Origin of the sequence: Ensifer sp. SL37 (genome assembly GCF_026672675.1) — a bacterium.
Classification (GTDB): Bacteria; Pseudomonadota; Alphaproteobacteria; order Rhizobiales; family Rhizobiaceae; genus Ensifer; species Ensifer adhaerens.
The window spans coordinates 229,690-287,360 of the sequence record NZ_JAPPRN010000002.1; the positions used below are offsets into that span (position 1 = coordinate 229,690).

The 57,671-nt window shown below is 59.7% G+C and carries 38 protein-coding genes and 24 pseudogenes (1 of these 62 running past the window's edge); 26 read left to right on the top strand and 36 right to left on the bottom strand.

The window, feature by feature from the left end; all coding sequences use genetic code 11:
• A protein-coding gene (locus OVA00_RS39990; RefSeq protein ID WP_442780474.1) for a DUF4158 domain-containing protein crosses the window boundary here: on the bottom strand, positions 1 to 147 show its 5' portion. Its footprint begins 762 nt before the window's first position; only the first 147 of its 909 coding nucleotides appear in the window; it begins with the start codon at positions 145 to 147; its stop codon lies beyond the left edge, outside the window.
• Positions 148 to 203: 56 nt separating this feature from the next.
• Between OVA00_RS39990 and OVA00_RS08925 the strand changes: the two genes are divergently transcribed.
• A complete protein-coding gene (locus OVA00_RS08925) occupies positions 204 to 755 on the top strand; it encodes a recombinase family protein (protein WP_268088641.1) in 552 nt (183 codons plus the stop codon).
• Positions 756 to 794: 39 nt separating this feature from the next.
• Positions 795 to 1,406, top strand: a pseudogene (locus OVA00_RS08930) (tyrosine-type recombinase/integrase); the annotation flags it as partial.
• Positions 1,407 to 2,097: 691 nt separating this feature from the next.
• Here the strand turns inward: OVA00_RS08930 and OVA00_RS08935 are convergent.
• The 5 genes and pseudogenes from OVA00_RS08935 to OVA00_RS08955 all read right to left on the bottom strand — a co-directional run.
• The gene (locus OVA00_RS08935) at positions 2,098 to 2,229 is read right to left on the bottom strand and encodes a hypothetical protein (RefSeq protein WP_268088642.1); all 132 of its coding nucleotides are present in this window, start codon (positions 2,227 to 2,229) and stop codon (positions 2,098 to 2,100) included.
• A 451-nt stretch (positions 2,230 to 2,680) separates the two neighbouring features.
• Positions 2,681 to 3,328, bottom strand: a pseudogene (locus tag OVA00_RS08940) (IS256 family transposase); the annotation flags it as partial.
• Between the two features lie 338 nt (positions 3,329 to 3,666).
• Positions 3,667 to 4,854, bottom strand: coding sequence for an IS91 family transposase (locus OVA00_RS08945; protein ID WP_268088643.1), 1,188 nt, complete (start codon positions 4,852 to 4,854; stop codon positions 3,667 to 3,669).
• Positions 4,855 to 4,858: 4 nt separating this feature from the next.
• Complete coding sequence (locus OVA00_RS08950) at positions 4,859 to 5,680, bottom strand: tyrosine-type recombinase/integrase (protein WP_326494125.1); 822 nt, start codon at positions 5,678 to 5,680, stop codon at positions 4,859 to 4,861.
• Between the two features lie 22 nt (positions 5,681 to 5,702).
• Positions 5,703 to 6,178: pseudogene (locus tag OVA00_RS08955) on the bottom strand (transposase); the annotation flags it as partial.
• Here OVA00_RS08955 and OVA00_RS08960 point away from each other — a divergent pair.
• The 3 genes and pseudogenes from OVA00_RS08960 to OVA00_RS08970 all read left to right on the top strand — a co-directional run.
• Positions 6,177 to 7,095: pseudogene (locus tag OVA00_RS08960) on the top strand (IS3 family transposase); the annotation flags it as partial. The pseudogenes OVA00_RS08955 and OVA00_RS08960 overlap by 2 nt on opposite strands.
• Before the next feature lie 105 nt (positions 7,096 to 7,200).
• Positions 7,201 to 7,437 carry a transposase gene (locus OVA00_RS08965; RefSeq protein WP_268088645.1) on the top strand — a complete coding sequence of 79 codons (237 nt, stop codon included), beginning with the start codon at positions 7,201 to 7,203 and terminating at the stop codon, positions 7,435 to 7,437.
• A gap of 21 nt (positions 7,438 to 7,458) precedes the next feature.
• Positions 7,459 to 8,490 (top strand): annotated as a pseudogene (locus OVA00_RS08970) (IS3 family transposase); the annotation flags it as partial.
• A gap of 11 nt (positions 8,491 to 8,501) precedes the next feature.
• Here OVA00_RS08970 and OVA00_RS08975 read toward each other — a convergent pair.
• A protein-coding gene (locus OVA00_RS08975; RefSeq protein ID WP_112977085.1) for an IS3 family transposase occupies positions 8,502 to 9,691 on the bottom strand; the annotation gives its coding sequence in 2 pieces (ribosomal slippage) (positions 8,502 to 9,442 and positions 9,442 to 9,691; 1,191 coding nt in all).
• 66 nt (positions 9,692 to 9,757) lie between these two features.
• Between OVA00_RS08975 and OVA00_RS08980 the strand changes: the two are divergent.
• A pseudogene (locus OVA00_RS08980) lies at positions 9,758 to 9,862 on the top strand (IS3 family transposase); the annotation flags it as partial.
• Between the two features lie 154 nt (positions 9,863 to 10,016).
• On the opposite strand, the pseudogene OVA00_RS08985 reads toward OVA00_RS08980, so the two are convergent.
• Positions 10,017 to 10,301, bottom strand: a pseudogene (locus OVA00_RS08985) (transposase domain-containing protein); the annotation flags it as partial.
• 47 nt (positions 10,302 to 10,348) lie between these two features.
• On the opposite strand from OVA00_RS08985, the pseudogene OVA00_RS08990 reads away from it, so the two are divergent.
• From OVA00_RS08990 to OVA00_RS09005, 4 genes and pseudogenes are all read left to right on the top strand, one after another.
• A pseudogene (locus OVA00_RS08990) lies at positions 10,349 to 11,553 on the top strand (IS256 family transposase).
• 884 nt (positions 11,554 to 12,437) lie between these two features.
• Complete coding sequence (istA, locus tag OVA00_RS08995) at positions 12,438 to 13,937, top strand: IS21 family transposase (RefSeq protein WP_268088646.1); 1,500 nt, start codon at positions 12,438 to 12,440, stop codon at positions 13,935 to 13,937.
• The gene (gene istB, locus OVA00_RS09000; RefSeq protein ID WP_268088647.1) at positions 13,930 to 14,703 is read left to right on the top strand and encodes an IS21-like element helper ATPase IstB; all 774 of its coding nucleotides are present in this window, start codon (positions 13,930 to 13,932) and stop codon (positions 14,701 to 14,703) included. The genes istA (OVA00_RS08995) and istB (OVA00_RS09000) overlap by 8 nt, the downstream gene beginning before the upstream one ends.
• A complete protein-coding gene (locus OVA00_RS09005) occupies positions 14,700 to 14,828 on the top strand; it encodes a hypothetical protein (protein WP_268088648.1) in 129 nt (42 codons plus the stop codon). The genes istB (OVA00_RS09000) and OVA00_RS09005 overlap by 4 nt, the downstream gene beginning before the upstream one ends.
• Before the next feature lie 130 nt (positions 14,829 to 14,958).
• On the opposite strand, the pseudogene OVA00_RS09010 reads toward OVA00_RS09005, so the two are convergent.
• The 7 genes and pseudogenes from OVA00_RS09010 to repC all read right to left on the bottom strand — a co-directional run bounded on the left by OVA00_RS09010 (position 14,959) and on the right by repC (position 21,513).
• A pseudogene (locus OVA00_RS09010) lies at positions 14,959 to 16,196 on the bottom strand (IS256 family transposase).
• A 53-nt stretch (positions 16,197 to 16,249) separates the two neighbouring features.
• A pseudogene (locus OVA00_RS09015) lies at positions 16,250 to 16,726 on the bottom strand (helix-turn-helix domain-containing protein); the annotation flags it as partial.
• A 585-nt stretch (positions 16,727 to 17,311) separates the two neighbouring features.
• Positions 17,312 to 17,518: pseudogene (locus tag OVA00_RS09020) on the bottom strand (transposase); the annotation flags it as partial.
• 76 nt (positions 17,519 to 17,594) lie between these two features.
• Complete coding sequence (istB, locus tag OVA00_RS09025; protein ID WP_268088649.1) at positions 17,595 to 18,389, bottom strand: IS21-like element helper ATPase IstB; 795 nt, start codon at positions 18,387 to 18,389, stop codon at positions 17,595 to 17,597.
• Positions 18,379 to 19,911 (bottom strand): IS21 family transposase, encoded by a 1,533-nt coding sequence (gene istA, locus OVA00_RS09030; protein ID WP_268088650.1) that lies wholly within the window; start codon positions 19,909 to 19,911, stop codon positions 18,379 to 18,381. The genes istB (OVA00_RS09025) and istA (OVA00_RS09030) overlap by 11 nt, the downstream gene beginning before the upstream one ends.
• Positions 19,912 to 20,144: 233 nt before the next feature.
• On the bottom strand, positions 20,145 to 20,330 hold the full coding sequence (locus tag OVA00_RS09035) for a hypothetical protein (protein ID WP_268088651.1): 186 nt from the start codon (positions 20,328 to 20,330) through the stop codon (positions 20,145 to 20,147).
• Between the two features lie 715 nt (positions 20,331 to 21,045).
• Complete coding sequence (repC, locus tag OVA00_RS09040; RefSeq protein ID WP_268088652.1) at positions 21,046 to 21,513, bottom strand: replication initiation protein RepC; 468 nt, start codon at positions 21,511 to 21,513, stop codon at positions 21,046 to 21,048.
• 550 nt (positions 21,514 to 22,063) lie between these two features.
• Here repC and istA (OVA00_RS09045) point away from each other — a divergent pair.
• The 3 genes and pseudogenes from istA (OVA00_RS09045) to OVA00_RS39995 all read left to right on the top strand — a co-directional run.
• Entirely contained in the window at positions 22,064 to 23,587 is a 1,524-nt protein-coding gene (istA, locus tag OVA00_RS09045; RefSeq protein WP_442780475.1) for an IS21 family transposase, read from the top strand.
• Positions 23,584 to 24,396 (top strand): IS21-like element helper ATPase IstB, encoded by an 813-nt coding sequence (istB, locus tag OVA00_RS09050; protein WP_268088654.1) that lies wholly within the window; start codon positions 23,584 to 23,586, stop codon positions 24,394 to 24,396. Before istA (OVA00_RS09045) ends, istB (OVA00_RS09050) begins: the two co-directional genes overlap by 4 nt.
• Positions 24,397 to 24,596: 200 nt before the next feature.
• A pseudogene (locus tag OVA00_RS39995) lies at positions 24,597 to 24,777 on the top strand (integrase); the annotation flags it as partial.
• 232 nt (positions 24,778 to 25,009) lie between these two features.
• Here the strand turns inward: OVA00_RS39995 and OVA00_RS09055 are convergent.
• Positions 25,010 to 25,141 carry a hypothetical protein gene (locus OVA00_RS09055; protein WP_268088655.1) on the bottom strand — a complete coding sequence of 44 codons (132 nt, stop codon included), beginning with the start codon at positions 25,139 to 25,141 and terminating at the stop codon, positions 25,010 to 25,012.
• Positions 25,142 to 26,479: 1,338 nt separating this feature from the next.
• Here OVA00_RS09055 and OVA00_RS09060 point away from each other — a divergent pair.
• Positions 26,480 to 26,970: pseudogene (locus OVA00_RS09060) on the top strand (NAD(P)-dependent oxidoreductase); the annotation flags it as partial.
• Here the strand turns inward: OVA00_RS09060 and OVA00_RS09065 are convergent.
• From OVA00_RS09065 to OVA00_RS09075, 3 pseudogenes are all read right to left on the bottom strand, one after another.
• A pseudogene (locus OVA00_RS09065) lies at positions 26,938 to 28,027 on the bottom strand (integrase). The pseudogenes OVA00_RS09060 and OVA00_RS09065 overlap by 33 nt on opposite strands.
• A 103-nt stretch (positions 28,028 to 28,130) precedes the next feature.
• A pseudogene (locus tag OVA00_RS09070) lies at positions 28,131 to 28,345 on the bottom strand (FitA-like ribbon-helix-helix domain-containing protein).
• Positions 28,346 to 28,894: 549 nt separating this feature from the next.
• Positions 28,895 to 29,194 (bottom strand): annotated as a pseudogene (locus OVA00_RS09075) (recombinase family protein); the annotation flags it as partial.
• An 838-nt stretch (positions 29,195 to 30,032) separates the two neighbouring features.
• Between OVA00_RS09075 and istA (OVA00_RS09080) the strand changes: the two are divergent.
• The 3 genes from istA (OVA00_RS09080) to OVA00_RS09090 are packed head-to-tail and all read left to right on the top strand — an operon-like array spanning position 30,033 to position 32,462.
• Positions 30,033 to 31,535 carry an IS21 family transposase gene (gene istA / locus OVA00_RS09080; protein WP_268088656.1) on the top strand — a complete coding sequence of 501 codons (1,503 nt, stop codon included), beginning with the start codon at positions 30,033 to 30,035 and terminating at the stop codon, positions 31,533 to 31,535.
• Entirely contained in the window at positions 31,522 to 32,280 is a 759-nt protein-coding gene (gene istB, locus OVA00_RS09085; RefSeq protein ID WP_268088657.1) for an IS21-like element helper ATPase IstB, read from the top strand. Before istA (OVA00_RS09080) ends, istB (OVA00_RS09085) begins: the two co-directional genes overlap by 14 nt.
• Complete coding sequence (locus tag OVA00_RS09090) at positions 32,277 to 32,462, top strand: hypothetical protein (protein ID WP_268088658.1); 186 nt, start codon at positions 32,277 to 32,279, stop codon at positions 32,460 to 32,462. The genes istB (OVA00_RS09085) and OVA00_RS09090 overlap by 4 nt, the downstream gene beginning before the upstream one ends.
• A gap of 328 nt (positions 32,463 to 32,790) precedes the next feature.
• Here OVA00_RS09090 and OVA00_RS40000 read toward each other — a convergent pair whose 3' ends face one another.
• The 5 genes and pseudogenes from OVA00_RS40000 to OVA00_RS09115 all read right to left on the bottom strand — a co-directional run.
• Positions 32,791 to 33,075, bottom strand: coding sequence for a DUF4172 domain-containing protein (locus OVA00_RS40000; protein WP_442780476.1), 285 nt, complete (start codon positions 33,073 to 33,075; stop codon positions 32,791 to 32,793).
• Positions 33,076 to 33,157: 82 nt separating this feature from the next.
• Entirely contained in the window at positions 33,158 to 34,318 is a 1,161-nt protein-coding gene (locus OVA00_RS09100) for a site-specific integrase (protein WP_268088659.1), read from the bottom strand.
• Positions 34,308 to 34,727: a type II toxin-antitoxin system VapC family toxin gene (locus OVA00_RS09105; protein WP_268088660.1), complete on the bottom strand. Its 420-nt coding sequence runs from the start codon at positions 34,725 to 34,727 to the stop codon at positions 34,308 to 34,310. Before OVA00_RS09105 ends, OVA00_RS09100 begins: the two co-directional genes overlap by 11 nt.
• On the bottom strand, positions 34,724 to 34,966 hold the full coding sequence (locus OVA00_RS09110) for a type II toxin-antitoxin system Phd/YefM family antitoxin (RefSeq protein ID WP_268088868.1): 243 nt from the start codon (positions 34,964 to 34,966) through the stop codon (positions 34,724 to 34,726). Before OVA00_RS09110 ends, OVA00_RS09105 begins: the two co-directional genes overlap by 4 nt.
• 473 nt (positions 34,967 to 35,439) lie before the next feature.
• Positions 35,440 to 36,550 (bottom strand): annotated as a pseudogene (locus OVA00_RS09115) (IS66 family transposase); the annotation flags it as partial.
• Positions 36,551 to 36,649: 99 nt separating this feature from the next.
• On the opposite strand from OVA00_RS09115, the gene OVA00_RS09120 reads away from it, so the two are divergent.
• Positions 36,650 to 37,921, top strand: a complete 1,272-nt coding sequence (locus OVA00_RS09120; protein ID WP_268088860.1) for an IS256 family transposase — start codon at positions 36,650 to 36,652, stop codon at positions 37,919 to 37,921.
• Between the two features lie 26 nt (positions 37,922 to 37,947).
• Here the strand turns inward: OVA00_RS09120 and OVA00_RS09125 are convergent.
• The 5 genes and pseudogenes from OVA00_RS09125 to OVA00_RS09145 all read right to left on the bottom strand — a co-directional run.
• Positions 37,948 to 38,517, bottom strand: a pseudogene (locus tag OVA00_RS09125) (IS66 family transposase); the annotation flags it as partial.
• A gap of 497 nt (positions 38,518 to 39,014) precedes the next feature.
• A complete protein-coding gene (locus OVA00_RS09130) occupies positions 39,015 to 39,143 on the bottom strand; it encodes a hypothetical protein (protein WP_268088648.1) in 129 nt (42 codons plus the stop codon).
• On the bottom strand, positions 39,140 to 39,745 hold the full coding sequence (locus OVA00_RS09135) for an ATP-binding protein (RefSeq protein WP_326494129.1): 606 nt from the start codon (positions 39,743 to 39,745) through the stop codon (positions 39,140 to 39,142). Before OVA00_RS09135 ends, OVA00_RS09130 begins: the two co-directional genes overlap by 4 nt.
• On the bottom strand, positions 39,742 to 40,179 hold the full coding sequence (locus OVA00_RS09140) for a type II toxin-antitoxin system VapC family toxin (protein WP_268088663.1): 438 nt from the start codon (positions 40,177 to 40,179) through the stop codon (positions 39,742 to 39,744). Before OVA00_RS09140 ends, OVA00_RS09135 begins: the two co-directional genes overlap by 4 nt.
• Entirely contained in the window at positions 40,179 to 40,424 is a 246-nt protein-coding gene (locus OVA00_RS09145) for a type II toxin-antitoxin system VapB family antitoxin (protein WP_268088664.1), read from the bottom strand. The genes OVA00_RS09140 and OVA00_RS09145 overlap by 1 nt, the downstream gene beginning before the upstream one ends.
• A gap of 206 nt (positions 40,425 to 40,630) precedes the next feature.
• On the opposite strand from OVA00_RS09145, the pseudogene OVA00_RS09150 reads away from it, so the two are divergent.
• Positions 40,631 to 40,858, top strand: a pseudogene (locus OVA00_RS09150) (IS110 family transposase); the annotation flags it as partial.
• A 22-nt stretch (positions 40,859 to 40,880) separates the two neighbouring features.
• Here OVA00_RS09150 and OVA00_RS09155 read toward each other — a convergent pair.
• Positions 40,881 to 41,789: pseudogene (locus OVA00_RS09155) on the bottom strand (DUF4158 domain-containing protein); the annotation flags it as partial.
• Positions 41,790 to 41,878: 89 nt separating this feature from the next.
• On the opposite strand from OVA00_RS09155, the gene OVA00_RS09160 reads away from it, so the two are divergent.
• Positions 41,879 to 43,017, top strand: a protein-coding gene (locus tag OVA00_RS09160) for an IS3 family transposase (protein ID WP_192445889.1) whose coding sequence is annotated in 2 segments (ribosomal slippage) — positions 41,879 to 42,137 and positions 42,137 to 43,017 — 1,140 coding nt in all. Because the reading frame shifts where the segments join, the coding sequence is not laid out codon by codon here.
• 73 nt (positions 43,018 to 43,090) lie between these two features.
• A complete protein-coding gene (locus OVA00_RS09165; protein WP_268088665.1) occupies positions 43,091 to 47,197 on the top strand; it encodes a hypothetical protein in 4,107 nt (1,368 codons plus the stop codon).
• On the opposite strand, the pseudogene OVA00_RS09170 reads toward OVA00_RS09165, so the two are convergent.
• A pseudogene (locus OVA00_RS09170) lies at positions 47,197 to 47,377 on the bottom strand (transposase); the annotation flags it as partial. The gene OVA00_RS09165 and the pseudogene OVA00_RS09170 overlap by 1 nt on opposite strands.
• 366 nt (positions 47,378 to 47,743) lie before the next feature.
• Positions 47,744 to 48,247 (bottom strand): annotated as a pseudogene (locus tag OVA00_RS09175) (transposase); the annotation flags it as partial.
• 345 nt (positions 48,248 to 48,592) lie between these two features.
• Here OVA00_RS09175 and OVA00_RS09180 point away from each other — a divergent pair.
• The 5 genes and pseudogenes from OVA00_RS09180 (at position 48,593) to OVA00_RS09200 (ending at position 54,121) form a co-directional block, all read left to right on the top strand.
• Complete coding sequence (locus OVA00_RS09180; protein WP_268088617.1) at positions 48,593 to 49,795, top strand: IS256 family transposase; 1,203 nt, start codon at positions 48,593 to 48,595, stop codon at positions 49,793 to 49,795.
• Between the two features lie 590 nt (positions 49,796 to 50,385).
• A complete protein-coding gene (gene istA / locus OVA00_RS09185; protein WP_268088656.1) occupies positions 50,386 to 51,888 on the top strand; it encodes an IS21 family transposase in 1,503 nt (500 codons plus the stop codon).
• Positions 51,875 to 52,633 (top strand): IS21-like element helper ATPase IstB, encoded by a 759-nt coding sequence (gene istB / locus OVA00_RS09190; protein ID WP_268088657.1) that lies wholly within the window; start codon positions 51,875 to 51,877, stop codon positions 52,631 to 52,633. Before istA (OVA00_RS09185) ends, istB (OVA00_RS09190) begins: the two co-directional genes overlap by 14 nt.
• Positions 52,630 to 52,815 (top strand): hypothetical protein, encoded by a 186-nt coding sequence (locus OVA00_RS09195; protein WP_268088658.1) that lies wholly within the window; start codon positions 52,630 to 52,632, stop codon positions 52,813 to 52,815. The genes istB (OVA00_RS09190) and OVA00_RS09195 overlap by 4 nt, the downstream gene beginning before the upstream one ends.
• Positions 52,816 to 53,067: 252 nt before the next feature.
• Positions 53,068 to 54,121: pseudogene (locus OVA00_RS09200) on the top strand (IS5 family transposase).
• A 30-nt stretch (positions 54,122 to 54,151) separates the two neighbouring features.
• Here the strand turns inward: OVA00_RS09200 and OVA00_RS09205 are convergent.
• The 4 genes and pseudogenes from OVA00_RS09205 to tnpA all read right to left on the bottom strand — a co-directional run bounded on the left by OVA00_RS09205 (position 54,152) and on the right by tnpA (position 57,454).
• Positions 54,152 to 55,423 carry an IS256 family transposase gene (locus OVA00_RS09205; protein ID WP_268088851.1) on the bottom strand — a complete coding sequence of 424 codons (1,272 nt, stop codon included), beginning with the start codon at positions 55,421 to 55,423 and terminating at the stop codon, positions 54,152 to 54,154.
• Positions 55,424 to 55,519: 96 nt separating this feature from the next.
• Positions 55,520 to 56,629: pseudogene (gene tnpC / locus OVA00_RS09210) on the bottom strand (IS66 family transposase); the annotation flags it as partial.
• A 41-nt stretch (positions 56,630 to 56,670) separates the two neighbouring features.
• A complete protein-coding gene (tnpB, locus tag OVA00_RS09215; protein ID WP_268088666.1) occupies positions 56,671 to 57,024 on the bottom strand; it encodes an IS66 family insertion sequence element accessory protein TnpB in 354 nt (117 codons plus the stop codon).
• The gene (gene tnpA, locus OVA00_RS09220) at positions 57,008 to 57,454 is read right to left on the bottom strand and encodes an IS66-like element accessory protein TnpA (RefSeq protein ID WP_268088667.1); all 447 of its coding nucleotides are present in this window, start codon (positions 57,452 to 57,454) and stop codon (positions 57,008 to 57,010) included. Before tnpA ends, tnpB begins: the two co-directional genes overlap by 17 nt.
• Positions 57,455 to 57,671 lie beyond the last annotated feature (217 nt).

The following is a 57,671-nucleotide window of genomic DNA, read 5'->3' on the forward strand; positions in this document are numbered from 1 at the left end:
GAAGTACCGGGCGAGTTGATCGGCCGACGGTTCGCCGTCGAAGCGGGCAAAACTCTGGCGCTGAATGTCCGTGAGGTGGCGGGTAGGCATATCGTGCGAAGGGGGTGGGCGACCCCGGAAAGCAAGGCGAATTACTTCGCAAATCATATGCGCGAAATCGGATCTTTTTGCAGTAGATTTCGCACAGATGCCGAGGTCGCAGCATGAAGCTCGGCTATGCGCGCGTTTCTACCGATGACCAGAGCCTGGAGGTTCAGCAGGACAGACTTGCCGCTGTCGGCTGTGAACGGGTGTTTGAAGAGAAAATCTCCGGCGCCGTTCGCGGCCGCCCCGCACTCGAAAAGGTCATCGAGCACCTGCGCAAAGACGACGTTCTGGTCGTCACCCGCCTCGATCGGCTCGCCCGCTCAACCATCGAGCTCCTGCGTATCGCCGAGCGCATCATCGAAAAAGAAGCTGGATTACAATCGCTTGACGAGCCGTGGGCCGACACCACATCCCCATCTGGGGTGATGATCATGACAGTCTTCGCTGGAATTGCGCAATTCGAACGCTCCCTCATCCTGAGCCGGACCGACGAAGGCAGAAAGGCTGCCATGAAACGTGGCGTGGCTTTCGGTCGCCCGAAGAAAATGCGCCCGGATCAGGCAGAGCTGGCGCGGCAGCTGGTCAGCGAGGGCAAATCAGTCAGCGCCGTCGCCAGGACCTTCAATGTCCATCCGGCGACCATCTATCGCTGCATCGAGCCAAAATGATCCTTACGACACTTTCCTGTTCCTCTCAGCCGCACGACCCAAGACCTCATCGCCATGCTCGAGCCCCTGGAACGCGGCACGCTACGGGGCCTGCGCGACCGGGCAATCCTGCTCATTGGCTTTGCCGGCGGTCTGCGCCGCTCCGAAATCACCGGTCTCGATCTCGGACGCGATCAGACCGAGGACGGGCGCGGGTGGATCGAGATCCTCGACAAGGGGCTGTTGTTGACATTGCGTGGCAAGACCGGCTGGCTCGAGGTCGAGATCGGCCGCGGCTCCGGCGACACCACCTGCCCGCTCGTCGCCGTCGAGACCTGGATCCGGTTCGCCAAACTCGCCAAGGGGCCTCTCTTCCGCCGCGTCACCGGACGCGGCAAAGACCTTGGCCCCGACCGCCTCAATGACAAGGCCGTCGCTCGCCTCGTCAAGTCCGCAGCCCTTGCCGCCGGTCTGCATGGCGACCTTGGTGAGGACGAGCGTGCGGCCAAATTCTCCGGTCATTCGCTGCGCGCCGGCCTGGCCTCCTCGGCTGAGGTCGATGAGCGTCATGTGCAAAAGCAGCTCGGCCATGTGAGTGCCGAAATGACCCGCAAGTACCAGCGTCGGCGCGACCGTTTCCGGGTCAATCTGACCAAGGCATCCGGGCTGTGAAGGGGCCCTCCCCCGGTACCGCGCTGAAACCGTAAGGTAAAAATCGAGGGGCGAAATTTCAGCTTAGCGCTGCAAGTGAAATCGTTAAGTAAAAGCCACATCCGGGCGCTGGCTTGCGCCGCCCCAAACAGGCCGAAGGATCCGTGGGTTGGGCAAACAGCGAGGGACCGATGGACCAGGTTTGCGACTTTGCGCCAAGGCTCAAGCAAACCCTTCGGCGCTGACGCATAGCGCGGGTTGCCTTCGCCTACTGCGTTCGCCCTTGCGGGCTCACGGTGGCGCTGCGGCTCGAAAACCTTGATCAGGTGATTTGGGGTTAAGGGCGCTTTCAGCGGACCAAAACGATTACATGCCTTCTTCGCTTATTAGCTGAATTTCATGACCCAAGGGGCCAGCCGCTCCTACTCTTCAGGGTGGTCAGGGGTCATTCCGGTCGTTCCAACTATACCCCCAGCCCAGGAACCACCCGAATGACCCCGCATCAACGTTCTGTTGCGCTGATGAAGCGATATTACGGCTCCCGCCCAGGACGTCCGGCTAAAGCGCGCGAACTGGGGAAGTTTCAAACGGCACTGATGAGGCGTATTTGCTCCGGTACTGCCAGGTGCTCTCAAAAAATCTTGCTGATTGGTCTTGCGCGGCAGTTCCCCTCACCCACCAGAGGGGAACTGCCGCGCAATCGACGGCTAAATTATTCCGGAGAGATGAGGCATACCTCGGCGACGCCATCGCCAATGCATATTTCTACATCAGCCAGGACAACGTCGGTTGCGGCAACCGAAAGAGCGCAGGTGGCCGCAGCCATCAGGAAAAACTTCTTCATGGTACATTTCCTATTCTAGGATGATCACAGGGATCGCTGTGCGGTCGACGAGCCATCGGCAGTACGCCTCCACTCGGCTTCCACCGCATCGATTTTAGGTTGGCGCGCGCGGCAGATTGATCGAATTTGATCAATTCAGGGAAAATCGCCGATCAGACATCGGACAACCATCACCGATGGTAGCCCAGGCGCACCTGGACAACACGATCCCTCATCAGCAATTCGCCTGTGACCTGAACTGTTGGCAGCAACGCCGCACCCGGCTTTTTTCACGGGCACCCGCGGCCAGAGGCCATCCGGGTGGCGCCGACTGAACAGGAACAAACCGGATAGTCCCGCCGGACGCGACCCGACGCCTTATTTAGCCATTAGGCGAATTCCGCGACACCATGTTTGCGGATAGCGTCCGTCAAGTTGGTGTAATTTCGGGTGTGGGAGCGGGCCGTCATGATCAGGCGGCTCTGGGTGTAATTTGGAGGGTCATTTCCTCCTCGATTGTTGGTGGGTTTAGCTCGGCCATTGCCTCGACCTGCATGTAGCGGCTGAGGAGCTGCCATTCGTCGTTTGCTTCGAGGAGGACCGCGCCGATGAGGCGAACGATGCTGTCCTCGTTGGGGAAGATGCCGACGGCATCGGCGCGGCGCTTCACTTCCTTGTTCAGACGTTCGAGCGGATTCGTGCTATGGAGCTTGGTGCGATGCTGCGCCGGGAAAGCGATGTAGGCGAGCACGTCAGCCTCCGCATCGTCCATGAAGGTTCCGAGCTTCGGCCATCGGACACGGAGCTGGTCGGCGACATGCCGCCAGGATTGCATGGCACTCTCATGATCGGGCTGGATGAAGGATTGCCGGATCGCGGCGGCGACCATGGTGTGCTGGCCCTTGGGCACATAGGCGAGCGAATTGCGCATGGTTTTGACGCGGCACCTTTGCCAGGTCGCGCTGAGGATGCGGGTGATGGCAGCCTTCAGCCCCTCATGAGCATCGGAGATGAAGAGCTTGACACCGGTGAGGCCCCGGCGCACCAGATCGCGCAGGAAAGAGGTCCAGAACGGCTCGGCATCGGAAGGGCCGATATGCAGGCCGACGATGCGGAATCTGGAGGGTTATGTGAGGTCGCATCCGTCGTCGCGGCGAGCTCGAGCGACCTCACATAAGCCGGATTGAAGTAAGGCGCGGGTTGTTTGGCGCCGTTATGGGAATAGTAAAGCACGCCGCTTGATGACGATAGCGGATTCGTCGTGGACGGCAATCGCACCGCCGATTTTTGTGGTGATCTGGCGACCTTCGCGAGCAGCTTGCCGGACGATAGGAAGCGATTTTTGCGCTCTCAATGCACACTGTCGGTCTTTCGGTGTGGCCAGGGCCACGCGGTATCGCGCGCCGGCGCGGCGCTTGGTTTTGTGGGCATATGGGAGGGGGTGCGGATTGTCGGAGTTCATGATGTATCGCACCAGAAAGATGATGGCCGGGGCGGCGAAACAGGCGCAACAGTGATTCCTGTCCTACGCATGGGACGCCGGCAGTCAGGGCATTCGTGGGATTGCCCGGGCTGTGATTTGCCTGCCTGCGACCGCTCCCCTGCTGATGATGGTTGATCGAGGATCTGCCTGCAGAGGCCGATACGATCCCGTCGGTGGCTATTGGCGAGAAAGCCGAAGTGGCGCATGCGGTGGAAGCCGTCCGGGAGCACGTGTAGAAGAAAACGCCGGATGAACTCGTGCGGGTCAAGGCGCATGATCTTCTCGCGGTCGCGACCCTTGCCACGGTAATCCTTCCATCGGAAGGCAACGTGGTCATCATCGACCTCGACGATGCGGCTGTTGGCGATGGCAACACGATGGGTGTAGCGGCCGAGATAGGCGAGCACCTGGTCGGGGCCGCCGAACGGTGGCTTCGAATAGACGACCCATTCGACGCGGCGCGCACGCGCGAGATGGCGGGTGAACGCCTCGTCATCGTTGAGATGGCTGAGTTCGTTGGAGAAGCGGAGTTCACCGTGAGCGAAGTCTCTAGCAAGGGCCGTCAGAAAGAGCCGCCGAAACAGCCGCGACAGTACGCGCACGGGCAGAAAGAAGCCCGGCCGGCATGCCACCCACCTAGCTCTGTCGGGCGAGAGACCGCCGCCGGGCACGACGCAATGAACATGGGGATGATGGGTCATGGCCTGGCCCCAGGTGTGAAGCACGGCGACGATGCCGATCTCGGCGCCCAGCCGCTTGGGATCGGCGGCAACGGTCTGCAGCGTCTGGGCCACGATGCGCATCAGCAATGCATAGACGACCGCCTTGTTGTGGAAAGCGATCTCGGCGATGCCCGGTGGTAGCGTGAAGACCACATGAAAGTACGGGACCGGCAACAGATCGGCGACGCGTGCAGCGACCCACTCCTTGCGGGCCGCGCCTTCGCACTTCGGGCAATGGCGATTGCGGCAGGAATTATAGGAGATGCGGGTCCTGCCGCAATCGTCGCAGGCATCGACGTGACCGCCGAGCCTCGGCGTCCGCCAGGCTTCGATCGCGCCCATGACGCGTCGTTTGCCGCGGCCAAGATGACCGGCGTTCTCACGTCTGTAGGAGCTCCCATGTCGCCGAAAGATGTCGGCGACTTCGAAGGTGGGACGCAACCGATCACGATTCCGGCGGTGTCACCTCCAGTCGTAACCGATCGAGCGGACTGGCCGTCGACCGGATCGTGTCGGTAGAGACCTGCGTATAGCGCGCTGTCGTGGAGAGGTGGGCGTGACCGAGCAGGACCTGGATGATGCGGATATCGGTCCCGTTCTCGAGCAGGTGAGTGGCAAAGGAATGCCGCAACGTATGGACGGTGACGTGCTTGGAAAGACCCGCCGCCGCAACCGCCGAACGGCAGGCGGAATGCAGCACCGACGGCGCGATCGGCTTGTCTGGATCGCGCCCAGGAAACACAATGTCCTTGGGCCGCGCCAACCGCCAATAGCTGCGCAGGATCCCGAGCAGTTCCGGCGACAGCATGACGTAGCGGGCTTTGCCGCCTTTGCCACGCGTGATGTGGATCACCATCCTTGAGCTGTCGATATCGTTGGCGCGAAGACCACAGACCTCCGAAACCCTCAGGCCGGCGGCATAAGCCGTTGTCAGAGCCACCCGCGCCTTCAAGCTGGAGACGGCTTGCAGAAAGTCGACCACCTCGTCGCTCGAAAGAACAACCGGCAACTGGCGTGGCTCGCGCGCATACGGAATATGCTCCGGGATCGTATTCTGGCCGAGCGTCACGCCATAGAGGAACCGGAGGGCGCAGACGATCTGGTTCAATCCGGACCAGGAGATGCCCGTCGACACAAGGTGAACCTGGAAGGCGTGGACCTCGTCCAGGCCGAGCCGAGCCGGTGATCGGCCGAAATGGCGGCTAAACTTTGCGACTGCATAAAGATAGGATTGCTGCGTGGCCGGAGAAAGATTGCGGACCGTCATGTCCTCGATCATCCGGCGACGCAGCCGCCACAGAGACGATGCGCCCGCCCTCGCGCACCTTCAGAAAGGTGGCATCCAGCCAGAGGTATGGCCAGTCGCCGGAAAGAGGGCGTTTGAGGAAGGCGTTCACCTGCTCGTCGATGTCCTTGCACAGCTTGGAAACGGAGGATTTGGAAATCCCCGTCATGCCCATGGCCTGCACCAGCTCGTCGACCTGCGGGTCGACACCCCGTTGATCCACGCCTCCTGGATGACTGCGACGAGTGCCTTCTCCACCATCTTTCTCGGCTCCAGGAAACCTGGGAAGTAGGCTCCCTGCCGCATCTTCGGTATCTTCAGGTTCAGTGTGCCGAGCCGCGTGTCGAGGGAACGGTCGCGGTAGCCGTTGCGCCACGTCTGACGGCCGTCGCCACGTTCATAGCGGCGGTAATCCCCCCGCCGAATAACGGACTTCAAAAGTAGAATTTTCTCGGGCTTTATGATCGAGGAGATTTTGATGAAGACGAGCAGATTCAGCGAACCGCAAATCCTTGCAATCCTGCGCCAGGCGGAGGGCGGCGTTGCCGTTCCTGATCTATGCCGGGAGCACGGGATGAGCACGGCGTCGTTTTACAAATGGCGAGCCAAATACGGCGGCATGGACGCGTCGATGATCAGCCAGATGAAGGCTCTTGAAGACGAGAACCGTCGGCTGAAGAAGATGTATGCGGAGATGAGCATGCAGGCGGAACTGCTCAAAGAGGCTCTTGGAAAAAAGTGAAGCGGCCATCTCAACGCCGGGAGCCTTTCGGCAAATGCGAGCATTTGCCTGCCAAGGGATGGCCGGGAAAGCGGTGGCGTTGCACGGGGTGAGCATTGCACTCGCCTGCCGCACCTTTGGTGTCAGCGAGACCTGCTATCGTTACAGCGCCAAGCTGAACGACGAGAACGAGCAGATCGCCGATCTCCTGATCGGGTTGACGCGGGCGAAGAAGAGCTGGGGCTTCGGCCTTTGCTTTCTCTACCTGCGTAATGTCCGGGGGCATCGCTGGAACCATAAGCGGGTATACCGCATCTATCGCGAGCTGGAACTGAACCTCAAGATCAAGCCACGCAAGCGGTTGAAGCGCGAGAAGCCGGATGCTCTGGCCGTACCGGAGAAACCGAACCTGGTCTGGTCTATGGACTTCATGGCGGATCGTCTTGAGGATGGCAGGCAATTCCGCCTGTTGAACGTTCTGGACGACTTCAACCGCGAGGGGCTGGGCATCGAGGTGGATTTCTCGCTACCTGCCGAGCGTGTCATCCGCAGCCTGAACCAGATCATCGAATGGCGCGGCAAGCCGATGGCAATACGGGTCGACAACGGGCCTGAATACGTCAGCGGCAAGATGATGGAATGGGCGGAGAAACAGGGCATCGCCTTGAGCCACATCGTAAGACCGTATGTCCTTCTTCGGGAGTGAGGTGGCTCGCCCTAAGCTGTTCTTCCGAGGGTTGCTCGGGCAGGCCGGGCCGATCCTCAAACAGGAGGACGAGCCATGTCTGATTATAGAGAAGCTTTTGTCGGAATCGATGTTGCGCAGCGACACGATGTGACACGACAGCAGATTTACACCTGGCGCAGTGAGCTGAAGAAGAAGGGCCAGTTGTCGCCGTCTGCGAATGCGGTGTTTGTTCCCGTGGACATGAATGCCCTGCAGACCGAGCGCGGTGGAGGCCGTCAGGGACCATCTGGGATGAATAGCACCGAGATTTGTAGACGCCTTCTTTCCTAATTTTGAGGCAAGAAGAGCATCATGAGCAAATCGAATTTCAGCGAAGAGTTTAAGCGTGACGCGGTGCGCCAGATCACGGAGCGAGGCTATCCGGTTGCCGAGGTTTCGCAGCGTCTCGGCGTCAGCCAGCATTCGCTCTACGAATGGAAGAAGAAGTTTGCTGCGTCGAACGCCAAGGGCAACGACGAGACCGAGGAGATCAGGCGGCTAAAGAAGGAACTGGCTCGCGTTAGCGAGGAGCGAGATATCCTAAAAAAAAAGTACCGCGTATTTCGCCAGGGATGCAAAGTGAAGTACGCGTTCATTGCTCTGCATCGCTTGCAGTTTTCGGTGCGGACGATGTGCCGCCTTCTGCGGGTTCATCCCAGTGGATTTTACACCTGGCTGAAGAACCCGCTGAGCAGGCGAGCCAACGAGGACAAACGACAGACCGATCTGCTCCTGAAGGCATGGGAAGAGAGCGGGAAGGTCTACGGTTATCGCAAGCTGCACGACGACCTTCTCGATCAGGGCGAGATATGCTGCCCGAACCGGGTTGCGCGTCTGACCCGTCTCGCCGGGATCAAGGCGCAGATTGGCTACAAACGCCGTCCCGGCATCTATGGCGGCAGGCCTGCCGTCGCTATCGACAACACGCTCGACCGGCAGTTTGACGTAGCGGCTCCGGACAAGGCCTGGGTCACGGACATCACCTATATCCGGACCTGCGAAGGTTTTGCTTATTTGGCCGTCGTCATCGACCTCTATTCCCGCCGGGTCATCGGCTGGGCGATGCAGAGCCGCCAAACCACGGACGTCGTATTGCAGGCTCTGCTCATGGCGGTGTGGCGACGCAAACCGAAGGACAAAGTGCTGATCCACTCCGATCAGGGCTCGCAATTCACCAGCATGGACTGGGCCTCGTTCCTCAGGCACCACAATCTGGTTCACTCGATGAGCCGACGCGGCAACTGCCATGACAATGCGGTGGCCGAGAGCTTCTTCAATCTTCTGAAGCGAGAGAGGATACGTCGCAGGGTCTACCGTTCACGCGATGAAGCTCGCCATGACCTTGCCCCCAAGTTTTATCCAGTTTTGAGTTTGCTCCAGCGGTTTTGGGTTGCTGTATTGGGGGCGGTAGCGGCGGGTTGCGGTGCGGAGCCATTCCGGCTGCGCAGCACCGCATCACGTCGCGGGTTGATTGTCTGAGCGAACTCGGCAGGTGTCATCCAGCCGAGTCCAGAGTGTGGTCGATGATCGTTGTAATCGCTGCGCCAGTTTGAAAGCGCCGATCGAGCATGGGCCAGTGACGAGAAGAGCGTCTCATTCAAGAGCTCGTCGCGCAGCCGCCCATTGAAGCTTTCGATGAAGGCGTTCTGGATCGGCTTGCCCGGCGCGATGTAGTGCCAATCCGCCTTGCTCCGATCCGTCCATTGCAGGATCGCGTTACTGGTGAACTCACTGCCATTGTCGCTGACGATCATCTTCGGCTTGCCTCGTCCCTCGATGATCCGATCCAGCTCACGGGCGACCCGCAGGCCGGAGAGCGACGTGTCGGCGACGAGAGCCAGGCATTCCCTGGTGCAATCGTCGACGACCGTCAGAATCCGGAACCTGCGGCCATCGGTGAGTTGATCCGACACGAAGTCCAGTGACCAGCGATCATTGGCGGCAAGCGGGATCAGCATCGGTGCTCGTGTGCCTATCGCTCGTTTCCGACCGCCGCGCTTGCGCACCGTCAGCTTCTCTTCCCGATAGAGCCGGAAGAGCCGCTTGTGGTTCACAAGGTGACCCTCACGCCTGAGCAGCACATGAAGGCGTCGATATCCAAAGCGGCGGCGTTCATGCGCCAGCGCCTTCATCCGCTCGCGAAGGTCATGGTCATCGCTGCGCCTGGTTTCGTAACGGATCATCATCCGGCAAAAGCCGATGGCTTTACACGCCCGCCGTTCGCTCATCTGGTGGTGATCCATCAGATGAGCGACAGCTTTCCGCCTTGCTGCGGGCGTCACCACTTCTTTCCCAAAAGGTCTTTCAAGGCCGCATTGTCGAGCATCGCATCTGCCAGGAGCCGTTTCAGCTTCGTGTTCTCGTCTTCCAGCGTCTTCAGCCGCTTGGCTTCGGATACGTCCATGCCGCCGAATTTGGCCTTCCATTTATAGATGCTGGCATCGCTGACGCCGTGCTTGCGGCAAAGCTCCGAGACGGGCGTGCCAGCCTCGTGCTCCTTCAAAATGACGATGATCTGTTCGTCTGTGAAACGGTTGCGCTTCATTCCCTGGTCCTCTCAATGGGCCAGAGCTTACTTCAAAATGGATTATTTCAACGGGGCAAGGTCAGCCAGGACGTGTTCGACTACATCGAAATGTTCTACAACCCGAAACGCAAACACGTCAGGAACGGGATGCTGTCACCCGTCGAGTTCGAGAAGCAGCAGAAAATCTAACCCGAGGGTGTCTACGAAACTCGGGGCTATTCAGGATGATCGAGTTGAGATTGACCGTATGCGCCGTCTACGCCCCATTGATTTTTCAGTTTCAGCTATTTGGTAGTGCTGCCTGATGGCCGGATGTGAGCTCACCGGATAGTATCTGACGAGCTCATTGTGAGGCGTTGATGCGGGCGGCATAGGCCCATGGCATCAGGGCATCGATGTCTTTGGCGAGGTGGCCGTTTGCGAGGCGGGTGAAGAGGTCGCACAGATAGGCGTAGGGCTCAACGCCGTTCATTTTACACGTGCCGATCAGGCTGGCAAACCGGGCCCAGTTGCGGCCCCCTTCATCGTGCCCCGCAAAGAGGGCATTGCGGCGGTTCATGGCCGGTCGGCGGATCGCGTTTTCCACGAGGTTGGAGTCGATATCGACGTGGCCGTCGGGGAGTGTCAGGAATTCTGTGCGGTGGGCCATGATGATGAAAAGGAGCGAATCATCACATGGCTATCGAAAAAGAACTTCTGGACCAACTTCTTGCTGGTCGTGATCCATCCGATGTTTTCGGCAAGGACGGCTTGCTGGATGACCTGAAGAAGGCACTGTCGGAGCGTATTCTCAACGCCGAGCTTGATGAACATCTCGCCGTCGATCGCAGCGAAGGACCGTCGGGCAATCGGCGGAATGGATCTTCGAAAAAGACGGTGCTGACCGGTACCTCGAAGATGACGTTGACCATCCCGCGCGACCGGGCCGGTACGTTCGACCCGCAGCTGATCGCCAAATATCAGCGCCGCTTTCCCGATTTCGATGATAAGATCATTTCCATGTACGCGCGCGGCATGACGGTGCGGGAAATCCAGGGCCACCTCGAAGAAATCTACGGTATCGACGTGTCGCCGGACCTGATCTCGGCGGTGACCGACCAGGTTCTGGAGGCCGTTGGCGAGTGGCAAAACCGCCCGCTCGAGCTGTGCTATCCCCTCGTGTTCTTCGATGCCATCCGGGTCAAGATCCGGGACGAAGGCTTCGTTCGCAACAAGGCCGTTTATGTCGCGCTCGCAGTTCTGGCGGACGGCACAAAGGAAATCCTCGGGCTCTGGATCGAGCAGACCGAAGGGGCAAAGTTCTGGTTGCGCGTGATGAATGAGCTGAAAAGCCGTGGCTGCCAGGACATCCTGATCGCCGTGGTCGATGGCCTGAAGGGCTTTCCCGAAGCCATTACGGTACCGTCTTCCCTCAGACGATCGTCCAGACCTGCATCGTCCACCTGATCCGGCATTCTCTGGAGTTCGTGTCCTACAAGGATCGCAAACCCGTCGTACCGGCGTTGAGAGCCATCTATCGTGCTCGAGATGCCGAGGCTGGAATGAAGGCGCTGGAGGCTTTCGAGGAAGGGTATTGGGGCCAGAAATACCCTGCCATCTCTCAAAGCTGGCGGCGCAATTGGGAACACGTTGTTCCCTTCTTCGCCTTCCCAGAGGGCGTCCGCCGCATCATCTACACGACGAACGCCATCGAGGCGTTGAACTCGAAACTTCGTCGGGCAGTGCGCTCGCGCGGCCATTTCCCGGGTGACGAAGCCGCGATGAAGCTGTTATATCTGGTCCTCAACAATGCGGCCGAGCAGTGGAAGCGCGCGCCGAGGGAGTGGATCGAGGCAAAGACACAGTTCGCCGTCATCTTCGGCGAGCGGTTCTTCAACTGATGAAACCGGCCCACCGCACAGAATTCCTGACACTCCCCACCAGCCACGACTTCATGTCGATGGCGGTTAAGACGCGCGGATAGATGGCGCCGAGAGGGAATTGATGCGGAATTCGGCTCGGCGTGGTGCTGAATGACGCTGATGATCTGATTTGGTTGGGGATGAGAGCGCGGGATGCGTCGACAGGAGCCCGCAGGGCGACTGAGGCGCATCCCGCGCTGCGTCCGCGCATGCTACATGTGCGGAGCGCCGCAAACAGACATCGACCCACTACCACGTAACTCGATGTCCTATCCCAACGGCCCGTGTGCGGGGACTTGCAGGTCCCCGGGCACGACTGCCGACTGGTTCACGGTGTGCGCCAGCATAATGGCATTGGCGCATTCCGTCGAGCTTTTCCCCGCAATCCCGACGGCGTTCCGAGAGGTTCGCCGTCGCAATGCAAACCGGTCGTTTCTTTCTCTGCGCACGTTGCCGCTCACAGGTCTTGCTTTGCCGGCATTGCGATCGGGGTCAGCGCTTCTGCGGTTCTGAATGCGTCCATGAAGCCCGCCGTGACAGTCTGCGTGCGGCGGGGCGGCGCTACCAGAACAGCCGCCGGGGCCGCTTTGCCCACGCCGACCGCTCCCGCCGATATCGCCAGCGCTGCAAAAACAACGTGACGCATCAGTCTCCACCTTGTCTGCCGGATGGTTCACGACTGACCGTGCCCCTGATCGAGGGCACCGTCGCACTGGACGACGTCAGCGCTGAAGCGGTGCCATCGATCCCTCCGGCGCCGTGCTGCCGGCGCTGCAGGTGTCGGCTGCCGCCGTTCTTGCGCGGCGGCTTCGTGCGCCGCCGAGGGGGCTATGTCCGTCAACACGATTATGGAGACCCAACCGATGACCATATCCGCCGAGAAGGAAGCGATGATCCTGCGCCTGTACCACGTTGAGAGGTGGCGCTGTGGAACGATCGCAACGCAATTGCATTGCCACCATACGACGGTCTTCCGGGTTCTGAAGGAAGCCGGTCTGCCCCGCCACAGGCCGGTGATACGTCCCGCCGAGATCGACCAATATCTGCCGTTCATCCAGCGGACGCTTGCGACATATCCAGACCTGACCGCCAGTCGCCTGTACGGGATGGTGCAGGAGCGCGGCTACAAGGGCTCGCCCTCCCACTTCCGGCATATGATCGCGCTCCACCGTCCGCGCAAGGCGGCGGAAGCGTTCCTGCGTCTGCGCACCCTGCCGGGCGAGCAAGGCCAGGTCGACTGGGCGCATTTTGGTCACATCGAAATCGGCAAGGCTCGCCGCCCGCTGATGGCCTTCGTTATGGTGCTGTCCTACTCGCGCGACCTCTATCTGCGCTTCTTTCTTGATGCCCGCATGGAAAACTTCCTGCGCGGCCACGCCGGTGCGTTCAGCGCCTGGAATGGTTTGCCCAGGGTGCTGCTCTACGACAACCTTAAGAGCGCTGTGCTTGAGCGTCAGGGCGATGCCATCCGCTTCCATCCGACACTTCTGGCCTTCGCGGGCCATTATCGCTTCGAGCCCCGTCCCGTCGCCGTGGCGCGGGGCAACGAAAAGGGCCGCGTCGAGCGCGCCATTCGCCACATCCGGGAGGCCTTCTTCATCGCTCGCAAGTTCAAGGACCTCGACGATCTGAATGCCCAGGCCGAACAATGGTGCCGCAACCAGGCCGCCGACCGGCCATGCCCCGAGGATCGGGCGATGACGGTTCGTCAGGTGTTTGCACAGGAGCAGCCCATGCTTCTGCCATTGCCCACCAACCCGTACCCGATCGAGGAGCAGATCGCCGCGAAGGTCGCAAAGACACCCTATGTCCGCTTCGACCTGAACGATTACTCGGTTCCCCATACGCATGTCCGGCGCACGCTCACCGTGCGCGCCGATCTCGCCCAGGTCAGGATATTCGATGCCGCCACGATGATCGCCAGCCACCGCCGCAGCTACGACCGGGGCCAGCAGATCGAAGACCCCCGGCACCTCAAGGCGCTCGTTGCCGTCAAGCGCCAAGCGCGCCAGCATCGCGGCCTCAACAGTCTGACGCACGCCGTGCCGGCCTGCCAGGAACTGATGATCCGGGCCGCCGAGCGCGGCGCCAATATCGGCGCGATCACCAATGCCATGCTCAAACTGCTCGACCTCTACGGCGCCGCCGAACTCCAGGCCGCCGTCGAAGATGCCTTGCAGGCCGGAGCCTCTCATTCGAGATCGGTTCGTGCCGTGCTCGAACGCCGCCGGATCGCGCGTGGCGCTCCACCGCCGGTCGAAACAAGGCTGCCAGAGCATGTCCGCAAAAAGGATACGGTCGTACAGCCCCACAAGCTCGACCGTTACGATCAACTCACATCCGCAGGCAACGACGATGAATAATCCCGGCATCCTGTTCAACCGCGCCAGGGCGCTGCGCCTCAATGGCCTGATCGCCCACTGGGACGAAATCGCCGACGCGCCGTGGCTGGCCGCCGTGCTTCAATGGGAGGAAGAAGAGCGCTCCGACCGCTCATTGCGGCGACGCATGCGCGCCGCCAGGCTTGGCCACTTCAGGCAACTGGCCGATTACGACTGGAAATGGCCGCGTCGTATCGATCGCACCGCCATCGAGGAGCTGATGACGCTGTCCTTCGTGAAGGAGGCCGCCAACATCGTCTTTATCGGCCCTAACGGCGTCGGCAAATCCACGCTCGCTCTTAACGTCGCCTACCAGGCGCTGGTCGCCGGACATTCGGTCCTCTTGCGCACCGCCAGCGAAATGCTCGGAGAACTCGCCGCCATCGACAGCGATTCCATGCTGCGCCGAAAGCTGCAGTACTATGCGGCGCCCGATGTCCTGGTCATCGACGAGGTCGGATATCTCTCCTATTCCAACCGTCATGCCGATCTGCTGTTCGATCTCATCAGCCGCCGATACGAGAAACGCTCGACCATCGTCACCACCAATAAGCCCTTCGCGCAATGGTCGGAGGTCTTTCCGAATGCCGCCTGCGTCGTCAGTCTGGTCGATCGCCTTTTGCACCATTGCGAGGTCATCGCCATCGACGGCGATTCTTACCGCTTCAAGGAAGCCACTGAACGCTCGAAGGCGCAGCGTCAACAACGCACCAGCCACGCCGCCGACGAAAAGGAGCCCACAGCATGACCAGAAATCCTCATCAGCCGTCCGGTCTCGGGCGGGGGATCCAGTTCATCGTCGATGCCGAATGGACACCCGAGCAGGCAGGCGCCGTCTTCGAACTCCTCGACGATCTGCGAGACTGCATCTGAAGCCGTTACGCTCCCCACATCCAGGAGTTTGTCCGCCACCAACACGCCCCTGACGATCAGCCCCCTTCCAAACCAGAACGGTAAAAGCGGCCACGCTCGTTACTCCAGCGTCACGATCCCATTCAACCCGTCAAAACGAAAAGCGGCCTCTAAGGCCGCTTTCCCATTCCCCAATCCTCGGCGCCATTTTTGCGCGCTTTCTCACAGCCGTTAACATCCACTCCCTCGGCGCGCGCTTCCACTGCTCGGCCGCATTGTTGAGGACCAGATATAACAGCTTCATCGCGGCTTCGTCACCCGGGAAATGGCCGCGCGAGCGCACTGCCCGACGAAGTTTCGAGTTCAACGCCTCGATGGCGTTCGTCGTGTAGATGATGCGGCGGACGCCCTCTGGGAAGGCGAAGAAGGGAACAACGTGTTCCCAATTGCGCCGCCAGCTTTGAGAGATGGCAGGGTATTTCTGGCCCCAATACCCTTCCTCGAAAGCCTCCAGCGCCTTCATTCCAGCCTCGGCATCTCGAGCACGATAGATGGCTCTCAACGCCGGTACGACGGGTTTGCGATCCTTGTAGGACACGAACTCCAGAGAATGCCGGATCAGGTGGACGATGCAGGTCTGGACGATCGTCTGAGGGAAGACGGTACCGTAATGGCTTCGGGAAAGCCCTTCAGGCCATCGACCACGGCGATCAGGATGTCCTGGCAGCCACGGCTTTTCAGCTCATTCATCACGCGCAACCAGAACTTTGCCCCTTCGGTCTGCTCGATCCAGAGCCCGAGGATTTCCTTTGTGCCGTCCGCCAGAACTGCGAGCGCGACATAAACGGCCTTGTTGCGAACGAAGCCTTCGTCCCGGATCTTGACCCGGATGGCATCGAAGAACACGAGGGGATAGCACAGCTCGAGCGGGCGGTTTTGCCACTCGCCAACGGCCTCCAGAACCTGGTCGGTCACCGCCGAGATCAGGTCCGGCGACACGTCGATACCGTAGATTTCTTCGAGGTGGCCCTGGATTTCCCGCACCGTCATGCCGCGCGCGTACATGGAAATGATCTTATCATCGAAATCGGGAAAGCGGCGCTGATATTTGGCGATCAGCTGCGGGTCGAACGTACCGGCCCGGTCGCGCGGGATGGTCAACGTCATCTTCGAGGTACCGGTCAGCACCGTCTTTTTCGAAGATCCATTCCGCCGATTGCCCGACGGTCCTTCGCTGCGATCGACGGCGAGATGTTCATCAAGCTCGGCGTTGAGAATACGCTCCGACAGTGCCTTCTTCAGGTCATCCAGCAAGCCGTCCTTGCCGAAAACATCGGATGGATCACGACCAGCAAGAAGTTGGTCCAGAAGTTCTTTTTCGATAGCCATGTGATGATTCGCTCCTTTTCATCATCATGGCCCACCGCACAGAATTCCTGACACTCCCGGTTCTTCCAGTCGTACAACGTCTGCCGGCTCACGCCTACCTTCTGAGCCACCGAGCGGGCACTCTCCCGCCGAGAGCACAAATCGATCACGGCCGTTCGCTTCTGTTGCTCCGATCTCGGAGTAGCGGTTGCGTTGCTGCTGAAAACTCGGCGCCTGCCATCGGGTTCATATTCGTCGATCCAAGCCGAGAGCTTTCCACGGCAAGGGTAACCAAGCGCCTTGATGGTCCATGCTATGCAACGGCCGTGGCTCAGATAGTGCTCAACGGCAATCGGCTTCTGCTCATCCGAATACCGTCGTTTGGTGCGAACATAACCTGCCGACAAGCCGGGACCGCGTTCGTACTCGCGGCACCATTGCTTGAGAGCATTCTTCGTCGGATAGCCCAACTGACGGATCGTGGCCTTCACGCGTCTGCCAAGCTTGATGTAGAGCTGCACAGCTCTCATGCGGTCTTCGTACGAATACATGAACTATCTCCTGTTAGTCCAAGAATTCGTCCGCACCTCCAGGGGGTCAATTCTTCGATTCGCTTGACACCGGTTGACGCATAATCCCGGACCGGGCGACGTGCCCCCTTCGCTCCGCGTCCATTACAGACGTTTCATCACTACTACGGGTCACTCCGCCCCTGACATGGGCTTCGGTATTCTCCCTCATGGTTTGGGCCACTTGCGGATTTCCCTTGGCATCCCATGCCAGGTTCCCTTGTTCCGTGCTGAAGCCTGTGGCGAGATCATGCCGCCTATACACCGGCTGCCGCATGGCCCGTAAACAGGTGCCGTCCATGCTCTTCCGGGCGCCACTAACCCACGCCCGTTTTGACAGCGTCTGAACCCATTTCGATATGTCGTCAGCGGTTCGCTTTCGCTCATCTTCTCGTCACACACCTGACGGCGTCGCGCGCCGCCTTTTCTCCATCGCTCACCACCACGCCTCTTGAGCGCAGCAGCATGGAGTGGTTTGAAGCCAGCCCCTGCAGGTCGGCTCCGGGAGGCCCACTCCCATCTTCAACACAGTTGCGCCGGCACACACACAACGCCGGCTCAAGGCACACGCCAATACGGATTCTCCACCCAGCGCTCGACCGTCTCCTCGTCACACAAGTCGTGGACATGCTTCAGGTAATGCAGCCCGACCATCAGCCGCGTCGGCTTGGCGGGGCGGCCGACCGGCCGATAGAACCCTCCGAACGCCTCGTCAAATCGTGCCCATGGGATCACGCCAGACAATCGCACCAGCGCGTGGCGCGGGTTGATGATCGCGTGTTGGTTTCCGCGCGGAACTGAGCCGGTTTTTCCACCGAGAAGTGAGCCACCTCTGAGTATGGTTTTCTGATCAGGGTTTGGTCAAGGGATTGGCTTTTTCTCCTCTCTTCTGGGCCGCAGCGGCCGAGCTGGCTTTGAAGCGGAAGCTGTCGTTGCCGGTTTCCAGGATGTGACAACGATGGGTCAGACGATCGAGGAGAGCGGTCGTCATCTTGGCGTCGCCGAAGACCGTGGCCCATTCGCTGAAGCTGAGGTTGGTGGTGATCACCACGCTGGTCCGCTCGTAGAGCTTGCTCAGCAGGTGGAAGAGTAATGCGCCGCCGGAGGCGCTGAACGGCAGGTATCCCAACTCGTCCAGGATCAGCACGTCGAGCCTGACCAACGTCTCTGCGATCTGGCCCGCCTTGCCCTTGGCCTTTTCCTGCTCGAGCGCGTTGACCAATTCGATGGTCGAGAAGAAGCGGACCTTTCGGCGATGATGCTCGATCGCCTGAATGCCGAGTGCTGTCGCGACATGTGTTTTGCCTGTGCCCGGCCCGCCGACGAGCACGATATTCTGCGCTCCGTCCATGAACTCGCATCGGTGCAACTGGCGCACGGTCGCTTCGTTGATCTCGCTGGCGGCGAAGTCGAAGCCGGAGAGGTCCTTGTAGGCCGGGAAGCGGGCAGCCTTCATGTGATAGGCGATGGATCGAACCTCGCGCTCGGCCATTTCGGCTTTCAGCAACTGGGACAGGACCGGCACGGCCGCGTTGAAGGCCGGAGCCCCTTGCTCGATCAGGTCCGTGACGGCCTGGGCCATGCCATACATCTTCAGGCTGCGCAGCATGATGACGACGGTCGCGCTGGCAGGATCATGACGCATGGCGACCTCCTACGATCCGGACGCGCAAGCCGTCGTAGCGTTCGACATTGGCCTTGGGTTCACGCAGCAAGGTCAGCGCCTGTGGCGTATCGATGTCCGGGCCGTCGGTCGTCTTGCCGTCGATCAGCCGGTGCAGAAGATTCAGCACGTGCGTCTTGGTCGCCACGCCCGCATCCAGAGCCAGTTCCACAGCCCTGACGACGACCTGTTCGTCGTGATGAAGCACAAGCGCGAGGATATCGACCATCTCACGGTCACCGCCAGGGCGGCGAAGCATCTGGTCCTGGAATTGCCGAAAGGCCAACGGCAATTCCAGGAAGGGCGCACCATTGCGCAAGGCACCGGGCTTGCGCTGGATGACCGCAAGGTAATGCCGCCAGTCGTAAATCGTTCGCGGCGGTTTGTCGTGGCTGCGCTCAATGACCCGCGCATGTTCGCATAGGATATTGCCCTCGGCCACAACGACCAGCCGCTCAGGGTAAATCCGCAGGCTGACGGGCCGGTTCGCAAAGGATGCAGGCACACTGTAGCGGTTCCGTTCGAAGGTAATGAGGCATGTCGGTGAGACGCGTTTGCTTTGCTCGACGAAGCCGTCAAAAGCGCTAGGCAACGCCATCAACGCGGCCTGCTCTGCGACCCAAATGTCGGCGATCGTGCCAGGCAAGGTGCCGTGCGATGTCTCCCGCCACAGGTTCTGGCAATGCTGTTCCAGCCAGGCATTCAATGCCGCCAAATCTGGGAAGTCCGGCATCTGTTGCCACAGCCGTGGACGGGCATCCTGGACGTTCTTCTCGACCGGACCCTTCTCCCAGCCTGCCGCCGGATTGCAGAACTCGGGTTCGAAGACGTAGTGGTTCGTCATCGCCAGGAAGCGGATGTTGACCTGCCGCTCCTTGCCCCGTCCCACGCGATCGACCGCCGTCTTCATGTTGTCATAGATGCCGCGACCAGGCACGCCGCCGAACACCCGGAAGCCGTGCCAGTGGGCATCGAACAGCATCTCATGCGTCTGCAGTAAGTAGGCTCTGAGCAGAAAAGCACGGCTGTGCGACAGCTTGATGTGCGCGACCTGAAGCTTCACGCGCTCTCCGCCTATGACGGCATAGTCCTCGCTCCAATCGAACTGGAATGCCTCACCTGGGCGGAAAGACAGCGGAACGAATATGCCGCGGCCCGTCGTCTGCTGCTCACGCTGCCGATCAGCCCGCCAATCACGGGCGAAAGCGGCCACCCGGCCATAAGAGCCGGCAAAGCCAAGAGCCACCAGATCGGCGTGAACCTGCTTCAACGTTCGACGCTGCTTGCGCGACTTCCCGGCCTCGGTCTTCAGCCAGCCGGCCAGTTTATCGGCAAAAGGATCGAGCTTGCTTGGTCGCTCTGGTATCGCGAACTTCGGTTCGATCGTGCCAGCGCTCAAGTACTTCGCGATCGTGTTGCGCGACAATCCGGTTCGTCGGCTGATCTCGCGAACCGACAGCTTCTCGCGCAGTGCCATCCGACGGATGATGTTTAAAAGTCCCATGTGGATCACTCCGTTGCCCCCGTCGCTCACCGCGTTGAGGGGAAGGTTCACATGGCTCAATTCTCAATGGAAATTATGCGCCTAACCGGCTCAGTTCCGCGCGGAAACCAACCGATCGCGTCCAGACGGTCGCGAAAAAGATCATTTCTACCGGAAGAGGGACGAGTTGGCCGCATACCAAAAACACCAGAAATCAGCTACATCACCGACGATTTCCGGCAGTTTCCAATACTTCAAAACAGATGGGAATCCCCTAATTCCAGGGCGTTGGGAGGTTTTTCAGCGCCGACTAGAAAGGGTCCGTTGTGGGTCAAACGTTCCCCAACGAACTGCGGGTTAAAATCAAAATCCGACAAGTTAAAAGCCGAGTTTGAGGTCAGGGGGTGGCCGTCCCGCAGCTCTTGCGGCTGTTCTGCCATTCTACTGTGCTTTCCCGTGGCGGCCTCGTGTCTGACAAAGTGCGAATTTGTCCAACAAGGTACCGGCCCTCTTGGATATCAAGTGCGGTTCCTGCATTCGAGATTGACCTGAGGGAATGTACAAAAGGCGTTGAGGAGATTGATCACCACGTAACTCCCTTTAGCTGACTCTGACGGCCAACGGCTGCCGTACGTCCCTCTGCTCTTCCTCGGATTCATGTTTCTCGCGCCTGCCGGCGAGGTTGTTGGTCACGGGCCATCTCTGAGATTGTCACCACCAGTGTTTCCGCCACAGCGGCTCGCTGACGCGTGTTTGATGGCGCATATGCAGTCTTGGTCGCCTGGGACGAGGTTTCTCGTCTGTAGGGCCTCGAGTCAATCTATAAAACACGCGCATAATAGATCAGTTTCTGATACGTATTTATCTGTACACCTCATCTGAAGACGAGGGCCCTAACAGTGAAATGGAAGGTTCCACCGGTGCCTCCCCTCCCCTCCCGAAAGTTCCGAACGTCTCCGCGGCGCCTACGACCAGTCGTTGGAATCTGCTGCTCACGTGACGATTGGCTATCAGGTCAGTGGAGGCGTCAGGTGCTATTCGTCCGCATCAATCGATGAAAACAGGTTATCGATGCCGCGATGCCCTTCGATGATGTTGACCACCTTGAAACGTTCGACGACATAACGGAAAAAATAACGTATCCTTGGAGCGTACTTAGGCACTCCCCATTCTTGGCCCGGAACTCGTCCGCATCAGCGTCATGAGCATTGGTTCGAGCGAAAATTCGCCGCGCTCAGCCTTGCGCGTCAAATCCGGCAGATAGCCCCGGGCCGAATTGATGTGCCCTGCCCTTTCGAGAATACATGCCATGACGGCTGCGGCATTCTCCGCCCTGAGAATGCTGCAGGCATCATCGTAAGCACTTGGAGGGTCGCCGAGTATCTTTCGAACCACGACGGCTGCCGACAGCAAGTCGCACCAGGTCTTGATCGCACCGTTTGGCCCGTAGTCGACGATCTGCGGGCAGGCTTGGAGCACCATGCCCAAAACGCCTATAATGGCTCCCGCATCGGCCGAATCTCTGGGCTCGAGTTCGCCCCTGCTCTTTTCGAGAGATTGGTTCAAGTTTATGGATGGATTGGGCAATTGAATTCTTGACGTGGCATCCGTTTTGGACAGCATTGCTATCCATGCTTTCGGAATTTTCCCGAGTTTCCAGCCGGTTGATGATCTCGTCACGCAACATTTGCTTTTCGTCGAGGATCGATTCGATATCTGCGACCGTCGGGGTGCGTGGAGTACGTCCGCTCTGCTCGACAAACTTCCCTTCGATGCGTCCCCAATCGCCGGCAGCCCCCTGTCCGATCGTTGCACTTAATAGGTTTCGAACGTCGCGTCGGCAGATCGACAGGGCTTCTTTCACTGCGCGAAAACGCCTGCGTTCGGTAGCCGACGGGCCGCATGCTCCAGTGACCGTTCGCCGTCGGCTAACGAGTTTGTCGCGCCTCACTCGTAGGCTCGGTCCGAGGGGCGGCTTTGATGGCAAGGCACTCAGTGCTGCGCGACATCGCACTTGACTACTCAGCGACATCGCTGGTGACGCGCGGGGCCGACCGGAGGATGGGCGTAGCCCGTCCGTAGGTTGGCCCCGCGCGGCGCGGATTTTTCCGCGCCTTCGGCCGCGACGATTGCCTTAAGTCCTGGATCTTCAACTGCGAGGAAGAGGACCTGGATGCCAGGCAAACCGATCACGGATCAGCAAGCGAGACTGTATATGAGATTGAACAAAAAACATCCTCGGGAAACCGCCGCGGCGATGTCTGGCTTTAGCGCCAGCACCGCCTTTCGGCTCGACAAAGACCCGCGCCTTCCCTCCGAGAAAAAGGCGCAACGCGGCCACGGCTGCGGCCTGCCCGATCCTTTCACCGATCTCTGGGAAAGCGAGGTGGTTCCGCTTCTCGAGCGCGCGCCGAACTTGCGTCCGGTGACCATTCTGCGTGACCTTTGCCTGCGCTACCCCGAGCGCGAGCTGACAGCGGCACGGCGCACTCTTGAGCGGCGCGTGCGGGAATGGAAAGCCGCCCATGGGCCGCAACAGGAAGTGATCTTCCGCCAGAACCATCCACCCGGTCGCCAGGGCATGTCGGACTTTACCGACTGCCGGTCGCTGGGCGTGACCATTGCCGGCGTGCCACTTGACCATCGGCTGTACCACTTCGTTCTGGTTTACAGCGGCTGGGAACACGGTGAAGTCGTTCTGGGCGGCGAGAGTTTTACTGCTCTGGCCAGCGGCCTGCAGAACGCATTGTGGAGCCTGGGTGCTTGTCCGATTGAGCACCGCAGCGATTCGTTGTCGGCGGCTTTCACCAACCGTGCCGACGAGACGCAAGAGGACCTGACCCGGCGTTACGAGGCACTTTGCGCCCATTACCAGATGACGCCGACCCGCAACAACCGCGGCGTCGCCCACGAAAACGGCAGCATTGAAAGCCGCAATGGTCATTTGAAGGACAGGCTCGAACAAGCGTTGCTGTTGCGCGGCTCGGCCGACTTCGCCACGCTCGACGACTACCGCCGCTTCGTCGCCGAGCAGATCAGCAGGCATAATGCCTTGCGCCGACAGGAACTGGCCGTCGAGATGGATCATCTCAGGGCGTTACCGCAACGCAAGACCACCGATTACGATGATGCCGTCGTTGTGGTGACGTCGTCTGGCGGCTTCACCTTGCGCAGGGTCTTCTATACCGCCCCCTCCACCTATATCGGCCACCGCCTGCGGGTCCGGCTCTACGACGATCGCCTGGAATGTTATCTCGCATCCAGCCATGCCTTTACCCTGCCGCGCGGACGTCCACCGTCCAGTGGCAAGAGCGGCCAACACGCACATGTCGTCGATTACCGCCATGTCATTCACAGCCTTCGCCGTAAGCCGCAAGCGCTGGCCAATCTCGTTTACCGCGACCAGTTGTTTCCCCGTGCCGCCTTTGCCCGGACCTGGCAGGCCATGAACAAGAGGCTCGATCAGCGCACCGCCTGCAAAACCATGGTCGGCCTTCTCTGGCTTGCCCATTCCTGCGCATGCGAAGCCGAACTCGCATTGGCATTGGAGATGATCCTCGACGCAAGGAAGCTGCCCGATCTGGCCGCCTTGCAATCCCGCTTCGATGTCGCCGGCAATAGCGTCCCCGACATCGAGGTCGTGCTGCCCACAGCAGCCGACTATGACCGCCTTCTCACAGCAGGAGCAATGCAATGAACACCTCATCCGTCGATGTCGCAAAACTGCCGCTCATGCTGGCGAACTTGCGGCTTCCCACCTTCGCACGCCTCTGGTCTGAACTCACTCAACGGGCCGACCGCGAAGGCTGGCCGGCCGCACGGCTGTTGGCCACGCTTTGCGAATTGGAGATGGCCGAGCGCGTGCAACGGCGCATCCAGCGTCATCTCGCCGAGGCCCGGCTACCAGCCGGAAAAACCCTCGACAGCTTCGACTTCGCAGCCGTTCCCATGATCTCAAAGGCTCATGTCATGGCGCTGGCAGCAGGCGATGCCTGGCTCGCCAAAGGCGGCACGATCCTTATGTTTGGACCGCCAGGATCAGGCAAGACCCACTTGAGTGCGGCCCTCGGTGCTGCTCTCGTCGAAAAAGGCTTGCGGGTTTTGTTCACGAGAACCATCGATCTCGTTCAAAAACTCCAGACGGCCCGGCAGGAACTCGCATTGACAGCCGCCATCGACAAGCTCGACAAATTCGATCTGCTCATCCTTGATGACCTGTCCTACGTTCACAAGGACCAAGCCGAGACCAGTGTGCTGTTCGAGCTCATTGCCGCCAGGTACGAACGGCGATCCATCATGATTACAGCAAACCGGCCATTTGGAGCCTGGGATAGCCTCTTTCCCGACAAAGCCATGACCATCGCCGCCATCGACAGGCTCGTGCACCATGCAACCATCTTCGAGATGAATGTCGAAAGCTTCCGACGCCGAACAGCCACAGAGCAACGGCACTCAGCGACAGTGGCCACCAGCGCCAGCGACATCGATCAGCGACATCGCTCTTGATCAAAAGAAACGGATCAGTCACTACCTAAATGTGGCCGTAGAATCAGTCACCAGCGATGTCGCTCGCTATGTCATCTGCGATGTCGCGCTATAACTCAGGCCGACCGGTGGTGATGTTGAGACGTGGGAAGCTGAGATCAAGGCGGTACTGTGTTTCGCTCTTGACCAATGGGGATACACCAGTCTGCGACCTTTGGTCGGCCAGGCTCGACCCAACACTGTTTTCTGTGCATGGACCGCGATCAGGCTACCTGACCGAGGCGGCCAACCGTGGCACAACTTCGTCGGAAGCGTGCAGTTTTCGCCGCACAAATCGGCGACGCACGCGGCCCGTTCTACAACGATGCGGAGCGAGGACCAGGACGAGCGGCGCGTTTGGTCAACTGGTATTGCTTAGCAAGCGTTAATCCAGCAATCGCCAGGTTCGACCGAGGGCGGTCGTGTTGCAGCAGCTTGTCGATCGCAGATGAAAGAGAACAATGAGGCAGGGTCTTCGGCGGAAGGACTGCCTGACTTGTTCAATGAACGGGCACGATTGCCAGCCCCCCTTCCTCGAAGAAGGGGAACTGTGTTTTGTTGGAAGGCTTATCTATTCTGGATACTTGAACGCAGATTACTCTGGGTAGATGAGGCATACCTGTGCGTTGCCAGATTCAATGCAGACCTCTTCCCCAGCGAGCGCAACATTGGCGGCGGCAGCCGAAATTGTGAAGAAGGCGGTAGTCAAAAGGAGAAACTTTTTCATACTTCATTTTCCTCTTCTAGCAGAGTTTTGTGTGATGACACGCGAAAGCGAAGCCAAATGCTTATGCCTTGGCCTCATCTCCCGCGAGTTCTTTCTAGATCGGCAGTGCGCGTCAGATTGATTGAAATTTATCAGTTTGGAAAAAATACCAAATGGTCCTTTTTAGACACCAAGATGACGAGGAACGCATCGTCTGGCCCGTGCAGGCGTTTGCGCGCTGGATCAACGAAGCTGTGTTTCGCAGGATTGACCAGGGGGAAAACCAATTAGCGGGCGCCTACACCACAACCGATCAGCCTGTCCCTCTAACGCCATCTATGCCGAGCGCTTTTGCCTGATCGCGGCGAATTGCCACCGTTAGCGCTGAGCTGGTATAGCTTTGCATCGCGATCGAAAGGTCGAACGTAAGTTTGCGGCTGATACAACAATTGCGTCGGATGATAGGGGCGATGGAGGGCTCGTTCGCGTGTCAGAGTTTCGGAACCGTCAGAATTGCTGGTTCACGCCTGCAACATGGGGCGGGAAGGCATCGTCTGTGAACATCAGGGCTGTGCCTTTCGACGCGGGGGCATAGGCAACTGGATCAGTCCAAATGCGTCCAGCGCGAGGTGTTCACGGTGGTTGGCTACGCGATGGCATGCCCGGCTGGTTTCGGCGCGATGCTGCTCACAACCCTTCGGGACTCCAAACCGATTTATCCTGGCGGCGTCGGAGCAGGCTTCCATGAGCCGACGTGGTGCAGCTGCGAGCGAAGATAGACGATTTGATTTTGTAATAAAGGCGGCCAGTAGTGCCCTATTCGGCAACTTGGGAACGTGTAGATTCAGCCAGCATTGATGACTTAGATTGAGTGCTGGGCTTCGGGGACAGATGTAGGGGCCCGGCATCCATCCTAATGGGCTCTGCGCGAGTTGTAAGACTGATGTGTCGGCATGCGCAGCGAACCTAGGGGCAACGCACTTTCGTCAGCATCTGACTTCCAGGAAGGCTGGACCCAATGCTCCACGTCACGCACTTTTATCCGTGTGTTGGGAGCTCCCAATTAAGTTCATGACTACATGCTATTTCGTACGTTGGGAAATGGGGCTATCAAACGGGCTGCGGGTAACGGCAGTCTGTTGGGAGCTCCCAACAGACACCATTCAGATTGCTCGTTTCCACAATAAGAAACGCATTGGCGCTTAACCGCTATAAGAGGCGGCCAAGCGGAACCTGAAGAGAACATCAGGAGACGTTCAAGCCTCTGCTTGCTAGATAAGGGTTATCGGATCTGGGTGGAGGCATCCAACTTCGATGCCGTGAACAAAGTGGAGAGGCCCATACTTGAGTCCGCACCCAGTGAGTATGCTCGCTCCCGAAACATCCTCGACGTATAACACGATCACCGAAACCGAATTGCGCCGCATGAAGAAGGGCGCCATCTTCATCAACAACTCTCGCGGCACGGTGGTCGATCTCGATGCGCTTGCGAAAGTCCTGAACGACGGGCATCTGGCGGGTGCCGCGGTGGACGTGTTTCCCAAGGAGCCGGCATCGGACAACGAGCCTTTTGAGACGCCGTTGCAAGGCCTGAGCAATGTCATTCTGACGCCGCATATCGGCGGCTCCCCCGAGGAAGCCCAAGAGCGCATCGGCGGCGAGGTTTCAAGGAAGCTCGTCGAGTATTCCGACATCGGTTCAACGATGGGCTCAACTTTCCGCAAGTACAATTGCCCGAGCGCCCGAACGGCACGCATTTCATTCACGTGCATGAAAACCGCCCCGGAATGCTCATCCAGCTCAACGAGATCTTCGCGTCACGCGGGCTGAACATCGTCGCAGAGTCTCTCTACCGCCTGCGTGACGGACTTGTGTCGAGACTGCTGCATCGCTTCAGGCAGTGGTATGCTTCGATTGGTCGCCTCGGTGAGATAGACTGACCGCAGCCCATATGCCGAAAGCAGCGTTGGGTCGAGCTCCGGCCTGCCTGCGACGGCTTTTCAGGATGAGGTTGACCGGCTGCGGTGTGAGCGCGCGCCGATCGATGGCCCCACTGGTCGATGCGACGGAAGACTGGGCCTTCGTTTACACCAGCTTGATCGAGCCGCTGCTTCAGTGCGGCAACGGGCCGGCCGATCAGCAGCACATGTTCGTCATCGTTGTGCACGGTTGTCTTGGTGCGGCCGAGGCGAATCGAAAAGCAGGGGAGGGGACCCGGGATCCACCGGATCGGCCTGCACGGGATCATCGTCGCTGAGATCCTCGACACGCAGCGCCGCCATTTCCGACCTGCGTCGTCCGCCGGATGCAAATGCCGTCAGAAGCAGTGCCCGATCGCGAAGATCGACAGGGCGCTCGCCGGCGCAGGCCTGCAGCAGCTTTGGCAGCACATCGCCCCCTCTTTCGTTGCCGCGCTCGCGCACTGGCCCGAACGGCGAGACGCAGCGCCGATTTCAGCGAAGGGCCGTTGAAGGATCCGCTGAGGCCGCGCACCGGATCAGGATCGACCAACTTGTAAGGCGGCGCCGAACGGTCTCGGGCGCATGCGGCCCGTCGGCGCGCGGGAGCTGCTGGCCCAGCAGGCCAACTTCAACCTCTGCCGGGATGCCATGGGACCGATCTTCTGCTCGCTTGGCAGGATCCCACAGGTGATCGGCGACAAATTTCAGCAGCAGGCTCTCCGGCGCCGGCCAGGGGAGGGGCGCTGGTGGCGAGGCGGCACCACGCCTCGAGATAGCCGAGGTCAGAGGCAAGCGCCCTCAGCGTGTTGTCGTCGCTCGCCAGATGCTTGAGCGTTGCGACGTCTCCGTCGGTCAGCAGGAGAGCAAGCTGGTCGCGGCGATGAAAGGGCAGAATGGCCTCGAGCGCCTCGAGTTCGTCGGGAACCAGGCGGAGGCCGTAAAGAATTTCTGCCTCGGTGACCGTGGTTGGGCTGATCTGCAAGCCAACCAATGACGGTGGGCTCCGGCATAGGTAGGAGCAACTCGGAGATGATGTTTGTCAAGAACGATCATAGCGTGGAGAAATCCGGAGCGTCACGGATCGGCTCACGCGCGGGAATTTCCAGCTCGACGCCGCCGAGCGGCTGCAATCGCGCGCGGATCGCTCCGGCGCGATTTCCTGCCGCTGTTTCTTGCTGCGCCAACACCATTTTAAAATGTCACATGCCTCGAATTCAATCGACCGGCCATGGGTCGCAGCGCGGACTCGTAGCCTTTCTTTCAATAGCCAAAATTGAACTTCGACGGAGCAGAAGCGAGGCGGAATCGGGAGACGGCCCCGTCCCGAGGGACCGCGCGGCTTGGGGCTTGGGTACAGATTTAGGTCGTCGGTTTCCAAGGTCACCGGATCGGAATTTACTGTTCATTAAGGAATTGGCACCGGTGAAGATCGGCGGACTCTACCAGGTTCGGCGAATTTTTATCGCCTTGCTGTCGTCGGTCTGCAACGATCAACGGTCACCCTCCTGATCCGGGAATGCGCATCGCGCCTGAGCCAGGAACGAGAATGTGTTCGATGACCGACAGACCGGATAAGCTTGCCGTGAGTGACCCGACCTGGCAGAGGGCTGTGGCACGCGAGGCCTCATACGGCCTTTGATCTTGGCAACGCGCATATTTCGGGGAGATATCGCTTCTCCCTGCCGACAGCTCGGATTGAAGCACATGACAGTCTCGGAGAATCTGGTCGTGTACCGCGCTGATGGTTAGACGTTCGCGAGCGGAAAAGATTGCCTCGATCGCAAGCCTGACCACGTCTTCTTGATTGGCCGAGAACGAGCCCATCGAGATAGAGTTTCTCGCGTGCTTTGGAGACGGCCTTGATCGCTTCCGGTCGTCGTTCTTGCAGACCGGGGTTTCCAGGAAGCTGCTGCGCGCCTTCGCCGCCTTGATGCCGGCTTTGGTGCGTTCCGCGATCAGCGCTCGCTCGAGCTGCGCGACCGCACCGAGAACTTGAAGGGAAAACATGCCCTGCGGGGTCGAGGTATCGATGGGATCGCGGATCGACCGGAATGCACGCCTCAAGGTCCTCGATCACCGACAAGAGATGACTCACGGATCTAGCCAGCCGATCGTGTGAACGGTCGTTGAGAAGTGCGGCTATTCGCTGCCGAGAGTTCCACAGAGGTTTTTCGGCAGTGACTTGCTTGTTCTGAAGCGGATGGGATTGGCTGGCCCCTATGCTTGCCTGCGCGCAGGCAAGCATAGGGGCCAGTGCGTCGAGAAGTATACCAAACGGCTTTTGGGTGAAGGGGTGAGGACTGGTGCAGCCGCAGCGCGTGCCGTAATCTTTGCGTCGATTGATGAAGGCAGGCACAGCGCCGAACGAACGGCTAATTCTACCCGGCGCCGCGCCCTACACCGTGCGGAACACGAATGCCGGGTTATTATGGCGCAGACGGAGCCTCGCGTCCATGTCATGACAGCTGCCGAAGGGCGGATGAACATGATACCGGACGCTTCTTTCTCTGCGAACGTTGTCGGACGCAGGTGCTGATCTGCCGATGTTGTGACCGCGGGCAGATTTATTGCGCCGGAGGCTGCGCTCGTGTTGCCCGTGCCGCGCGCCGTCGGGATGTCGCCAGGCGTTATCAGACGAGCCGGAACGGCCGCTTCGCTCATGCAGCCCGCAGCCGCCGATATCGGGCCCGGCACAAAATAGTGACGCACCATGGTTCACTCACCAGCGATGCCGATGTTGATGTAATGGCGGCTTCGGTGACGACACCGAACAAGGCGTCCGACACTGCTGATACGCCGTCCTTGACCGAGCCTGCGATCCCTGAAGGATTGCCGACCGGCGTTCTGGGGCATCATTGTCACTGGTGTGGCCGCTGCTGCTCGCCGTTTGTCCGCCGTGAGCCCCTGCGTCGTCGCCGAGCCATCCCGATGTCCCTATCCAGAGGATGACGATGGCCATATCTGCCGAACTGCAGGCTCAGATCCTGCGCTACCACCATGTCGAGAAGTGGCGGGCCAACACCATTGCCCACCAACTCGGCGTCCACCATCATACCGTTCAATGCGTGCTGGCCCGTTCCGGGCTGGTGCCGCATGGGCCGCGAACTCGGCCAAGCCAGATCGACGCCTATCTGCCGTTCATTCTGGAGACCCTTGAGGCATTCCCCACCCTGACGGCAGCCAGACTCCACGCAATGGTCTGCGAGCGGGGATATCGTGGCGACGGCGGTCACTTCCGCCATATGATCGCCCGCCACCGACCGCGCCAGAAGGCCGAGGCCTATCTGCGCCTGCGCACCCTTCCTGGAGAGCAGGCCCAGGCCGACTGGGGCCACTTTGGACAGATGCAGATCGGTAGGGCACGTCGTCCCCTCATGGCCTTCGTCATCGTGCTGAGCCAGTCCCGCCGGATCTTCCTGCGCTTCTTCCTCGATGCCAGGATGGAAGCGTTTCTGTCCGGTCACGCCGAAGCCTTCGACAGATGGGGCGGGGTTCCCAAGGTCGTGCTCTACGACAATCTGAAGAGTGCCGTGCTCGAGCGTCATGGCGATGCCATCCGCTTCAACCCCACTCTGCTCGCCTTTGCCGCCCATTATCGATACGATCCCCGTCCGGTCGCTGTCGCGCGGGGGAATGAGAAAGGCCGCGTCGAGCGCGCTATTCGCTATATCCGCGACAACTTCTTTGCCGCCCGCAGCTTCAAGGATCTCGATGATCTCAACGCCCAGGCCGATGCCTGGTGCGAGGGCGTTGCCGCCGACAGACTGTGCCCCGGTCTCGATATGACCGTCAGGCAGGCCTTCGCCCTCGAACAGCCCTACCTTTTGCCATTGCCAGACACCTCCTTTGAATGGCCGGCCCAGATCGCTGTTTCCATCGGCAAGACCCCTTACGCCCGCTTCGATCTGAACGACTATTCCGTCCCGCACGCCTACGTCCGGTGCAGCTTGAGCATCGTGGCCACGCAGAAGGAAGTCCGCGTCCTCGATGGTGCGAAGGTCGTTGCCTGTCACGTTCGCAGCTATGACAAGGGTGCTCAGGTGGAGGATGCCGCCCACATCAAGGCTTTGGTTGACGAGAAGCGTGCCGCCCGACGACACAGCGCCACCGATCGGCTGGCTGCCGCCGTTCCCGCCAGCACCGCGCTTCTTGAGCGCGCGGCACAGAACGGTCATTCCCTGCATTCCGCCATCATCGGCCTGAACCGGCTGCTTCAGCACTACGGAGCCCGCGAACTGCAAGCGGGAATCCTGGAGGTCCTGGCGCTCGAAGGGCCATCGCCCCATCCCAATGCCGTCCAGCTGATCCTGGAGCGCCGACGGGAACGGCGGCGCCAACCGCCGTTGCTGCACGTCGCGCTGCCCCGGCATGTCCAGGACAAGGACAGTCCTGTCCGGCCCGCTCGTCTCGACCTCTACGACCAGCTCAAGGAAACCTCAGATGACAAGTCATGATCAAAGCGATGCCCTCAATCGCGCCGCCCGGTTGCACCTGCACGGTCTTGTCGCTCACTGGCAGGACGCGCTTGAAGGCGGGTGGGCGCTGACACTTCTCGACTGGGAGGAGAACGAACGCGCCAGGCGTAGTCTGGAACGACGGCTGAAGGATGCCAGGATCGGACGCTTCAAGCCGCTCTGCGACTTCGATTGGTCCTTTCCGACACGATGCGACCGGCAGTCCATCGAAGCGCTCATGCGTCTCGACTTCATCCGTGACGCCGCCAATGCCGTCTTCATCGGCCCCAACGAAGTCGGCAAGTCAACACTTGCCCGCAACATCGCCCATCATGCCGTCCTCAACGGCCACACCGCCCTGTTTACCAGCGCCGGCCAACTGCTGGGCGAACTGGCTGCCATCGACAGCGCTTCCGCGCTCCGCCGGCGCCTGGCCCATTACATCGCTCCAGCCCTCCTCGTCATCGATGAGGTCGGATATCTCTCCTACACCAACCGGCATGCCGACCTGCTCTTCGAGCTGATCAGCCGACGCTACGAGGCAAAGAGCACCATCGTCACGACCAATCGCAATTTTGCCGACTGGCACGAGGTCTTTCCCAACGCCGCCTGCGTCGTGTCGATGGTCGATCGTCTCGTCCACAATGCCGAAGTCATTGCCATCGAGGGCCAATCCTACCGGCTCAAAGAGGCCACCGAACGATCGGAACTGCGCACCGAGCAGAGAAGGGCGCAAAGGCCATGACAAAAGCCCCCGCGAAACCTGGGTTGCCGCTCTCCTTGTCCGTCGAGATCCCGACAACCTGGACACCGGAACAGGCCCTGGCCGTCTTCGAACTGCTGACCGAAATCCGCGACAGGGTCTGGCACCAATACAACGTCCAGATCCAGACCGAGCTCCAAAACCAGCGCCTGCCAAACAAATGATCTGACAGCCCACCGAAAGCACGCTGCCTTATTCCGATTTCTCGGCAGCGAATAACCGCAGTTTTAGGCGACCGCTAACAGATCGAGGGGGACGACCACGAGGACGTAGCCGATCAGCCGCTTTGGAGGCTGTTGGACGTTAACTGTTTGTCGCTTCGCCATCGCGCTTCTCTCGGCTCGTTCCGTGGCGGTTTGTACAGATAAAGAATGCGTGAGAAATTTACCAGTTGCAAGCGTGTTTTAGATGTTGAGCAGAGCTCCGCCAGTATCAAATCATGGCCCGCGACGAGTGACTGCCTCCATACAGGCAAACGCGCGTCAGCGGGCTTCAGTGGCGGAAATGGCGTAAAAGCAGCGGTTTTGGAGATGGCAGCGGGAAGCATGAGCCTGCACCAGGCGCGCGAAACTCAATTCCGAACAAGGGCAGGGGCCCTGTGCGCCGCGGGCGGCCGTCGAGTTCTGTCTCAGGGAGTTCGGCTTTCCCGACTGAAACCGCGATGGGAGCCCGCAAAACTTCCCCTGATGAAAGAAGAAACTGACGTTCCAGTGGCGCAAGTTGGGCGGCGTCATATTTGAAGGCAGGCCAGCCTTGCTGCGTCCAGTTCCACATCATGAGTTATAGGTTTCCTTTCTATAACTCATTTTCGGCGGAGAACCTGAGCTATAGCAACTGCATCTATAGCTCATTCCCATCGCTAGATGACCAATCGTGCCGCCCGACCCAGCTTGCGCTCCGCATCGTTGTAGTAACGGGCGGCTTGTGTCACGGACTTGTGCAATGATTGTTGCATGGCCTCGGGAAGGGGAATACCCCGGTTGGCAGCTTCCGTAAGATAGCCCGACCGCAACCAATGCGCCGAAAACGACGTGGGATCGAGCCCCGCCTGTTTGCAGCGGCCCTTAAGGATCAAGTTAACCGACTGTGGCGTGAGCGCTCGCCTGTCAATGTTTCCCCATTGGTCAATGCGGCGAAACACAGCGCCCTCCTTGATCTCGGCTTCCTCAAGCCAGCGCCGCAACGCCAGCACCGGCCGGCCGATGAGGATAACATGTTCGTTGTCGTCACTTGTCGTCGTCTTCGTGCGGCCGAGGCGGATCGACAAGCAGGGGAGGGGAGGAGAGGTGGTATCGGCTGGATCCGCTCGCACTGGTTCTTCGTCAACCAGGTCGTCGACGCGCAAGGCCGCGATTTCAGACCGGCGCCTGCCCCCAGAGGCGAAGGCCATCAGAAGCAGCGCCCGATCGCGCAGGTCGACCGTGCGCTCGCCGGCGCAGACCGAGAGCAGCTTCGCCAGGACATCGCCGGTCACCGCCTTTTTGCTCTTTCGTTGACGCGGCCGGCCGCTCGCACGAACCGCAAGTCGCAGCGCCGATTTGAGCGACGGCCCATCGAAGGCTCCGGTCAGGCCGCGCCAACGGGTCAATATTGACCAGCTCGTCAGCCAACGGCGAACGGTACTTCGAGAATGCGGCCCTTCGGCGCGCAGCAGCCTCTGCGAACGCAAGCCAGCTTCCACCTCCACCGGCGTGCAATGGTTTGGATCTTCCGCGCGTTTTTCCGGATCCCAAAGATGGTGGGCAACGAACTTCAGGAGCAGGCTCTCGGGCGCCGGCCAGGCGAGGGGGCTGCCCGTGGCGAGCTGGCACCAAGCCTCCAGATAGCCGAGATCAGAGGCAAGCGCCCTGAGCGTGTTGTCGCCCATGCCTTCGCTGGCAAGATACTTGAGCGTCGCGACGTCTTCGTCGGTGAGAAGGGCGGCGAGCAGATCGCGCCGATCGAAGGGTAGGATGGCATCGAGCGCGTCGAGTTCCTCGGCGCGCCGCTCTGTTTTCGACGCTGTAGGATCAATGCTCATGCTCGAAGGGCCCCAGCACCTGGATTCGCTCGGCACGGGCTGCCCCGGCGAGTTTGCGGTCAAGGGTGGCAAGCGGCCGGGATTGACGGACTGCAACATCGAGATAGGCGGCATCATAGGCGCTCAGGCCGTGCGCGCTTGCTAGTTCCAGCACTGATCCGTCCTGACCGGCGCCAGTGTCCTCGAGAGGCAGCCGGCGGAGCCGAGCCATCGCGTTCAGCGCCTGACCGGGGGCGATCCTCTGTCGACGCTCAGCGCTGATCAAAATGCTGCGCGTCTCGTGCCAGAACAGGTTGGGTACCGGGCAAGGGCTGGAGATGCCAGCGATGAGACGCTCGGCCGCCTCGCTGTATTCCTCCGGCAACAGCCAGGCAGCCGCAGTCGATGCGTCGAGAACAAAGACGGTCAAAACTTTTGTCCCTCGCGTTTCCAATCGAGGATCTCGTCGTTGGTGACTGGTTTTGCCCGCATCCTGGCCGCGCGCACTTCTGCGATCAGCGTCGTGCGCTCGGTTTCTTTCTGAACGCGAGAGAGTCGTGCGACCGGATCATTGCCGCGAGATATGATGACCTCTTCGCCGGCTTCGACGCGCGCCAGTAGCTCAGAGAGATGGGCTTTGGCTTCGGCTACCTTGACGGTGACGCTCATGGCAAACTCCGCTTGAAATAAAGTTTCGTCGCGCAGGTTGCGGACGATCTCGAATTTGTGCTTCTGCCCAAAGATAGAGGGTGTTAAAGGGTTGGTCAACCTGTAGACCATATTAGTATCGATACTTGAAACCCATCGATAATGAGCGACGGCTGAGAACGACGTCAGACTGACGGAAATGATTGTCGCATTCGTTTCTGTTTCTGAATTTTAAGACGTTAATTCCGATGGTTAATAATCTCCTAGTTGGCGAAGTGCGTAGTAACCGGGGCAGATTTTGTGGCGGTGCTGATGAGATAGGCAAAAGCTCTATATGCGCAGCCTAGCACAGACGGGTTGAGTCGCGGAAGCACGGCGGGCATTGGGTCGAGGAGGGAGCAGTCTTGCGGCGTCGTGCACACATGTCGGTGGCATCGACGCTGAACCAAGGCAGTTCTTCTAGCCAGGGCCGTTTGTAAAGTGGAGAGGCGTGTTCAAGCCTTAGCCGCGACCAGAGTGGCCAGCGGCGGGATGGGCGGACCGTCGAGTTGCAGGCGGTCGCCGAGATAGTGCCAGGAACGACAGGCCGAGCTTCCGGCAGGTTTTCATCAGCCCGAGCATGGTGTCGCGCGCCACGCGGCCCTCTCGGCTCATCGTGCCACCGGAGACCTTGCGCTTGGTGACGAAGCTGCGCAGATCGTTCTCCGACGCATTGGTGTGGAGCGGCGTTCCCGGTCGTTCCAGCGCCTTGAGCAGTTCGTCCTTGCGGCGAAACAGGCGCGCCAAAAGCTTGTCGAGATCCTCGTAACCGGTACTGAGCGAGAAGATGCGGTCGAAGCGTTTGTGGAACGCGGCAGCGAGCCCAGGCGGCGGCTTCCGTTTGACGCTCTTCAGCGCCCGGTAGAACTGCCACACGAGATCGCGCACCGTCTCGACCAGACGCACCTGCCGCGGCGTTGTCGGCATTAGCTTTTGCAGCAGCCGCTCCGCATGCACCCAACAGAGCGCATGGTTGCCGACCCGAAACTGGCCGGCGTCGTCGGAGACGATGACGGTATCACCGATGAGACCATGATGGCGGATCGATCCCCAGATGCCGGCTTCCGCCAGCACACGCACCGCCTGCCGGTCGAAGATGTCGATCCCCCTGGCAGCCAAATGCTCGAGGAACGGCACCTGGTTGCAGAAATGTTTTGGTTCATGGCTGCGGATTTTGGCGACCAGCGCCGGCTCGACGCGACGGCGATCGAGATAGTCGAAGGCGGCGTCGTTGAGGACATAGTCCTGATAGCTGCCTCTGAGCAGCGACAGGAAGTTCAGTCGGGACTTGGAGGGCGTGGTGCGGAAATTGGTGAACTGCGCCCCGCCGATCTGGGTCGTATGGAAATTGGCGCGCGCATGCCGGGCGCCGGTATCGTCGACGGTGATATAGGGTGCCGAAAGCAACCCGGCATGCAGTACCGCCGCATCCTCGGCGACAAAGCTGTCCAGCCCTTGGGTCATCAGCCGCACGACCTGGCGCTTGGAGACGTCGACGCCGACATCGTTGAGCAGCGTCGTCAGCCGCTCCATCGTCACCTGTCCTTGCGCGTGCAACATCAGGCAAAAGAGCTATGACGGAAACTGGGTGATGACGGCTTGATGAGGGCGGCGTATCGAGGCGGGTGACAAGCCTGCCAGAACCTCATGAAAGAGCGATACGCCATGAAGACAGATAGCACTGTTGTTTCCTTTCCGCATCCCGAGACGCTCGATGATCCCCTGACATCGGTTCTACGCGAAGGCGCGCGCCGGCTTCTGGCACAGGCCGTGGAGGCGGAAGCCGAGGCGTTTCTTGCGGCCATGGCCAGCGAACGCCTGAGCGATGGGCGGGACCGGGTGGTGCGGCACGGCCATGGGCCTGAAAGAACGATCCAGACGGGGATCGGTCCGGTTGCGGTGCGCCGCGTCAAGCTGCGCGACCGGGCTTTGGAGACTTGCGGCGAGGATCGCATCACCTTCACGTCGGCGATCCTGCCGAAGTGGGCACGACGCACGAAGAGCCTCGACGCTCTGCTGCCGGTCCTTTACCTGCGCGGCATCTCGACCGGCGATTTCCAGGAGGCGCTTGCCGCCTTACTCGGCAAGGACGCACCGAACCTGTCCCCCTCGGTGATTGGCCGGCTGAAGGAGGAGTGGCAGGCCGACTATGATCGCTGGCAACGCCGCGACCTGTCAGCCCGCCGCTACGTCTACATCTGGGCCGACGGGGTCTATCTTCAGGCACGCATGGAGGACGATGCCGCTTGCATGCTGGTCGTCATCGGCGCGACGCCGGAAGGCAAGAAGGAACTTGTCGGCTTTCAAGTCGGCGTGCGCGAAAGCACCCAGAGCTGGCGCGAGCTGCTCGTCGGGCTGAAGGCCCGCGGGCTTTCGATTGCGCCAGAAATTGCCGTGGGCGACGGCGCGCTCGGCTTCTGGAAGGCGCTGGAGGAGATATTCCCTTCGACCCGCCATCAACGGTGCTGGCAACACAAGCTCCTCAACATCCTCAACAAGGTGCCGAAGTCGGTGCAGCCGAACATGAAGGCCGATCTCAGGGAGGTCCGCGATGCCCCGGATCGGGCAACCGCCGAGGTCGCGATCGCCGTCTTCGTCGACAAATACAAGGCCAAATATCCCAAGGCCGTCAACTGCCTGACGAAGGACCACGAGGCATTGCTGACCGTCTTCGACTTCCCGGCCGAACACTGGGACCATCTGCGCACCTCGAACCCGATCGAAAGCGTCTTCGCCACCGTCAGGCACCGCACGGTGCGAACCAAGGGAGGCCTGTCCCACAACACAGCACGGCTCATGGTCTTCAAGCTCGTCATGAGCGCCGCCAAAACCTGGCGCCGGCTGAAGGGCGAAAATCAGTTGCCAAAGGTCATCGCCGGCGTCAAATTCACCGACGGTGTCGCCGAAACGACGACCCCTGACCATCGCGCCGCCTGATCGGCCTCGTCACCCATTTCCCGCCATAGCTCCAGGCAAAACCGTCGCAGGTTGGCGCCGTAGCTGCCGATGATTCCTGCAGGCAATGGCGCAAGCAGCATCTTGCCGTCCGGTGTCAGCCAGCACTCGCGCCGGTAATGAACGACCTCAGCCGAGATGATCAGGTCACGCACATGGCAGCTCTTGTAGCCCTTGAAACGGGAACCTGGAGGCGGCGTCATGCGGAGCACTTCTTCCCGGCTCACTTGGCTGATGTCGAGCTTCGGGCCGCGCGGCTTCTTCTTGGCTGCCGGCGGATCATCCTGTTTGAAATCCGTCGCCTTCTCCATGCCCGACGGGCGAAACGGCGACCGCGGCGGCAGGTTCTTCAGTCTGGCGATCTCATCGCGCAAGAGCTGGTTCTCCACCTTCAGGCGGGTGTTTTCCTGGCGCAGCGCTGCATTCTCTTCGCGAAGCTCCGCGTTCTCGGCGCGAAGCTTCGTGACTTCCGCGGAGAGCTCCCTGACCTCACTGACCAGGCCCGTCACAAGCGAACGCAACGCATTCAGCGACAGCGTGTCGGCGTGCTCGGGAGAGGGGAGGCGCTTCTTCGGCATGACCGAAGCGAATCTGATTTGCGCCCAAGGCGGAATCCTTGACCCATCGCCAACGGCTCATATCGCCCGCTTATGCACAGCTCTTACAGAGCGGCCCCGAAAGGGACGCCACCAAATCTGCCCCGGTTACGGCGTAGGGTAACCGGGGCAGATTTTCTGGCGATGCTGATGAGATAGGCAAAAGCTCTATATGCGCAGCCTAGCACAGACGGGTTGCGTCGCGGAAGCACGGCGGGCATTGGGTCGAGAGGGAGCAGTCTCGCGGCGTCGTGAACACATGTTGTTAACGGCTGTGAGAAAGCGCGCAAAAATGGCGCCGAGGATTGGGGAATGGGAAAGCGGCCTTAGAGGCCGCTTTTCGTTTTGACGGGTTGAATGGGATCGTGACGCTGGAGTAACGAGCGTGGCCGCTTTTACCGTTCTGGTTTGGAAGGGGGCTGATCGTCAGGGGCGTGTTGGTGGCGGACAAACTCCTGGATGTGGGGAGCGTAACGGCTTCAGATGCAGTCTCGCAGATCGTCGAGGAGTTCGAAGACGGCGCCTGCCTGCTCGGGTGTCCATTCGGCATCGACGATGAACTGGATCCCCCGCCCGAGACCGGACGGCTGATGAGGATTTCTGGTCATGCTGTGGGCTCCTTTTCGTCGGCGGCGTGGCTGGTGCGTTGTTGACGCTGTGCCTTCGAGCGTTCCGTTGCTTCCTTGAAGCGGTAAGAATCACCTTCGATGGCGATGACCTCGCAATGGTGCAAAAGGCGATCGACCAGACTGACGACGCAGGCGGCATTCGGAAAGACCTCCGACCATTGCGCGAAGGGCTTATTGGTGGTGACGATGGTCGAGCGTTTCTCGTATCGGCGGCTGATGAGATCGAACAGCAGATCGGCATGACGGTTGGAATAGGAGAGATATCCGACCTCGTCGATGACCAGGACATCGGGCGCCGCATAGTACTGCAGCTTTCGGCGCAGCATGGAATCGCTGTCGATGGCGGCGAGTTCTCCGAGCATTTCGCTGGCGGTGCGCAAGAGGACCGAATGTCCGGCGACCAGCGCCTGGTAGGCGACGTTAAGAGCGAGCGTGGATTTGCCGACGCCGTTAGGGCCGATAAAGACGATGTTGGCGGCCTCCTTGACGAAGGACAGCGTCATCAGCTCCTCGATGGCGGTGCGATCGATACGACGCGGCCAAATTCTATGACTTCGGGCATGCTCATGATTTCCCGCTATGCGATCTCAATGTCGGTTTGCGTAAAGTCCTTACCCGTGAAGAGAAGGGGAAGCCGGTAAGCCTTGGCGCAGGCATAGGCGAAGCAATCACCAAAATTCAGCCTAGCGGGATGGGCGACAACAGCTCCATAGGTGCGGCACGCCTCGATCGCAATCCGATGCATGCCGCTACTGATTGTCATTTCCCTGGCGCCGATGGTCTCGATAAAGGCGTCAATGTGTTGCTGAGCCATGTCAATGACGTGTTGCGGTATCGGAACCTGGTTCCCGAAAGCTGCATCCCGCTTTTTTCGAGCCAGACTTATGACGGCCTCGTAGATCGAAAGCGAGGAGTAGTAGATGGTCTTTTTCGACATCTCGATTTTGGCGATGAGGTATCCAGCATCTTCCTCGTCGCTGACGATGGCTACAATTGCAGAGGCATCCAAAAACATCAGATGTCGCCCCACTGCTCATCGGTGAATTTCTTCATGTCGAAGTTGGGATCGTCCGGCCCCATCGCTCTGACTTCATCCTGAATCTTTTTGATCCGGTCCTTTAGTGGTATATCTTGCTTCGCGCGTTCCAGTTCATGTTGTAACGCGGTGCGAACAGCCTCCGTCTTGTTCGGTGCTTTGATGACCTTCTGGACCTGCTTCGCCAGTGCATCGACGTCACTATCTCGGATATAGAGAGACACGGCTTTCTCCTGTGGTCGTATATTCCTTATGGAATATACGAATATTTCTATCGGAATATACACCAAAAATCAAGATACACCCCACCCGGTAAGGGCGAGGTTGTGGCGGGAAGGGGGAGTTTGATGGTGTGGAACGGCCCTCCGAGCCGTCGTGGAACATGATTTATGCTGTCGCTCAAATAGGCACCATCAAGAAGGAACACACCATGGAAGGTATTACGACTGTAGGATTGGATCTGGCCAAGAACGTGTTTCAGGTCCACGCCGTGAACGCCGTTGGCGAAGTCATCGTTCGGCGCGCCTTACGCCGTGCGCAGGTTCTGGCATTCTTTGAGAGGCTGCCGCCCTGCATGGTGGGCATGGAGGCGTGCGGGAGTGCGCACTATTGGGCGCAGCAGATCGGCGCTATGGGTCACACGGTCCGCTTGATGCCAGCGATGTCGCTCGCTATGTCATCTGCGATGTCGCGCTATAATCGTCGCGAGCTTCCAGCAAAGAGGCACCCAAGGCCGTGAAAGCGCGAAGCGTATTCGTGACCGCCACCTTGGAACCGGCAATCCGCTCGTCATGGAGCCGTTTCGCCTCTCGCCAGGTTTTCCCGACGATACGGTCGTGGGTCTCGATAACGGCGTCGGCGATCGCGGCTTCCCACTCGACGGCGCAGACGGCGATGATCGCCCATCGCCGATCCGAACTGATGTCGCGCAGGCCATCCGTGAAGTAACGCTCGCCCTGCCGACGCAGACGCGCGATGCGGTGTGGCGGGATACCTACGACGATCTGAGGATCGATCTCCAGACCGCGCAGGAACTCCAGCCGATCAAGCAAGCGGTTCGCTGACGCGGAATTGCTGCCGACCTCGAACTGGCGAAGCCAGATGAAACGGCTGATGTTTCCGTCCACCATTTCGGTCAGAAGCCCGTCCAGTCGCTCGCGCGCATTAAAATCGAGCCTTTCCGCTATCCGTGCCTCGATGCGTCGCTCGACCGCAACGAGAGCATCGGCGCACAGACGCTCGATCGTTGACACCGCCGGCAGGATGGTCACCATTCTCCTGCATTGCGCGACGAAGCGCTGCGCCAGATCCTCGTTCGACCTCGCATCCTCGGCCTGATCGAAAAGCCAGTCTCGCAAATCACGTGCGCCACGGCCCGCGAACGCCTTGTAGCCGTAGATCTCGCGTAAGGCTTCCATATGCTGCTGGCGGGTCTGGCGGCGAGTGGCATAGGTGAGAATCGCGTCAGCCGGAATGCCGAGTTGAGCGCCGATAAAAGACAAGACCTCTTGCGGGATCAGCTCTCCTGGCGCGAGCGCCCGACCGGGATAGCGAAGCGCACATAGTTGTAAAGCGAACCCGAACCGGTTCTCCGAGAGCTGGCTCGGGAAATTTGAACAGCGGGGATAAGTGGAATTTCTGCCTGACTTTGGCATAGATGCCGGAAACAGGAGAGACCATGACGAGACGACCGCGCCGGAACCACAGCCCGGCTTTCAAGGCGAAAGTGGCGCTTGCCGCGATCAGAGGCGAACAGACGCTGGTGGAACTGTCCCAGCAGTTCGACGTGCACGCCAATCAGATCAAGCAGTGGAAAGACCAGCTCCTTGAGGGGGCGACGGGCGTTTTCGGCGATGAAGCCAAGACAGAACCGACGACACCCACAGTCGATGTCAAAACACTACACGCCAAGATCGGCGAGCTGACGCTGGAGAACGATTTTTTGTCCGGTGCGCTCGGCAAGGCGGGATTGCTGGGCGGAAAGAAATGATCGACCGCACGCACAGACTGTCGGTCGTGCGCCAGGCGAAGCTTCTCGGCTTCAGTCGTGGCAGCGTCTATTATTCTCCGCGTCCAGTGTCGGACGGCGATCTGGCGTTGATGCGCCGGATCGACGAACTACATCTCGACTACCCGTTTGCCGGGAGCCGGATGTTGCAAGGGCTTTTGAAGGCGGAAGGACTGCAAGCGGGACGGTTGCACGTCGCCACGCTGATGAAGAAGATGGGCATCGAGGCGATCTACCGTCGCCCGAACACCTCGAAACCGGCACCAGGTCACAAGGTCTATCCCTATCTCCTGCGAAAGCTGGCGGTCACCAGGCCCAATCAGGTCTGGGCGATGGACCTGACCTATATTCCGATGGCGCGCGGCTTTGTCTATCTCTGCGCTGTCGTGGACTGGTTCAGCCGGAGGGTTCTGTCGTGGCGGCTGTCGATCACGATGGAGACGGCCTTTTGCATCGAAGCGGTCGAGGAAGCACTTGCTCGGTATGGAAAGCCCGACATCTTCAATACGGATCAGGGCTCGCAGTTCACCTCCGTCGACTTCACTGCCGTGCTGAAGAAGGCTGAGATCGCCATCTCGATGGACGGCAAGGGCGCGTGGCGGGACAATGTCTTCGTCGAGCGGCTCTGGCGGTCGATCAAATACGAGGAGGTCTACCTCCACGCCTACAAAACCGTGTCCGAGGCCCGCGTTGGCATCGCTCGATATCTGTCCTTTTACAACACCCGACGCCCACATTCATCCCTTGACCGGCAGACGCCGGATCAGGCTTACTTCAACGCGCTGACACCGATGATGGCGGCAGCATAATCGAGGCGGAAATCCACTTAGCAAAACGCCCGAAACTGTTCAGACAAACCGAGCCAGCTCTCTGGATACGTTTGTGACGAATTCGCATGGGTTTGTAACGGAGCCGTTGCGCAGGTATTACGAGGGGCTGGATGCGTCCGGCAAGAAAGAGCTGTTGCGACACCAACTCTACCTGACTCAAACGACATTTGGCAGTGCGGCCAAGAGGATTTTGGCCGTTGGGGATCTCAAACAAAAGTACCTGCAGGACGACGCGGCAACCAAGCTGAGCAGCAACACGCCGGAACGACAAAAGTTCCTCGCCGCCCGCCGCCAGATGACCCTCGATGTTCTTCAGCCGATCCTCAAGAAGAACGAGGGATCCGAAATCGTCGCTGTCACCGTGAAGGCTGCGCGTGATGCCTTGCTTAGTCATGAAGACCCTGACTTTCCGGCCGATTCCGATCTGGCTTCCTTGAACGCTCTTCAGAGGAACGTGATCGAACGCGTTGAGGATCATGATTCGGCTGTTGGCGATGACGCCGACGCCGCCGATGCGGCAGATATCCAGGAAGCACTTTCCAAGTTTTTTGCGCAATCGCCGCTCAGCCCCAGAGACGCTGACGCGATCACGACCGGTGGCAAAGTGCGCACCCAGGCGTTTGGCGAGGTTGATTATCTTCCCTATCTTCTGGCCTTCAACGATAAAGAGGGGCCTTTCCGCCGCGCATACCCGAGCGATACCGCTCAAAACGCCGCCTACCAGATCGCGTTCGACTCTAAGGAGTTGCAGGGGTTTCGCTCGGAGGTGCGGGCCATGTCCGACCGTCCATCTGAGGAGGGCGGTACGCTCGAGGCGCGTCGAGACTATTGGAACGAAACAGCTCCGCCGTCGCCGGTCTCCGGCTTCGAAACCGAGCCTTACATCAACAGCGAGCTGCAGAAGATCGACCCCGATCTGTTCGCTGTCACCAAGTTCACTGGATATCAATCCAGCGAGCATTTTACCCAGAAAACCTTGAATAGATGGTATCTCGTGCTCGGGATGTCTGCGCAGCAAAGCTTCAAGCAGGCTGTGCAGACGACAACACCGAACATGCAGTTTTCCGGTCAAGACTCCAAATTCATTTGGGAGAACGATATCGGCTTCTTCAGGCGAGCGCTGTCTCAGGAGCTACCGGACGAGCCGAGTGAGTTTCTCGATAGTAACAACCGATACGACCCAATCTTTTCGGATGGGGCGCCTGTCTTCCGGGCATACTCCTATCGCGCACAGAACGGTGACCTCTTCGTCTACAGTCCATGGGCCCCGGGCCAACAAGAGCGTCAAAGACGCTCCCTGCCTTCTCAATTGGTGAAAATCAAAGAGGTTCCAGGCAAACAGGAATATAGCGACAACGAAATCCTGTCGTATCTGAACTCGTCATTACAGATCCGCGGCGGGGATGGTGTCATCGTTATTCCCCAGATAAAGCAAGCGACAGCCGCCAGCATTGCCCAAAAGCGCGCACAGCTCATCTCTCCTTTAGGAAAAAACAAAACACTCGACAAGATCCTGGACCTGGACCTTTCTCCTGACCACGCTCAGGATGTCGATCAATTCTTCCAGAAGAACAAAGAAGAGCTGGCCGCCAATGTCGGCCAGTCTCTGGATGCCATTCCCTTGTTCACGACCATTGCCGGAAATGGCGAGCTGAGTTCGACGGAGCACAAGAGGGTTCAAGTCTATGTGTACGAGTTCCTCGATGGAAAGCGAAAAGCGCTTAAGGGGAGTGCAGCCGGAGTCTTCAATCCGGATATCCTCTATTTGCCAACTGGGGACGATGAACAGTTTTCTGGTATTCTGATCAATCTCAACCAGGGAAAAACGGCGGCCATCCCCAAAGGCCTGAAAGAGCAACTGTCTGTCTTTAAGAGCGACGAGTTTAGAGCCATGTTTGCCGAGGGTATCGACGATAAAACCAAAGGCGAGATGGCACTTAAACTTAAGGCGCTGGCAAACTCTAATAATGCCAAGCATCTAGCCAATCCGGGCGATTATTTGAAAGCGCTGGAAGCCCGCGGGGGTAAATTTTATCTTAAGACAAGTGATGACGGTCGATTGGGGGGGGCGCCGGTTTCTCGCACTCGAGAGGTCGGTGAGGCAGATAATCTGGCCAACAATCTCAGTGATTACATCATGTTTACAGCGTCAGGATTAATAACGCCAAGCGATGAGGACATCAGCTCCATCGACAGGATCGCCGATATCCTGTCTGCAGCGCCTAGCAAGTCGGAGATCAAAAATCAACTGGTGGATTTTAGCCGCACTCTCCATCTGAACAAAGTGTCAGATGCAGCCAGCCAAAGTATCGACGACCTCAAATCTGCCAATCGCAATCCGATCATTCTCGACCAGATGGCGATGCTGCATAATGAATGGGGTTATAACAACACGTCGGCATGGGAGGAAACAGTCCAAGACGGGGTTAAGGCGTTGAGACCAGCGTTACAAGCGGTCGGCTATGGCTTGTCGATCGGCTTGTCGATCGCATTTCCGGGCGTGCTGCCTGGCGTGCTTGCAGGCGTCGCTGTGACAGCAGTGACAGACATAGCAGTGGACGCCGCTGAGCTCAGCGTGACCGATGACCTGGAGAAAAGTGACCGCTTGGCCAGAGGCATCACTGAGAAATTCTTCAAGTCAATTGGAACTGAGATTCTCCTGGAAGGATCGATCGCGGCAATCACAGGCTTAGCAAAGAAGGCTATTGGTGGGCTCGTGCGCTCAAGCGCACCGCCAATCAAGGGACTTGAGCAAAGCGCCCATATCGCGAAGGTGATTAAAAACGTTGAGGCAGCCGTCGACAAGCACGTGAAAAATTCGGCTCTCGGGAAGACATCGAAGACAGCGCCAAGCGCGGCAGGCAAGCCTGCAAGCAATCGCAGCACCTCGTCCATCGGTATTGATCCTGAGACGGCAGAGTTGTTGATCGAGTGCGTTGATGGCAGGGTGCCTCAGGCCGTCTGGGGTAATGTCTACAAGTACCTCGTCATGCAGGCGGTCGCGTCAAACCCTGACGAAGAGGGGTTTAGCGGCGACGTTGGGGCGTTGTTGCAGGGTGTTCAGACGAAAATCGCAGCAGAGGCCGCGAAGAGCGGCGGTCGTATTGGCCAGGAACAGGCACAAGAGATCATTGAGGCTGGCAACAGCATCGACAAATCACACATGATCGAAGAGCTCGTCGAGGCCGGCGTTGTTCGCAAGAACAAGGATGGGTCCATCGCCAGCCTGATAAACGATCAGGCCGCATTCAATAGCGCTGAGACCACTTCGCCAAATGAGCTTGAGGGTCAGCCAGTAAGCTCTTCCTCGCGCAGGAGTTCTGGCGACATCTTGAGGGACGTTGCTGTGAACCTATCGGGCCTCAAATATGGGCTGGGGATCGGTGAGCCAGAAAGCTTGATCACCAGCACGCACGTCAACACCTGGAAAGCCGGCTTCAGGGACTGGAAGCCAACGCAGCTGCAAGAGGTCGCGGATGCGCTCGATGACCTTCGGGGCAAGAATCTGGATACGTCTGACGCGCAAGCCCTGCTGGTCAAGCTCGGAGAAAAGCTCCACGCGCTTCCCATACCGGCTGATCCGTCAAGCCAGGCCTTTCAGGAAAAATCGAGACTACTGACTGTGATCGATTGGAACAAGGCGCTGAGTGCGGAAGAGGTTGGCGACTATGTCGCAGCCAACAGCGCCTCGCTGCTTCCAGTTGTGGCAGAAGGCGATCTTGCGAACCCACTCGTTCGCCTCATGCGTGAAAAGATATTAATGCAAACAATGGTGGAAGAGGGCTATTCGAAAAACCGGCTTTCCACCTCCGAGGGACTTTCGCGCCGCGGCACGAGTTATGACGATCGTCAATGGACAGGGTTGCACCTTGCAAAGCAGGCGACGGCTGCCCTTGGCGGACCGATCAAAGAATATACACCGGCAAACAGCGGCTCAAACATAACGACCAATCACTACATTATCGATCACGGAAACACTTGGATCGATCCCACCTGGAAACAGTTCTTCTCCGAAGCTGAGACGCTTGGCAAGCCGCCGTTCTTCACCGGCACTGTGGCGAATTTCCGCGCAATGGGGCTGGACCGTGACAGGACTGAGAACTATCTGAAGCTGATTAGGAAGCAGGCAACCGTGCGATCGGTACCGCGTGCTGGATAGATGTAGGCTTCCTGAATCACGGCCGTCAGAGCCTTCTCGGCCATCCGGCGCGGCTCGAGAAAGCTTGGGAAATAGGTGCCGGTACGAAGCTTCGGGATGCGCAGTTCCACGATCCCGGCCCGTGTTTCCCAGTCGCGCGCGGTAGCCGTTACGTTGGGCAACCCGAAAGGCGTTCTTCTCGCCATAGGCCGCCTGTGGCGCGACAATTTGGATGGGGTGCGCCAGGACAAGCTGGCGCGTTCCAGCCGGTGAAAGTCCGGCTCGGGTAACCGCTCTGATGTCCGCTGTCAACGCTTAAGACGCGTCGAGCCTCTCGTTCCGCAGAACGATGTCTCGGATGGGTCTCGCGCATTGGTGGAGGCGGAACTGAAAGACGTCGGTGATCAAGCTCTGATACGCGGATTGGCTACCGCATTCCCGATTTTGCGTCTGGGGCTGTTCCTGTCTTACTGCGGGCGTCGGAAATGCCGGCCACAAAGCGGTTAACGGACATTCCCCTGCCGTTGTCCCGCCTCCGCCAATGCGCGAGTCGTGTGCGGCCTGCTGTTACGGCGTGGTCTGTCGCGCCTCCCTTGCAATTGCCCACATGAAGCCGGCGAGTTCCCGTGCGACTGCGGTGCACACGACCGTCGGCTTTTTCCCTCGGGCACTTAGCGTTCGATATCGGGCTGTCAGGCGGGTCTGCGCTTTCCAGGCGATCTCGCGAACCGACGATGATGCCTCTTGCAAGCGATACAGCTTCCTCTTGCCGATCCGAGGCGGATACCGATACGTCCAGGCGCATTCAACCAGCAAGGTCCGGACTCGGCTATTGCCTGCCTTGGTGATGCCGATCCTCTTTGTTGTCTCTCCAGTCGATCGTTCGCCGGGAACAAGGCCCAGATACCCCATCAACTGGCGAGGGCTCTCAAACCGACCGGCATCCCCCACTTCCGCAACGAACGTCACCGCGGCTATGAGGTCAATGCCACGCAAGGCCCGCAAAGCCCCTACGACCGCAGCGAGTGACCAGTGGGGCACGAATTCGGCGATGACCGCCTCGAGCTGTGAACGGTCGTTGAGAAGTGCGGCTATTCGCTGCCGAGAGTTCCACAGAGGTTTTTCGGCAGTGACTTGCTTGTTCTGAAGCGGATGGGATTGGCTGGCCCCTATGCTTGCCTGCGCGCAGGCAAGCATAGGGGCCAGTGCGTCGAGAAGTATACCAAACGGCTTTTGGGTGAAGGGGTGAGGACTGGTGCAGCCGCAGCGCGTGCCGTAATCTTTGCGTCGATTGATGAAGGCAGGCACAGCGCCGAACGAACGGCTAATTCTACCCGGCGCCGCGCCCTACACCGTGCGGGAGTGTCAGGAATTCTGTGCGGTGGGCCATGATGATGAAAAGGAGCGAATCATCACATGGCTATCGAAAAAGAACTTCTGGACCAACTTCTTGCTGGTCGTGATCCATCCGATGTTTTCGGCAAGGACGGCTTGCTGGATGACCTGAAGAAGGCACTGTCGGAGCGTATTCTCAACGCCGAGCTTGATGAACATCTCGCCGTCGATCGCAGCGAAGGACCGTCGGGCAATCGGCGGAATGGATCTTCGAAAAAGACGGTGCTGACCGGTACCTCGAAGATGACGTTGACCATCCCGCGCGACCGGGCCGGTACGTTCGACCCGCAGCTGATCGCCAAATATCAGCGCCGCTTTCCCGATTTCGATGATAAGATCATTTCCATGTACGCGCGCGGCATGACGGTGCGGGAAATCCAGGGCCACCTCGAAGAAATCTACGGTATCGACGTGTCGCCGGACCTGATCTCGGCGGTGACCGACCAGGTTCTGGAGGCCGTTGGCGAGTGGCAAAACCGCCCGCTCGAGCTGTGCTATCCCCTCGTGTTCTTCGATGCCATCCGGGTCAAGATCCGGGACGAAGGCTTCGTTCGCAACAAGGCCGTTTATGTCGCGCTCGCAGTTCTGGCGGACGGCACAAAGGAAATCCTCGGGCTCTGGATCGAGCAGACCGAAGGGGCAAAGTTCTGGTTGCGCGTGATGAATGAGCTGAAAAGCCGTGGCTGCCAGGACATCCTGATCGCCGTGGTCGATGGCCTGAAGGGCTTTCCCGAAGCCATTACTGCCGTCTTCCCTCAGACGATCGTCCAGACCTGCATCGTCCACCTGATCCGGCATTCTCTGGAGTTCGTGTCCTACAAGGATCGCAAACCCGTCGTACCGGCGTTGAGAGCCATCTATCGTGCTCGAGATGCCGAGGCTGGAATGAAGGCGCTGGAGGCTTTCGAGGAAGGGTATTGGGGCCAGAAATACCCTGCCATCTCTCAAAGCTGGCGGCGCAATTGGGAACACGTTGTTCCCTTCTTCGCCTTCCCAGAGGGCGTCCGCCGCATCATCTACACGACGAACGCCATCGAGGCGTTGAACTCGAAACTTCGTCGGGCAGTGCGCTCGCGCGGCCATTTCCCGGGTGACGAAGCCGCGATGAAGCTGTTATATCTGGTCCTCAACAATGCGGCCGAGCAGTGGAAGCGCGCGCCGAGGGAGTGGATCAAGGCAAAGACACAGTTCGCCGTCATCTTCGGCGAGCGGTTCTTCAACTGATGAAACCGGCCCACCGCACAGAATTCCTGACACTCCCCACCGTGCGGAACACGAATGCCGGGTTATTATGGCGCAGACGGAGCCTCGCGTCCATGTCATGACAGCTGCCGAAGGGCGGATGAACATGATACCGGACGCTTCTTTCTCTGCGAACGTTGTCGGACGCAGGTGCTGATCTGCCGATGTTGTGACCGCGGGCAGATTTATTGCGCCGGAGGCTGCGCTCGTGTTGCCCGTGCCGCGCGCCGTCGGGATGTCGCCAGGCGTTATCAGACGAGCCGGAACGGCCGCTTCGCTCATGCAGCCCGCAGCCGCCGATATCGGGCCCGGCACAAAATAGTGACGCACCATGGTTCACTCACCAGCGATGCCGATGTTGATGTAATGGCGGCTTCGGTGACGACACCGAACAAGGCGTCCGACACTGCTGATACGCCGTCCTTGACCGAGCCTGCGATCCCTGAAGGATTGCCGACCGGCGTTCTGGGGCATCATTGTCACTGGTGTGGCCGCTGCTGCTCGCCGTTTGTCCGCCGTGAGCCCCTGCGTCGTCGCCGAGCCATCCCGATGTCCCTATCCAGAGGATGACGATGGCCATATCTGCCGAACTGCAGGCTCAGATCCTGCGCTACCACCATGTCGAGAAGTGGCGGGCCAACACCATTGCCCACCAACTCGGCGTCCACCATCATACCGTTCAATGCGTGCTGGCCCGTTCCGGGCTGGTGCCGCATGGGCCGCGAACTCGGCCAAGCCAGATCGACGCCTATCTGCCGTTCATTCTGGAGACCCTTGAGGCATTCCCCACCCTGACGGCAGCCAGACTCCACGCAATGGTCTGCGAGCGGGGATATCGTGGCGACGGCGGTCACTTCCGCCATATGATCGCCCGCCACCGACCGCGCCAGAAGGCCGAGGCCTATCTGCGCCTGCGCACCCTTCCTGGAGAGCAGGCCCAGGCCGACTGGGGCCACTTTGGACAGATGCAGATCGGTAGGGCACGTCGTCCCCTCATGGCCTTCGTCATCGTGCTGAGCCAGTCCCGCCGGATCTTCCTGCGCTTCTTCCTCGATGCCAGGATGGAAGCGTTTCTGTCCGGTCACGCCGAAGCCTTCGACAGATGGGGCGGGGTTCCCAAGGTCGTGCTCTACGACAATCTGAAGAGTGCCGTGCTCGAGCGTCATGGCGATGCCATCCGCTTCAACCCCACTCTGCTCGCCTTTGCCGCCCATTATCGATACGATCCCCGTCCGGTCGCTGTCGCGCGGGGGAATGAGAAAGGCCGCGTCGAGCGCGCTATTCGCTATATCCGCGACAACTTCTTTGCCGCCCGCAGCTTCAAGGATCTCGATGATCTCAACGCCCAGGCCGATGCCTGGTGCGAGGGCGTTGCCGCCGACAGACTGTGCCCCGGTCTCGATATGACCGTCAGGCAGGCCTTCGCCCTCGAACAGCCCTACCTTTTGCCATTGCCAGACACCTCCTTTGAATGGCCGGCCCAGATCGCTGTTTCCATCGGCAAGACCCCTTACGCCCGCTTCGATCTGAACGACTATTCCGTCCCGCACGCCTACGTCCGGTGCAGCTTGAGCATCGTGGCCACGCAGAAGGAAGTCCGCGTCCTCGATGGTGCGAAGGTCGTTGCCTGTCACGTTCGCAGCTATGACAAGGGTGCTCAGGTGGAGGATGCCGCCCACATCAAGGCTTTGGTTGACGAGAAGCGTGCCGCCCGACGACACAGCGCCACCGATCGGCTGGCTGCCGCCGTTCCCGCCAGCACCGCGCTTCTTGAGCGCGCGGCACAGAACGGTCATTCCCTGCATTCCGCCATCATCGGCCTGAACCGGCTGCTTCAGCACTACGGAGCCCGCGAACTGCAAGCGGGAATCCTGGAGGTCCTGGCGCTCGAAGGGCCATCGCCCCATCCCAATGCCGTCCAGCTGATCCTGGAGCGCCGACGGGAACGGCGGCGCCAACCGCCGTTGCTGCACGTCGCGCTGCCCCGGCATGTCCAGGACAAGGACAGTCCTGTCCGGCCCGCTCGTCTCGACCTCTACGACCAGCTCAAGGAAACCTCAGATGACAAGTCATGATCAAAGCGATGCCCTCAATCGCGCCGCCCGGTTGCACCTGCACGGTCTTGTCGCTCACTGGCAGGACGCGCTTGAAGGCGGGTGGGCGCTGACACTTCTCGACTGGGAGGAGAACGAACGCGCCAGGCGTAGTCTGGAACGACGGCTGAAGGATGCCAGGATCGGACGCTTCAAGCCGCTCTGCGACTTCGATTGGTCCTTTCCGACACGATGCGACCGGCAGTCCATCGAAGCGCTCATGCGTCTCGACTTCATCCGTGACGCCGCCAATGCCGTCTTCATCGGCCCCAACGAAGTCGGCAAGTCAACACTTGCCCGCAACATCGCCCATCATGCCGTCCTCAACGGCCACACCGCCCTGTTTACCAGCGCCGGCCAACTGCTGGGCGAACTGGCTGCCATCGACAGCGCTTCCGCGCTCCGCCGGCGCCTGGCCCATTACATCGCTCCAGCCCTCCTCGTCATCGATGAGGTCGGATATCTCTCCTACACCAACCGGCATGCCGACCTGCTCTTCGAGCTGATCAGCCGACGCTACGAGGCAAAGAGCACCATCGTCACGACCAATCGCAATTTTGCCGACTGGCACGAGGTCTTTCCCAACGCCGCCTGCGTCGTGTCGATGGTCGATCGTCTCGTCCACAATGCCGAAGTCATTGCCATCGAGGGCCAATCCTACCGGCTCAAAGAGGCCACCGAACGATCGGAACTGCGCACCGAGCAGAGAAGGGCGCAAAGGCCATGACAAAAGCCCCCGCGAAACCTGGGTTGCCGCTCTCCTTGTCCGTCGAGATCCCGACAACCTGGACACCGGAACAGGCCCTGGCCGTCTTCGAACTGCTGACCGAAATCCGCGACAGGGTCTGGCACCAATACAACGTCCAGATCCAGACCGAGCTCCAAAACCAGCGCCTGCCAAACAAATGATCTGACAGCCCACCGAAAGCACGCTGCCTTATTCCGATTTCTCGGCAGCGAATAACCGCAGTTTTAGGCGACCGCTAACAGCCGGTAGAAATGATCTTTTTCGCGACCGTCTGGACGCGATCATCAACCCGCGCCACGCGCTGGTGCGATTGGACGCCTCTAAAAACCTCCCCTTCAGCCGGTTTTCGTGATTCAATCCTGGCTGTGTGATTTGCGGGAACGGATGATGCGTGGCAGCCAGGCTTTTGGGATTTGGACGAGCGTTACGAGCGCCTGAGTGCCGTCGGCGACCCTCTGGAGAAGCTCAACAGCATCATTCCCTGGGCTGTGTTCGAGAAGCCGTTGGCGAAGGCATTGAAGCGATCCGACGGATCAAAGGGCGGGCGTCCGCCGTTCCCGGTAGGGCTGATGTTCAAGATCCTGGTGCTGCAGGCGCTCTACAATCTCTCCGACGACCAGGCCGAGTTCGTCATCCAGGACCGGTTGTCGTTCATGTCTTACCCGACAGGCGATGCACGCATCGCCGATAGGGCGGTTTCTCGGGCTCGGCCTTTCCGACAAGGTTCCGGATGCCAAGACGATCTGGCTGTTCCGCGAAAGCCTGGTGCGGGCCGGTGCCATCGACAACCTATTCGCCCGTTTCGACAAGCATCTGTCACGGTCGGGCTACCTGGCCAAAGGTGGTCAGATCGTTGATGCAACGATCATCCAGGCGCCCAGGCAGCACAACAGCCAGGACGAGAAAGACGCGATCAAGGCTGGTGAGATCCCGCACGAGTGGAAGGACAAGCCCGCCAAGCTTACCCAGAAGGATCGCGATGCGCGTTGGACAGTGAAATATTCCAAGGCGAAGCAGCCGACACAAACGCCGACATCAGCCGCGACCAAGCAGCATGACATCGCCATTCCGATGTTCGGTTACAAAAACCATGCCGGCATCGACCGGGCGCATGGGTTCATCCGGGGATGGACGGTGACGAGTGCGGCCGCCCATGACGGCGCTCAGCTCAGAAACGTCGTCGCCAAGGACAATACTGCCTCGACGGTCTGGGCCGACAGTGCATATCGCTCGAAGACCAACGAGGAGTGGCTGAAAGACAATGGCCTGAAGTCGGACATCCACCAGCGAAAGCCGAAGGGCAAACCAATGCCGGAAACGATGTCGCGGGCAAACGGGCGACGATCAAAGATCAGGTCCGCCGTCGAGCACGTCTTCGCCAGGCAAAAGGACAAGATGAAGCTCTTCATCCGCACCATTGGCATCAGCAGGGCGACGGTGAAGATCGGCATGGCCAACATCGCCTGAGCTATGGCGGGAAATGGGTGACGAGGCCGATCAGGCGGCGCGATGGTCAGGGGTCGTCGTTTCGGCGACACCGTCGGTGAATTTGACGCCGGCGATGACCTTTGGCAACTGATTTTCGCCCTTCAGCCGGCGCCAGGTTTTGGCGGCGCTCATGACGAGCTTGAAGACCATGAGCCGTGCTGTGTTGTGGGACAGGCCTCCCTTGGTTCGCACCGTGCGGTGCCTGACGGTGGCGAAGACGCTTTCGATCGGGTTCGAGGTGCGCAGATGGTCCCAGTGTTCGGCGGGGAAGTCGAAGAAGGTCAGCAATGCCTCGTGGTCCTTCGTCAGGCAGTTGACGGCCTTGGGGTATTTGGCCTTGTATTTGTCGACGAAGACGGCGATCGCGACCTCGGCGGTTGCCCGATCCGGGGCATCGCGGACCTCCCTGAGATCGGCCTTCATGTTCGGCTGCACCGACTTCGGCACCTTGTTGAGGATGTTGAGGAGCTTGTGTTGGCAGCACCGTTGATGGCGGGTCGAAGGGAATATCTCCTCCAGCGCCTTCCAGAAGCCGAGCGCGCCGTCGCCCACGGCAATTTCTGGCGCAATCGAAAGCCCGCGGGCCTTCAGCCCGACGAGCAGCTCGCGCCAGCTCTGGGTGCTTTCGCGCACGCCGACTTGAAAGCCGACAAGTTCCTTCTTGCCTTCCGGCGTCGCGCCGATGACGACCAGCATGCAAGCGGCATCGTCCTCCATGCGTGCCTGAAGATAGACCCCGTCGGCCCAGATGTAGACGTAGCGGCGGGCTGACAGGTCGCGGCGTTGCCAGCGATCATAGTCGGCCTGCCACTCCTCCTTCAGCCGGCCAATCACCGAGGGGGACAGGTTCGGTGCGTCCTTGCCGAGTAAGGCGGCAAGCGCCTCCTGGAAATCGCCGGTCGAGATGCCGCGCAGGTAAAGGACCGGCAGCAGAGCGTCGAGGCTCTTCGTGCGTCGTGCCCACTTCGGCAGGATCGCCGACGTGAAGGTGATGCGATCCTCGCCGCAAGTCTCCAAAGCCCGGTCGCGCAGCTTGACGCGGCGCACCGCAACCGGACCGATCCCCGTCTGGATCGTTCTTTCAGGCCCATGGCCGTGCCGCACCACCCGGTCCCGCCCATCGCTCAGGCGTTCGCTGGCCATGGCCGCAAGAAACGCCTCGGCTTCCGCCTCCACGGCCTGTGCCAGAAGCCGGCGCGCGCCTTCGCGTAGAACCGATGTCAGGGGATCATCGAGCGTCTCGGGATGCGGAAAGGAAACAACAGTGCTATCTGTCTTCATGGCGTATCGCTCTTTCATGAGGTTCTGGCAGGCTTGTCACCCGCCTCGATACGCCGCCCTCATCAAACCGTCATCACCCAGTTTCCGTCATAGCTCGAACTTCAGCGCCTGCGTAGGCAGGCCGCTTTGTTTCTTCCCCGCCTTGAAGGCATTGACGAAGCGACGCCTGGCGTGAGCCATGCATCCGACATGCGTTGCGCCCTTCAAGGTGCGCCAGGCCTGATAGCCGTCGCTCATCAAAATGCCGCGATAGTCGCCAAGGAAAGCCTGCGGATGCACCTGCCCACGACCGGGCTGATAATCGAACAGCACAATCGGCTCGGCGCTGTCCTGGCCGCTGCGGTAAGCCCAAATGTAGGACTCGTCGGTTGCTTTCCTGCCTACTTCCTTCAGCACCTGCACGGTAGTCTCGTCGCCATGGATGACGGTCCGGGATCGCAACCGCAGCTTCAGTGCGTCATAGACGCGAATGAGGTGTCTCTCGCTCGAACCGATCACCCAATGGCCCAGAGCGCCACGGCTGACAGGAACGCCAGCGCGCTCGAAGGCTTGCGCCAGACGATAGAGCGGCGTCCCGTCGACATATTTGTGAACGAGCGCGAAGGCCAGTGTCGAGGCGGTGGCAATACTGCCTGGCAATGGCTGTGCGGGCATCGGTGCCATAACGATGGGGGTGATGATGCCCGTGCGCTCGCAGTTCCGGCATGCGTATTTGGCCCTGGCGTTCTGCAGAACCGTGGCCTTCACCTCGATATGCAGTTGCTCGGTAACGAGTTCGCCCATGCGATGCATCTGATGGCTGCAGCACGGGCAGACCTTCTGATCGGCGGCAAGGTCATACTCAACGCGTTGGCGTGGCAGATTTGCCGGAAGAGGTTTGCGCCCGCGTTTCTTGCCCGCGGGCTTTTCCACCTCCGGCAATCCCGTATCGGGAAGCTCAGTGGCGTCGGTCGCGTCAATATCAGCGAGACCCTCGTCAGCATCAGCCTCAAGGGCGGCTTTCTCGGCTTCGTTGAAGACGCGATCCATGTGCTTTTCGCTGCGCGGCGCAAAACGATGCAGTTGCGCAAGCGCCAGTTCTTCCTCAAGCTTGAGGACCCGATGCGCAAGAGCGTCTCTCTCAGCCTTCAGCGCGGCGTTCTCGGCAGCATTCGCCGCCAGAAGCGCCATCAGTTCCGCAACGGTTGGGATGCCGGTTCCTGTCATAGCAGCTTTGAATCTGAGCCGCACCCTTACGTCAACAGCCTTCAGCCGACAAACTCATATTGCCGAACAGGATGGCGCACCATCGCATCGAGATCGATGCCCTCAAGCAGCCAGCGCAACTGTTCGGTATCGAGCGTAACGACCGACGCCTCGCGGCGGGGCCAGCGAAACCGGTCTTCGGACAAGGCTTTCAATACAAGCACGAACCCTGACCGCTCGAAGAATAGGAGCTTCATCCGGGTGCGCCGACGGTTGCAAAAGACGAAGACAGCACGCTCGAACGGGCTCAGGCCCATCGACTGCTCGACTAGGATCGCCAGGCTGTAGATCCCCGCACGAAAGTCGATCGGATCCCGGTGAAGATAAACGCGAAGATCGTCAGCCAGCCGGAACATTGCAACGTCCCAGTGCTTCGATCATCGCCGACAGAGCCCCAGCATCCGCATCTACAAGCTCAAGCCGCACACCGTTCGGTAGCGACGCCTTCAACCGCACCCCTGGCGATGTCGACCGAGCCGCCGGGGCCGGTGGCCGTGCAAGTGGGGCTGCCTCGACCACTGGAATGAAGGCCGACGGTGCCACGCAATTCGTCACAACCCTCAATCCTTTGCTTGCCGCCTGCCGGTCTTGGCGCTGATTTACCCACTTGCGCAGCTGATTGGTATTGATCCCGTGCGAAAGCGCAAGTCCGGCAATCGATACCCCAGGCTCAAGGCACGCATCGATCAGGCGCTCCTTCGAAGCCCGATCAAAATACCGCTTCCCGTTGCGAAGAACACGCACAACCCGAAGCGGCTCCGAAATCTCTCTGTCATCAATTGCCATTGCGTCCGCAGTCTCCATTGCGGACGCAGACTCCATCACCTAAACATCAATGAAAAGGTGCAGAGATTTGCGCGTTTACTTTTGTTCAATCTCATATACAGTCTCGCTTGCTGATCCGTGATCGGTTTGCCTGGCATCCAGGTCCTCTTCCTCGCAGTTGAAGATCCAGGACTTAAGGCAATCGTCGCGGCCGAAGGCGCGGAAAAATCCGCGCCGC

Bases quoted from the DNA above. Each gene is read 5' to 3' on its own strand.
- OVA00_RS09180 (WP_268088617.1), top strand. From the start codon at position 48,593: ATGGCTATCGAAAAAGAACTTCTGGACCAACTTCTTGCTGGTCGTGAT.
- OVA00_RS08925 (WP_268088641.1), top strand. From the start codon at position 204: ATGAAGCTCGGCTATGCGCGCGTTTCTACCGATGACCAGAGCCTGGAG.
- OVA00_RS08965 (WP_268088645.1), top strand. From the start codon at position 7,201: ATGTCTGATTATAGAGAAGCTTTTGTCGGAATCGATGTTGCGCAGCGA.
- tnpA (WP_268088667.1), bottom strand. From the start codon at position 57,454: ATGGCAATTGATGACAGAGAGATTTCGGAGCCGCTTCGGGTTGTGCGT.
- repC (WP_268088652.1), bottom strand. From the start codon at position 21,513: ATGCTGTCCAAAACGGATGCCACGTCAAGAATTCAATTGCCCAATCCA.
- OVA00_RS08935 (WP_268088642.1), bottom strand. From the start codon at position 2,229: ATGAAGAAGTTTTTCCTGATGGCTGCGGCCACCTGCGCTCTTTCGGTT.
- istB (WP_268088657.1), top strand. From the start codon at position 31,522: ATGACAAGTCATGATCAAAGCGATGCCCTCAATCGCGCCGCCCGGTTG.
- OVA00_RS08950 (WP_326494125.1), bottom strand. From the start codon at position 5,680: ATGACGGTCCGCAATCTTTCTCCGGCCACGCAGCAATCCTATCTTTAT.
- istB (WP_268088657.1), top strand. From the start codon at position 51,875: ATGACAAGTCATGATCAAAGCGATGCCCTCAATCGCGCCGCCCGGTTG.
- OVA00_RS09130 (WP_268088648.1), bottom strand. From the start codon at position 39,143: ATGACCAGAAATCCTCATCAGCCGTCCGGTCTCGGGCGGGGGATCCAG.
- OVA00_RS09195 (WP_268088658.1), top strand. From the start codon at position 52,630: ATGACAAAAGCCCCCGCGAAACCTGGGTTGCCGCTCTCCTTGTCCGTC.
- OVA00_RS09140 (WP_268088663.1), bottom strand. From the start codon at position 40,179: ATGTTTTTGGATGCCTCTGCAATTGTAGCCATCGTCAGCGACGAGGAA.
- istA (WP_268088650.1), bottom strand. From the start codon at position 19,911: ATGGGACTTTTAAACATCATCCGTCGGATGGCACTGCGCGAGAAGCTG.
- OVA00_RS09205 (WP_268088851.1), bottom strand. From the start codon at position 55,423: ATGAAGACAGATAGCACTGTTGTTTCCTTTCCGCATCCCGAGACGCTC.
- istB (WP_268088647.1), top strand. From the start codon at position 13,930: ATGAATAATCCCGGCATCCTGTTCAACCGCGCCAGGGCGCTGCGCCTC.
- istB (WP_268088654.1), top strand. From the start codon at position 23,584: ATGAACACCTCATCCGTCGATGTCGCAAAACTGCCGCTCATGCTGGCG.
- OVA00_RS09100 (WP_268088659.1), bottom strand. From the start codon at position 34,318: ATGAGCATTGATCCTACAGCGTCGAAAACAGAGCGGCGCGCCGAGGAA.
- istA (WP_442780475.1), top strand. From the start codon at position 22,064: ATGCCAGGCAAACCGATCACGGATCAGCAAGCGAGACTGTATATGAGA.
- OVA00_RS09005 (WP_268088648.1), top strand. From the start codon at position 14,700: ATGACCAGAAATCCTCATCAGCCGTCCGGTCTCGGGCGGGGGATCCAG.
- OVA00_RS40000 (WP_442780476.1), bottom strand. From the start codon at position 33,075: ATGATGTGGAACTGGACGCAGCAAGGCTGGCCTGCCTTCAAATATGAC.
- istA (WP_268088656.1), top strand. From the start codon at position 50,386: ATGGCCATATCTGCCGAACTGCAGGCTCAGATCCTGCGCTACCACCAT.
- tnpB (WP_268088666.1), bottom strand. From the start codon at position 57,024: ATGTTCCGGCTGGCTGACGATCTTCGCGTTTATCTTCACCGGGATCCG.
- istA (WP_268088646.1), top strand. From the start codon at position 12,438: ATGACCATATCCGCCGAGAAGGAAGCGATGATCCTGCGCCTGTACCAC.
- istA (WP_268088656.1), top strand. From the start codon at position 30,033: ATGGCCATATCTGCCGAACTGCAGGCTCAGATCCTGCGCTACCACCAT.
- OVA00_RS09055 (WP_268088655.1), bottom strand. From the start codon at position 25,141: ATGAAAAAGTTTCTCCTTTTGACTACCGCCTTCTTCACAATTTCGGCT.
- OVA00_RS09035 (WP_268088651.1), bottom strand. From the start codon at position 20,330: ATGGCAGAACAGCCGCAAGAGCTGCGGGACGGCCACCCCCTGACCTCA.
- istB (WP_268088649.1), bottom strand. From the start codon at position 18,389: ATGCGTCATGATCCTGCCAGCGCGACCGTCGTCATCATGCTGCGCAGC.
- OVA00_RS09090 (WP_268088658.1), top strand. From the start codon at position 32,277: ATGACAAAAGCCCCCGCGAAACCTGGGTTGCCGCTCTCCTTGTCCGTC.
- OVA00_RS09110 (WP_268088868.1), bottom strand. From the start codon at position 34,966: ATGAGCGTCACCGTCAAGGTAGCCGAAGCCAAAGCCCATCTCTCTGAG.
- OVA00_RS09120 (WP_268088860.1), top strand. From the start codon at position 36,650: ATGAAGACAGATAGCACTGTTGTTTCCTTTCCGCATCCCGAGACGCTC.